The sequence below is a fragment of the Faecalibacterium duncaniae genome (assembly GCF_010509575.1).
Taxonomy (GTDB): domain Bacteria; phylum Bacillota; class Clostridia; order Oscillospirales; family Ruminococcaceae; genus Faecalibacterium; species Faecalibacterium duncaniae.
In genome coordinates this window covers 2,588,112-2,645,782 of sequence record NZ_CP048437.1, presented here as the reverse complement: position 1 = coordinate 2,645,782, position 57,671 = coordinate 2,588,112, and the positions used below count along the sequence as shown (strand labels likewise).

Annotated in this window: 50 protein-coding genes, 2 pseudogenes and 1 riboswitch (1 of these 53 only partly in view); of the genes and pseudogenes, 41 read left to right on the top strand and 11 right to left on the bottom strand. The window is 57.7% G+C overall.

Going from position 1 to position 57,671, the window contains the following annotated elements; all coding sequences use genetic code 11:
- The 3 genes from GXM22_RS12665 to GXM22_RS12655 all read left to right on the top strand — a co-directional run.
- On the top strand, window positions 1-1,215 hold the 3' portion of the coding sequence (locus GXM22_RS12665; RefSeq protein ID WP_005935323.1) for a hypothetical protein. 690 nt of this gene lie to the left of the window's left edge; 1,215 of the gene's 1,905 nt are visible here — the last part of the coding sequence; its start codon lies off the left edge, out of view; the stop codon is at window positions 1,213-1,215.
- A 134-nt stretch (window positions 1,216-1,349) separates the two neighbouring features.
- Window positions 1,350-2,144 (top strand): threonine/serine exporter family protein, encoded by a 795-nt coding sequence (locus GXM22_RS12660; protein WP_099357282.1) that lies wholly within the window; start codon window positions 1,350-1,352, stop codon window positions 2,142-2,144.
- Complete coding sequence (locus GXM22_RS12655) at window positions 2,141-2,599, top strand: threonine/serine exporter family protein (protein WP_005935329.1); 459 nt, start codon at window positions 2,141-2,143, stop codon at window positions 2,597-2,599. The genes GXM22_RS12660 and GXM22_RS12655 overlap by 4 nt, the downstream gene beginning before the upstream one ends.
- Window positions 2,600-2,649: 50 nt before the next feature.
- On the opposite strand, the gene GXM22_RS12650 is transcribed toward GXM22_RS12655, so the two are convergent.
- Window positions 2,650-3,267 (bottom strand): hypothetical protein, encoded by a 618-nt coding sequence (locus GXM22_RS12650; RefSeq protein WP_005935331.1) that lies wholly within the window; start codon window positions 3,265-3,267, stop codon window positions 2,650-2,652.
- A 373-nt stretch (window positions 3,268-3,640) separates the two neighbouring features.
- Here GXM22_RS12650 and GXM22_RS12645 point away from each other — a divergent pair, with 373 nt between their 5' ends.
- The 3 genes from GXM22_RS12645 (at window position 3,641) to GXM22_RS12635 (ending at window position 6,116) form a co-directional block, all read left to right on the top strand.
- Window positions 3,641-4,477 (top strand): ABC transporter substrate-binding protein, encoded by an 837-nt coding sequence (locus tag GXM22_RS12645; RefSeq protein ID WP_097773338.1) that lies wholly within the window; start codon window positions 3,641-3,643, stop codon window positions 4,475-4,477.
- Between the two features lie 108 nt (window positions 4,478-4,585).
- The gene (locus tag GXM22_RS12640) at window positions 4,586-5,350 is read left to right on the top strand and encodes an amino acid ABC transporter permease (RefSeq protein WP_005935340.1); all 765 of its coding nucleotides are present in this window, start codon (window positions 4,586-4,588) and stop codon (window positions 5,348-5,350) included.
- A 13-nt stretch (window positions 5,351-5,363) separates the two neighbouring features.
- Entirely contained in the window at window positions 5,364-6,116 is a 753-nt protein-coding gene (locus tag GXM22_RS12635; protein WP_370569101.1) for an amino acid ABC transporter ATP-binding protein, read from the top strand.
- Window positions 6,117-6,199: 83 nt separating this feature from the next.
- Here GXM22_RS12635 and GXM22_RS12630 read toward each other — a convergent pair whose 3' ends face one another.
- The gene (locus GXM22_RS12630; protein WP_035394849.1) at window positions 6,200-8,635 is read right to left on the bottom strand and encodes a glycoside hydrolase family 94 protein; all 2,436 of its coding nucleotides are present in this window, start codon (window positions 8,633-8,635) and stop codon (window positions 6,200-6,202) included.
- Window positions 8,636-9,058: 423 nt separating this feature from the next.
- On the opposite strand from GXM22_RS12630, the gene GXM22_RS12625 reads away from it, so the two are divergent.
- From GXM22_RS12625 to GXM22_RS12610, 4 genes are all read left to right on the top strand, one after another.
- Window positions 9,059-10,069, top strand: coding sequence for a LacI family DNA-binding transcriptional regulator (locus GXM22_RS12625; protein WP_005935348.1), 1,011 nt, complete (start codon window positions 9,059-9,061; stop codon window positions 10,067-10,069).
- Between the two features lie 84 nt (window positions 10,070-10,153).
- Window positions 10,154-11,593, top strand: coding sequence for a twin-arginine translocation signal domain-containing protein (locus GXM22_RS12620; protein WP_005935350.1), 1,440 nt, complete (start codon window positions 10,154-10,156; stop codon window positions 11,591-11,593).
- Between the two features lie 112 nt (window positions 11,594-11,705).
- On the top strand, window positions 11,706-12,683 hold the full coding sequence (locus GXM22_RS12615) for a carbohydrate ABC transporter permease (protein ID WP_005935352.1): 978 nt from the start codon (window positions 11,706-11,708) through the stop codon (window positions 12,681-12,683).
- Window positions 12,683-13,549, top strand: coding sequence for a carbohydrate ABC transporter permease (locus GXM22_RS12610; RefSeq protein ID WP_005935355.1), 867 nt, complete (start codon window positions 12,683-12,685; stop codon window positions 13,547-13,549). Before GXM22_RS12615 ends, GXM22_RS12610 begins: the two co-directional genes overlap by 1 nt.
- Before the next feature lie 72 nt (window positions 13,550-13,621).
- Here the strand turns inward: GXM22_RS12610 and GXM22_RS12605 are convergent, their stop codons facing one another.
- Together GXM22_RS12605 and GXM22_RS12600 are read right to left on the bottom strand one after the other, a co-directional pair.
- Window positions 13,622-13,918, bottom strand: coding sequence for a putative quinol monooxygenase (locus GXM22_RS12605; protein WP_035394851.1), 297 nt, complete (start codon window positions 13,916-13,918; stop codon window positions 13,622-13,624).
- Between the two features lie 115 nt (window positions 13,919-14,033).
- Complete coding sequence (locus GXM22_RS12600) at window positions 14,034-15,149, bottom strand: ABC transporter ATP-binding protein (protein WP_005935358.1); 1,116 nt, start codon at window positions 15,147-15,149, stop codon at window positions 14,034-14,036.
- Window positions 15,150-15,276: 127 nt separating this feature from the next.
- On the opposite strand from GXM22_RS12600, the gene GXM22_RS12595 reads away from it, so the two are divergent.
- Window positions 15,277-16,122: a helix-turn-helix domain-containing protein gene (locus GXM22_RS12595; protein ID WP_099357283.1), complete on the top strand. Its 846-nt coding sequence runs from the start codon at window positions 15,277-15,279 to the stop codon at window positions 16,120-16,122.
- Window positions 16,123-16,169: 47 nt separating this feature from the next.
- Here the strand turns inward: GXM22_RS12595 and GXM22_RS12590 are convergent, their stop codons facing one another.
- Window positions 16,170-17,471 carry an MATE family efflux transporter gene (locus tag GXM22_RS12590; RefSeq protein WP_005935362.1) on the bottom strand — a complete coding sequence of 434 codons (1,302 nt, stop codon included), beginning with the start codon at window positions 17,469-17,471 and terminating at the stop codon, window positions 16,170-16,172.
- A gap of 271 nt (window positions 17,472-17,742) precedes the next feature.
- Window positions 17,743-17,818: riboswitch (cyclic di-GMP riboswitch) on the top strand.
- A 159-nt stretch (window positions 17,819-17,977) separates the two neighbouring features.
- Between GXM22_RS12590 and GXM22_RS15475 the strand changes: the two are divergent.
- The 4 genes and pseudogenes from GXM22_RS15475 to lysS form a co-directional block, all read left to right on the top strand.
- A pseudogene (locus GXM22_RS15475) lies at window positions 17,978-18,724 on the top strand (leucine-rich repeat domain-containing protein); the annotation flags it as partial.
- 189 nt (window positions 18,725-18,913) lie between these two features.
- Window positions 18,914-19,939, top strand: a complete 1,026-nt coding sequence (locus GXM22_RS15310) for a hypothetical protein (protein WP_035394855.1) — start codon at window positions 18,914-18,916, stop codon at window positions 19,937-19,939.
- Window positions 19,940-20,302: 363 nt separating this feature from the next.
- Window positions 20,303-20,788 carry a transcription elongation factor GreA gene (gene greA, locus GXM22_RS12580; RefSeq protein WP_005935367.1) on the top strand — a complete coding sequence of 162 codons (486 nt, stop codon included), beginning with the start codon at window positions 20,303-20,305 and terminating at the stop codon, window positions 20,786-20,788.
- A 19-nt stretch (window positions 20,789-20,807) separates the two neighbouring features.
- The gene (gene lysS, locus GXM22_RS12575) at window positions 20,808-22,319 is read left to right on the top strand and encodes a lysine--tRNA ligase (RefSeq protein WP_005935370.1); all 1,512 of its coding nucleotides are present in this window, start codon (window positions 20,808-20,810) and stop codon (window positions 22,317-22,319) included.
- Window positions 22,320-22,663: 344 nt separating this feature from the next.
- On the opposite strand, the gene GXM22_RS12570 is transcribed toward lysS, so the two are convergent.
- Window positions 22,664-23,332, bottom strand: coding sequence for an alpha/beta hydrolase-fold protein (locus tag GXM22_RS12570; RefSeq protein WP_050762817.1), 669 nt, complete (start codon window positions 23,330-23,332; stop codon window positions 22,664-22,666).
- 119 nt (window positions 23,333-23,451) lie between these two features.
- Between GXM22_RS12570 and GXM22_RS12565 the strand changes: the two genes are divergently transcribed.
- Window positions 23,452-24,243: an AraC family transcriptional regulator gene (locus GXM22_RS12565; protein ID WP_005935380.1), complete on the top strand. Its 792-nt coding sequence runs from the start codon at window positions 23,452-23,454 to the stop codon at window positions 24,241-24,243.
- A gap of 25 nt (window positions 24,244-24,268) precedes the next feature.
- Here the strand turns inward: GXM22_RS12565 and GXM22_RS12560 are convergent, their stop codons facing one another.
- Genes GXM22_RS12560 through GXM22_RS12550 form a run of 3 tightly spaced genes read right to left on the bottom strand, consistent with a single transcriptional unit; the run spans window position 24,269 to window position 27,102 of the window.
- Window positions 24,269-25,318 (bottom strand): ABC transporter substrate-binding protein, encoded by a 1,050-nt coding sequence (locus tag GXM22_RS12560; RefSeq protein ID WP_005935382.1) that lies wholly within the window; start codon window positions 25,316-25,318, stop codon window positions 24,269-24,271.
- A gap of 38 nt (window positions 25,319-25,356) precedes the next feature.
- Entirely contained in the window at window positions 25,357-26,115 is a 759-nt protein-coding gene (locus tag GXM22_RS12555) for an ABC transporter ATP-binding protein (RefSeq protein ID WP_005935386.1), read from the bottom strand.
- On the bottom strand, window positions 26,116-27,102 hold the full coding sequence (locus GXM22_RS12550; RefSeq protein WP_050762819.1) for a FecCD family ABC transporter permease: 987 nt from the start codon (window positions 27,100-27,102) through the stop codon (window positions 26,116-26,118).
- Between the two features lie 698 nt (window positions 27,103-27,800).
- On the opposite strand from GXM22_RS12550, the gene GXM22_RS12545 reads away from it, so the two are divergent.
- The gene (locus tag GXM22_RS12545; RefSeq protein ID WP_035394857.1) at window positions 27,801-27,992 is read left to right on the top strand and encodes a hypothetical protein; all 192 of its coding nucleotides are present in this window, start codon (window positions 27,801-27,803) and stop codon (window positions 27,990-27,992) included.
- Window positions 27,993-28,118: 126 nt separating this feature from the next.
- On the opposite strand, the gene GXM22_RS12540 is transcribed toward GXM22_RS12545, so the two are convergent.
- Window positions 28,119-29,681 carry a helix-turn-helix transcriptional regulator gene (locus tag GXM22_RS12540; protein ID WP_005935398.1) on the bottom strand — a complete coding sequence of 521 codons (1,563 nt, stop codon included), beginning with the start codon at window positions 29,679-29,681 and terminating at the stop codon, window positions 28,119-28,121.
- Between the two features lie 32 nt (window positions 29,682-29,713).
- Entirely contained in the window at window positions 29,714-31,039 is a 1,326-nt protein-coding gene (locus tag GXM22_RS12535) for an ABC transporter substrate-binding protein (protein ID WP_035394859.1), read from the bottom strand.
- Window positions 31,040-31,445: 406 nt separating this feature from the next.
- On the opposite strand from GXM22_RS12535, the gene GXM22_RS12530 reads away from it, so the two are divergent.
- The 24 genes and pseudogenes from GXM22_RS12530 to GXM22_RS12410 form a co-directional block, all read left to right on the top strand.
- Entirely contained in the window at window positions 31,446-32,075 is a 630-nt protein-coding gene (locus tag GXM22_RS12530; RefSeq protein ID WP_005935404.1) for a twin-arginine translocation signal domain-containing protein, read from the top strand.
- A 77-nt stretch (window positions 32,076-32,152) separates the two neighbouring features.
- Entirely contained in the window at window positions 32,153-32,743 is a 591-nt protein-coding gene (locus GXM22_RS12525) for a twin-arginine translocation signal domain-containing protein (protein ID WP_005935407.1), read from the top strand.
- Between the two features lie 74 nt (window positions 32,744-32,817).
- Window positions 32,818-33,576, top strand: coding sequence for a twin-arginine translocation signal domain-containing protein (locus tag GXM22_RS12520; protein ID WP_005935410.1), 759 nt, complete (start codon window positions 32,818-32,820; stop codon window positions 33,574-33,576).
- A 16-nt stretch (window positions 33,577-33,592) separates the two neighbouring features.
- On the top strand, window positions 33,593-35,122 hold the full coding sequence (locus tag GXM22_RS12515) for a hypothetical protein (protein ID WP_035394861.1): 1,530 nt from the start codon (window positions 33,593-33,595) through the stop codon (window positions 35,120-35,122).
- A gap of 19 nt (window positions 35,123-35,141) precedes the next feature.
- Entirely contained in the window at window positions 35,142-36,698 is a 1,557-nt protein-coding gene (locus GXM22_RS12510) for a hypothetical protein (RefSeq protein WP_005935416.1), read from the top strand.
- Between the two features lie 37 nt (window positions 36,699-36,735).
- On the top strand, window positions 36,736-38,292 hold the full coding sequence (locus GXM22_RS12505) for a hypothetical protein (protein WP_005935419.1): 1,557 nt from the start codon (window positions 36,736-36,738) through the stop codon (window positions 38,290-38,292).
- A 72-nt stretch (window positions 38,293-38,364) separates the two neighbouring features.
- Complete coding sequence (locus GXM22_RS12500; RefSeq protein WP_097773359.1) at window positions 38,365-39,801, top strand: SPFH domain-containing protein; 1,437 nt, start codon at window positions 38,365-38,367, stop codon at window positions 39,799-39,801.
- A gap of 28 nt (window positions 39,802-39,829) precedes the next feature.
- A complete protein-coding gene (locus tag GXM22_RS12495) occupies window positions 39,830-40,696 on the top strand; it encodes a DUF4428 domain-containing protein (protein ID WP_005935430.1) in 867 nt (288 codons plus the stop codon).
- A gap of 20 nt (window positions 40,697-40,716) precedes the next feature.
- On the top strand, window positions 40,717-41,808 hold the full coding sequence (locus GXM22_RS12490) for a twin-arginine translocation signal domain-containing protein (protein ID WP_005935432.1): 1,092 nt from the start codon (window positions 40,717-40,719) through the stop codon (window positions 41,806-41,808).
- Between the two features lie 89 nt (window positions 41,809-41,897).
- The gene (locus GXM22_RS12485; RefSeq protein WP_005935435.1) at window positions 41,898-42,989 is read left to right on the top strand and encodes a TFIIB-type zinc ribbon-containing protein; all 1,092 of its coding nucleotides are present in this window, start codon (window positions 41,898-41,900) and stop codon (window positions 42,987-42,989) included.
- Between the two features lie 14 nt (window positions 42,990-43,003).
- Window positions 43,004-43,852 (top strand): TPM domain-containing protein, encoded by an 849-nt coding sequence (locus GXM22_RS12480; RefSeq protein WP_005935438.1) that lies wholly within the window; start codon window positions 43,004-43,006, stop codon window positions 43,850-43,852.
- 13 nt (window positions 43,853-43,865) lie between these two features.
- Entirely contained in the window at window positions 43,866-44,297 is a 432-nt protein-coding gene (locus GXM22_RS12475) for a hypothetical protein (RefSeq protein ID WP_005935441.1), read from the top strand.
- 33 nt (window positions 44,298-44,330) lie between these two features.
- Complete coding sequence (locus tag GXM22_RS12470) at window positions 44,331-44,876, top strand: DUF6935 domain-containing protein (RefSeq protein ID WP_005935445.1); 546 nt, start codon at window positions 44,331-44,333, stop codon at window positions 44,874-44,876.
- Window position 44,877: 1 nt separating this feature from the next.
- Window positions 44,878-45,498 carry a hypothetical protein gene (locus GXM22_RS12465; RefSeq protein ID WP_005935448.1) on the top strand — a complete coding sequence of 207 codons (621 nt, stop codon included), beginning with the start codon at window positions 44,878-44,880 and terminating at the stop codon, window positions 45,496-45,498.
- Between the two features lie 35 nt (window positions 45,499-45,533).
- Window positions 45,534-46,598, top strand: coding sequence for a hypothetical protein (locus GXM22_RS12460; RefSeq protein ID WP_005935452.1), 1,065 nt, complete (start codon window positions 45,534-45,536; stop codon window positions 46,596-46,598).
- A gap of 32 nt (window positions 46,599-46,630) precedes the next feature.
- Window positions 46,631-48,118 carry a bifunctional metallophosphatase/5'-nucleotidase gene (locus GXM22_RS12455; protein WP_005935454.1) on the top strand — a complete coding sequence of 496 codons (1,488 nt, stop codon included), beginning with the start codon at window positions 46,631-46,633 and terminating at the stop codon, window positions 48,116-48,118.
- 100 nt (window positions 48,119-48,218) lie between these two features.
- Complete coding sequence (locus GXM22_RS12450; protein ID WP_005935457.1) at window positions 48,219-51,023, top strand: leucine-rich repeat domain-containing protein; 2,805 nt, start codon at window positions 48,219-48,221, stop codon at window positions 51,021-51,023.
- 532 nt (window positions 51,024-51,555) lie between these two features.
- Window positions 51,556-52,470, top strand: a complete 915-nt coding sequence (locus tag GXM22_RS12440) for a DUF6017 domain-containing protein (protein ID WP_005935463.1) — start codon at window positions 51,556-51,558, stop codon at window positions 52,468-52,470.
- Window positions 52,471-52,570: 100 nt separating this feature from the next.
- The gene (locus tag GXM22_RS12435) at window positions 52,571-53,041 is read left to right on the top strand and encodes a PcfB family protein (RefSeq protein WP_005935467.1); all 471 of its coding nucleotides are present in this window, start codon (window positions 52,571-52,573) and stop codon (window positions 53,039-53,041) included.
- The gene (locus tag GXM22_RS12430) at window positions 53,038-54,843 is read left to right on the top strand and encodes a VirD4-like conjugal transfer protein, CD1115 family (RefSeq protein ID WP_099357284.1); all 1,806 of its coding nucleotides are present in this window, start codon (window positions 53,038-53,040) and stop codon (window positions 54,841-54,843) included. Before GXM22_RS12435 ends, GXM22_RS12430 begins: the two co-directional genes overlap by 4 nt.
- 47 nt (window positions 54,844-54,890) lie before the next feature.
- Window positions 54,891-55,106, top strand: coding sequence for a Maff2 family mobile element protein (locus GXM22_RS12425; RefSeq protein WP_005922889.1), 216 nt, complete (start codon window positions 54,891-54,893; stop codon window positions 55,104-55,106).
- 103 nt (window positions 55,107-55,209) lie between these two features.
- Window positions 55,210-56,073 carry a VirB6/TrbL-like conjugal transfer protein, CD1112 family gene (locus GXM22_RS12420; protein WP_005927770.1) on the top strand — a complete coding sequence of 288 codons (864 nt, stop codon included), beginning with the start codon at window positions 55,210-55,212 and terminating at the stop codon, window positions 56,071-56,073.
- A 15-nt stretch (window positions 56,074-56,088) separates the two neighbouring features.
- On the top strand, window positions 56,089-56,514 hold the full coding sequence (locus GXM22_RS12415) for a PrgI family protein (protein WP_005935473.1): 426 nt from the start codon (window positions 56,089-56,091) through the stop codon (window positions 56,512-56,514).
- A pseudogene (locus GXM22_RS12410) lies at window positions 56,441-57,409 on the top strand (VirB4-like conjugal transfer ATPase, CD1110 family); the annotation flags it as partial. The gene GXM22_RS12415 and the pseudogene GXM22_RS12410, both read left to right, overlap by 74 nt.
- Window positions 57,410-57,671: the final 262 nt, after the last annotated feature.

Here is a 57,671-nt window from a genome sequence, read left to right as displayed (position 1 = left end):
GATGTTGAGAACCTGACCGCACCGCAGGTCATGCTGGCCTGTGCCACCAACGCCGATGCGCTGGGCACCAATGCCTTTGACCTGAGCAGCCTCAACGAGCTGACCGATGGCATCGGCCAGCTGAACGATGCCATGAACCAGCTGATGGATGGTGCCGCCCAACTGGTGGACGGTGCTTCCCAGCTGGCCAACGGTACCCTGGCCCTGCTGGACGGCGCTTCTCAGCTGAACAGCGGCGCTTCCACCCTGAACGATGGTCTGGGCCAGCTGACCAACGGTCTGGATACCCTGAGCTCCAATAACGCCGCCCTGCAGGCAGGTGCCCAGCAGGTGGCCGATGGCGTTCTGGCCTCCGCCAACAGCACCCTGATGGAGGGCGGCCTGATCGACACCCCCATGACCTGGGACAACTACGCTTCCGTCATTGACGAAGTGCTGACCATGAACGAAAAGACACTGGCTGCTGCCCGCAAGAAGATGGTGCGCACCGTCTGGGAGCAGGAGCCCAGCTTCAAGGACAGCCAGCTGGACATTGCCCTGTATCTCTCCGCAACCAAGACCAACCACGACCTGGAAGCTGCTCTGCGGCTGATGCAGAGCTACGACCCCTCCATGTTCAGCGCCATGCTTGATCTGAGCACTGCCAGCGCCAAGCAGACCGTGCATGACGAGCTGAAGTATCAGGCTGAGAACAGCCAGGATATCGCAGATGTCCGTGCCCTGAAGAACAGTCTGGCGCAGATCCAGTATTTCGTGTCCAGTGTCAACCAGTACACCAACGGTGTTGCCACCGCTGCTGACGGTGCCCACTCCGCAAAGGACGGTGCCGCCCAGCTGGCCGATGGCACCAAGACCCTGTATGACGGCGTGACCACCCTGAACGATGGCGCAGGCCAGCTCAGCGATGGCACGGTCCGGCTGAACGATGGCCTGAACCAGTTCAATGAGGAGGGCATCTCCAAGCTGACCGGCGCTCTGGACGAGGAGCAGATCCATGGCCTGAAGACCGTGCTGGACGAGATGACCAGCCGTCTGGAGGACTACACCAGCTTTGCCGGTAAGTCCGAGGATGCTTCCGGCAGCGTGAAGTTCATCTATAAGACCGGTGAGACGGTCGCCGCTGCGGATGTTACCGCCCAGACCACCGCCGATGTGCAGGAAGGCAACTTCTTCACCCGCCTGTGGCAGCGGATCGTGAACCTGTTCAAGTTCTGAAAAAACGGCGTGCCTGCTTGACAAGCCGCCGGAGATTGACTATACTACAAATAGATTCGTCAAGAAAAATGACCGCTCAGGCACTGAAACGTTGAGGCGGTCATTTTTTATGCCAATTTTAAGGAGACCACAGCATGGCAGAGAGGGAATTGTATCCGGACGGGGAACAGCGCCGCCGCATCATGGATTTTATTATGGCGGCCGGTCAGACCCTTTTGGAGAACGGGGCAGAGGTGTTCCGGGTGGAGCAGACCATGGAGATCATGGCGGCCAGCTTCCACCTGCGGGAGTTCCATGTCTATGTGCTGACCAACGGCATTTTTGCCAGCGCAGGCACGGCGGAGATGAGCGAGGTGCGCAACGTGCCCACCCGTACCACCCACCTGGGGCGGGTGGCGGCGGTGAATCAGCTTTCCCGCCAGATCGCGTCCGGGGAAGTGGACACCATCGATGTGGCCGAGACCCGGCTGGCTCAGGCCAGGTGCATCCCTTTTCCGAAGGACTGGGTGCAGATTGCGGCGGGCATGGGCGGCGCGTTCTGCTTTGCGCTGATTTTTGGCGGCGACCTGAAAGCAGGGCTTGCCGCCGCTGCGGCCGGTGTTGCGGCCAACGCCTACCTGCTGTTCTGCGGGCGGCACGGCGTGGGGGGCGGGTTCCGAACCATCTCCACCGCCGCCCTCATCACCCTATGCTGTATTCTGGGCTGCAGTCTGCTGGGCACTGAAGCCAGTCACGCCATCATCGGTACCCTGATGATCCTGACCCCTGGCATCGCCTTTACCATGGGCATCCGGGACTTTGTGCAGGGCGATTACCTGTCCGGCACCATCCGGATGATCGACGCGCTGCTCATTGCGGCCAGCATCGCCATCGGCACCGGCCTTGTGCTGAGTCTCTATGCCTTTTTGAAGGGGGTGGCCGTGGTATGACAGAGCTTCTTTTCACCGGGGAGCAGCTAGGCCGTCTGGCCCTGCAGTTCCTGCTGGCCGGGGCGGGCACCCTGAGCTTTGCCATCCTCTTTGCCTGCCCCAAACGCACCCTGCCCTATTGCGGGCTGGTGGGCGCAGTGGGCTGGCTGGTATACGAGATCGCGGAGCTGTTCGGGATGGAAGCCTTTGCAGCCTCGCTGCTAGCGGTCATTCCGCTGACGCTGCTGGCCCGCATCCTTGCGATGACCCTCAGAGCACCGGTGACGGTATTCCTGCTCACCGGCATCTTTCCGCTGGTGCCCGGTGCGGGCATCTATTACAGCGCCTACTACTTCATTCAGGGCGACAACGCGCTGGCGCTGGCAAACGGCATCTCCACCTTCAAGATCGCCGTGGCGCTGGCCGTGGGCATTGCCCTGGTGCTGGGCATCCCCCTGCCACAGAAACGCCGATAAAACAAAAACGAGACCGCCCGGTGGGCGGTCTCGTTGGTTATGCGGGAGAATCAGGTGGTGGGAACCATCCGCAGCAGCTGGGCCCCGGTGGTGACATCCAGACGGAAATATGCTTTGTTCAGCTCGGTGTTGTAGGAAACACTGACCGGTGTTTCGGTACCGTCGGCATTGATCTGCATCAGGCTGTAGCCGGAAATGGTATTGGCGGGTACCTCGATGCTGGCAATGACTGGCTGGGCCATCACACGGGCGGGGGTGACCTCCTCGCTCTTTACGGTGCCGCACTTTTCGCAGATGACCCGTTCAATAACAGTGGGATAGTAGAATGCTGCTGTCATTACCTGCTCACCGTTTTTCAGAGTCCCGGTGTGAACAGTCAGGTTGGAAAAGTTGGAGAAGACACCGTTTACCTTGGTCAGCTGGGTGTTATTCTTTACCTTGCCGCATTCGGGGCAAAGTGTAAGGGTCTCGGTGGTGCCATCGGGGAGCTTATGCTGGAAGGTGGTCTCCACACACTCAGTCTTATACTCTGTCGTGGTCTTCCAGGTGTGTTCCTTGCACTCGGTTTTGCCCGGGGTCTCTTCGGCCATGCTGACCACAGAACTGCCTGCCAGCACACAGACGGACAGACCAAAGGAGGCCAGGGCTTTCAGTATACGATTTTTCATAGAAGGATCCTTTCTCCCCACATCCCGGCGGGGCAGCGCGGTTTGAGCTTGGCTGCTTTTACCATGCTTCCAGCCTGATTATACCAATTAGAAGGAAAAGGTGTCAATGTCCGGGATTAAGTCCCGTGGGAAGATTCACTAGCAGAATACAACGGAATGACAGAAACACAGGAGTAAAATGAATATATACACTGAGAATGGGATGTAACCTGTATAAATGTTTTCAAAAGGGTTTCATTTGTTCCGATTTTTTGCACAACACTTGACTTTTTTATTTGTACAACATATACTAATCCTGTTCCTTGATGACACGGTGAAGCGCATCGTGCCGGGAAAGTGAAAAATTATACAATCAACAGAGGAGTGTTTGAATATGAAAAAGATCAATCGCCGCAGCTTTCTGGCTGCCGCTGGTCTGACCGCTGCCGCTCTGGCTCTGACTGCCTGCGGCGGTTCCGCCTCCAGCACCGCTTCTTCCACTGCAAGCAGTGCAGCTTCTTCCGAGGCTGCTTCCACCAGCGCTGCCGCTGAGCTGACCACCGTTGAGGCTGGCAAGCTGACCATGGCCACCAACGCTGCCTTCCCTCCGTACGAGATGACCACCGATGCCGGTGAGTTCGAGGGCATCGACATCGACACCGCCAAGGCTATTGCTGAGAAGCTGGGCCTGGAGCTGCAGATCGATGATATGGACTTCGACGCAGCACTGCTGAGCGTGCAGCAGGGCAAGGCCGATATCGTCATGGCTGGCGTTACCGTGACCGACGAGCGCAAGGCTGTGATGGACTTCTCCGACAGCTACGCTACCGGCATCCAGTCCATCATCGTTCCCGAGGGCTCTGATATCACCTCTCCCGATGATCTGGCAGGCAAGAAGATCGGCACCCAGCGCGGCACCACCGGCTACATCTACTGCTCTGATGACTTCGGCGATGACGCTGTGGTCGCATACGACGACGGCCTGACCGCTGTGCAGGCTCTGAACAATGGCCAGGTCGATGCAGTTGTCATCGACAATGCTCCTGCAAAGGAGTTCGTTGCCGCCAACCCCGGTCTGGTCATTCTGGACACCAGCTACGCCGAGGAGGATTACGCCATCGGTCTGGCAAAGGGTTCCGCTCTGGAGGATGCTGTCAATGCCGCTCTGGAAGAGCTGAAGGCTGACGGCACCCTGCAGTCCATCGTGGACAAGTACATCACTGCTGAATAATTCAGCTGTACCTTGTATCACGGGGAGGCGGCCCCATCTGGGGCACCTCCCCTTTTTTGGAAAGAACAGGTTACAAAATTCTAACAATTTTAGAAAGCGAGGATGCGAATGGCCGCACAATACGAACTGCTGAAAGAGCTGCTCAACAGCGGCACGAAGCTGGACTTCGGGCAGGAAATGTTCTTCAAATTCTATCAGGCGTTCATCCTGAACGACCGCTGGGTGCAGTACATCCAGGGCGTGGGCACCACGCTGCTGGTCACCGCCATTGCGCTGGCACTGGGCGTGGTGCTGGGCAGTGTGGTGGCACTGGTGCGTGTTGCGCACGACCAGCAGCGTCCCGGCCGCAGGAACCCGGTGCTGGGCTTCTTCAATGCCGTCTGTCAGGTGTACACCACCATCATCCGCGGCACCCCCATGATGGTCCAGCTGCTCATTATGAGCATGGTCATCTTTTCCAACAGCCGCAACTTTACCATGGTCGGTGCGCTGGCACTGGGCATCAACTCGGGCGCTTACGTCTCGGAGATCATCCGCGGCGGCCTGATGGCGGTGGACCCCGGCCAGATGGAAGCCGGCCGCAGCCTGGGCCTGAACTACATGACCACCATGGTGGTCATTGTCATTCCGCAGGCCATCCGCGCGGTGCTGCCTGCACTGGGCAACGAGTTCATCGTCCTGCTCAAGGATACCTCGCTCATCACCGTTATCGGCGGCAAGGAGCTGCTGTATGCGGCGCAGGGCATTATGAACCGTACCTACGAGGCCATGTTCCCCCTGTTGGGCGTTGCAGTGGTCTATCTGATCTTAGTCATGCTCTTTACATGGCTGCTGTCGAAGTTTGAGAGGAGGATGGCGCAAGGTGACCGCTAATCATGCTGAAAAGATCCTGGAAGTCCGTGGTCTGACCAAGACCTACGGCGGTGAGGCCAAAAAGGGCGCAAAGCAGCCCACCCCCACCCTGGATGTCCTGAAGGGCATCGACATCGACATCTACCGCGGCGATGTGGTCTGCCTGATCGGCCCCTCCGGCTGCGGCAAGTCCACCTTCCTGCGCTGCCTGAACCGGCTGGAGATCCCCACCGGCGGCTCCATCAAGTTTGAGGGCATTGAGGTGGATGATGCCCACATCGATGCCGTGCGCCAGAAGATGGGCATGGTGTTCCAGCACTTCAACCTCTTCCCCCACCTGACCGTCAAGCAGAACCTCTGCCTGGCCCCGGAGCTGCTCAAGCTCAAGAGCAAGGAGGAGGCTTCCAAGCGTGCCGAGGAGCTGCTGGCCCGTGTCGGCCTGTCCGATAAAGCCAATGTGTTCCCCAAGAGCCTTTCCGGCGGCCAGCAGCAGCGCATTGCCATTGCCCGCGCTCTGGCCATGGACCCGGATGTCATCCTGTTCGACGAGCCCACCTCCGCCCTTGACCCTGAGATGGTCGGCGAGGTGCTGGAGCTGATGAAGGAGCTGGCCCACACCGGCATCACCATGCTGGTGGTCACCCACGAGATGGGCTTTGCCCGCGAGGTGTCCAACCGCGTCATCTTCATCGATGAGGGCAGGATCCAGGAAGATGAGCCCCCGCAGGAGCTCTTCTCGAACCCCAAGCATCCTCGTCTGAAGGCTTTCCTTTCCAGGATGCTGTAATTGGAACTGAAAAAACTGTATTGAAAAGACCGCCAGAGCAAGCGTTTCTACTTGCTTTGGCGGTCTTTTTGCTGTGAGGGAGGTTATCCAAGAATGACAGAGACCTCTACACTTTCACCGGCCTTTGCCAGCGGCAGGAGGGTGCCCGCAATAGGAGCGCCGTTCACGGTGACGCTCTGCACGCCCTTCTGCACGGCGTGGGGGTTCTCCACCCGGATGTGGTACACGGCACCCCGGTAACGGCGGGTGACGGTGTAGCCTGCCAGCGTGTGGGGGATGCAGGGGTCAACGCGCAGGCCGTCCAAAGTGGGCTGGATGCCCAGAATGTACTGGCTCACGTTCACGAAGGTCCATGCCGCCGTGCCGGTCAGCCAGCTGTTCTTGGCCTCGCCGAAGGTGGGGGCATCGCGGCCTGCCACCATCTGGCTGTAAACGTAGGGTTCGGTGCGGTGGATCTCGCTGATGTCCTCGATATAGGCCGGACAGGTCTTTTTGTAGACAGCAAAGGCCCGGTCACCGTGGCCCAGCACGGTCTCAGCACAGCTGATCCATGGGTTGTTGTGGCAGAAGATACCGGCGTTCTCCTTGTAGCCCGGGGGATAGCTGGAGATCTCGCCCAGATTGAGCCGGTAGGTGGTGTAGGCGGGCTGGAGCAGTACCACGCCGTACGGGGTGTCCAGCCGCTCCTCCACGCTCTTCAGTGCGGCTTCGGCCTGACCGGTCTCCCGGCCGATCCCGGCCATCACGCATATACCCTGGGGTTCGATGAAGATCTGCCCCTCGTCGCATTCCCTGCTGCCTACGGGGGCACCAAAGGCATCGTAGGCACGGCGGAACCATGCGCCATCCCAGCCGGCGGTCAGGGTGGCCTGTTCTACTGCGTCAATGGCGGTGCGGGCACTGGCGGCCTCCTCGGTGAGGTGCAGGTGGTCACAGAGTTCGGCGTACTCGCGGCCGTATTTCACGAACATGCCCGCAATGAACACGCTCTCAGCCACGGGGCCCTCGCTGGGGCCGGTGATCTGGAAGCTCTCGCCCGGGTGCTCCGAGAAGCAGTTCAGGTTCAGGCAGTCGTTCCAGTCGGCCCGGCCGATCAGGGGCAGGCCGTGGGGGCCCAGATGGGTATGGGTGTAGCGGAAGCTCCGGCGCAGATGCTCCATCAGGGGCTGTGCTCGGGTCACGTCGTTGTCAAAGGCAACCGGCTCGTCCAGGATCGACCAGTCACCGGTCTCCCGCAGATAGGCGGCGGTGCACGCAATGAGCCAGAGCGGGTCATCGTTGAAGCCGCTGCCCACGTCGCTGTTGCCCTTTTTGGTCAGGGGCTGGTACTGGTGGTAGGCACTGCCGTCCTCAAACTGGGTGGCAGCAATGTCCAGAATGCGCTCCCGTGCACGGGAAGGAATCATGTGGACGAAGCCCAGCAGATCCTGACAGGAATCCCGGAACCCCATGCCGCGGCCGATGCCGCTCTCGTAATAGCTGGCACTGCGGCTCATGTTGAAGGTGACCATGCACTGATACTGGTTCCACAGGCTCACCATCCGGTCCAGCTTTTCCTCGCCGGAGGTCAGCTGCCAGCCCGAGAGCAGTTCCTGCCAGTAGTCGGCCAGTGCCCTGCGGGCGGCATCCACCTGTGCATCGGTGGCATAGCGGGCCATCATGGCCTCGGCCCGGGCTTTGTTGATGATGCCGGGAGCGCTGAATTTTTCCCGGACCGGGTTTTCAATGTAGCCCAGCCCGAAGATGATGCTCTTTTTCTCACCCGGTGCCAGCGTGAGATGGAAATGGTGGGCACCCACCGGAGCCCAGCCGTGGGCAATGCTGTTCGAGCAGTGACCGGCTTTGACCGCTTCCGGTGCGACGGGGCCGCCGTACACGCCGCAGAAGGCATCCCGGCTGGTGTCGAAGCTGGTAACAGGGGCGTTGGCCCAGAACACGGCGTAGTGATCCCGGCGCTCCCGGTACTCTGTCTTATGATAGATGGCACTTTCCACCACTTCCACCTCGCCGGTGGAAAAGTTGCGCTGGAAATTGGAGCTGTCGTCCATGGCATCCCACAGGCAGAACTCCACATAGCTGAACACGTCCAGCGTGCGGGGGGCAGCGGTCTTGTTTTCCAGCGTCAGCCGGTCGATCTCACAGGCATCGCCCCGGGGCACGAACAACTCCTGAGCGGCCGCAATGCCGTTTTTCTCGCCCTGCAGGATCGTGTAGCCCAGACCGTGGCGGCAGGTGTAACGGTCCAGTTCCGTCTTGGCGGGCTGCCAGCCCGGGTTCCAGATGGTGCCGCCATCGTTGATGTAGATGCGGTGGCCGTCCATGTCCAGCGGGGAATTATTGTAGCGGTAGCGGGTCAGCCGCCGCAGCCGGGCATCCCGGTAAAAGCTGTAACCGCCGCCGGTGTTGGACACCAGACTGAAAAAGTCCTCGCTGCCCAGATAGTTGATCCAGGGCAGGGGAGTGCGGGGCGTGTCGATCACATATTCCCGGCGCGCATCATCAAAATGTCCGAATCTCATAGCCTTGTTCCTCCTTATAGGGTAAACCGGAAATGCTGAAATCATTTGATGGCGAAAACGATTTAGGATTTGCGGCCCAAGGGTGGGAAAGGCACTTGTCACCCTAAGAATAGTCTATCCTGCGGGAAAAATCAAGAGCGGACCTGAAATATACAACAAGGGTGCAGCGGGCTGGTTCAGGGGTGGAAACCGGTATGGGAACGAAAAAATTATCGAACGGTAACGAAATGTAACGAAAACGATACAGACTGCATAATTCTGAGGAAATGAAATCTCGCAATCTGCTGAAATGCAGACTTTTGAGATAAAACTTTTCTTCTTCTGCTTGATTTTTAGTGCAAAGTGCGCTATATTGAAATTGCGAAAACGATTTAGGATTCGTTCGGGAGCCCTGAGCGGGTCCCTGTGAGGGAGGGCGGCGAAATGTCATCCTTAAAAGATCTGGCGCGTGAATGCGGTGTCTCGGTGGCAACGGTGAGCAAAGCGCTCAATGGCCAGTCGGACATCTCTGCTGCGACCCGCGACCGTGTCCGCGAGGCGGCCCGTCGGATGGGCTATGTGCCCAATATGGCGGCCCGCGCAATGAAGACCAACCGTACCTACAACCTTGGCGTTCTGTTTGTGGACGAGCGGCAGAGCGGCCTGGCCCACGAGTACTTTTCGGCGGTGCTGGACAGCTTCAAGGTGCAGGTGGAAAAGCTGGGCTACGATATCACCTTTGTCAACCGGAACCTCGGCGGCAGAACAATGACCTATCTGGAGCACTGCCACTACCGGGGCGTGGACGGAGCGGTGATCGCCTGCGTGGATTTCAACGATCCGCAGGTGGTGGAGCTGGTCAACAGTGATGTGCCGGTGGTGACCATCGACCATGTGTTCAACAACCGGATGGCGGTCCTTTCCGATAATGTCAACGGGCTTTCGGCGCTGGTGCGGTACGCCTACGCCAACGGCCACCGCCGCATCGCCTTTATCCATGGCGAGCGCACGGCGGTGACGGAGAACCGGCTGGCAGGCTTCTACAAGAGCTGCGCGGAGCTGGGGCTGCAGGTCCCCGAAGAATATGTGCGCAGCGGTGTGTATCACGATCCCGACCGCTGTGCCGAGGAGACCCGGGCCCTGCTGGCAATGCCCCAGCGGCCCACCTGCATCCTTTTTCCCGATGATTTCTCGGCCATGGGCGGCTGCATCGCTCTGCAGGAAGCGGGCCTGAGCATCCCGGAGGATATTTCCGTGATGGGATATGACGGCATTTACCTCTCCCGCGTGATGAAACCCCAGCTGGTGACCTGGCAGCAGAACACCAGAATGCTGGGCCGGATGGCAGCAGATAAACTGGTGCAGATGATCGAGCACCCCCGTGTGACGTTGGCCGAGCAGATCCCGGTGACAGGAAAACTGCTGGAGGGCGGCTCGGTGCGCAGCATCGAATGAATGGGTTGGATTTGGTTCCGGGCGAACCGGAGCCTTGAATTTGAAACGCTTTTTCACGAAAACCATTGAAGGAGGTTTTTCATTATGAGAAAGATTTCGCGTCGTAATTTCCTGCTGGCTTCCGGTGCAGTTACCATCAGTGCAGCGCTGAGCGCATGCGGCGGCTCCTCTTCTTCTACCGGCGCGGCATCCTCTGCCGCAGCTTCTTCCGCCGCTTCCGCTGCTCCGGCAGCTCAGGGCAAGGTGCTGAATATCTGGTGCTGGAACGACGAGTTCCAGGGCCGCTTCAATAACTATTACCCCGAGGTCGCCTCCATCGCGGAGGACAAATCCACCACCACCCTGAAAGATGGCACCGTTGTCAAGTGGACCATCAACGCCAACGAGAACAACAACTACCAGAATAAGCTGGATGAGGCCCTGCTGAATCAGGACTCCGCCGCCGATGATGACAAGGTAGATATCTTCCTGATCGAGGCTGACTACGCATTGAAGTATGTGGATTCCGATTACGCGCTGGATGTCAAGGCAGACATCGGCCTGACCGATGCCGATCTGGCTGGTCAGTACCAGTACACCAAGGATATTGTCAGCGTGGACGGCAGCCAGCGCGGCACCACCTGGCAGGCGACCCCCGGTCTGTTCGCATACCGCCGCAGCATCGCCAAGGAAGTGCTGGGCACCGATGATCCCACCGAGGTGCAGAGCCATCTGTCCGATTGGGATAAGTTCAACGAGGTGGCTGCACAGGCCTCTGCAAAGGGCTACAAGATGCTGTCCGGCTTCGATGATGCTTACCGTACCTTCTCCAACAACGTGGACGCTCCCTGGGTGGACGGCACGACCGTCAAGGTAGACCCCAACATTATGAAGTGGGTCGATCAGACCAAGGAGTACACCGATAAGGGCTACAACAACAAGTCCAGCCTGTGGGACAGCCAGTGGGCAGCCGATCAGGGCCCGAGCGGCAAGGTGTTTGGCTTCTTCTATTCCACCTGGGGCATCAATTTCACCCTGCTGGGCAACTCTCTGGAGACCCCTGTGGCCGAGGGCGGCAAGGAAGAAGTGGGCAACGGCATCTACGGCGATTACGCAGTCTGCGAAGGTCCTCAGCCCTATTACTGGGGCGGCACCTGGATCTGCGCGGCAGCCGGTACCGATAATACCGATATCATCCGCGACGTGATGCAGAAGCTGACCTGCGACGAAGCCATTATGAAGCAGATCACCCTGGATACGCAGGATTACACCAACAACGAGAAGGCCATGGAAGAGATCGCAAACAGCGATTATGCCTCCGACTTCCTGGGCGGCCAGAACCATATCGCCCTGTTTGCAGAAGCTGCAAAGAAGATCGATATGTCCAATGCAGGCCCGTACGATCAGGGCCTGAACGAGAGCTTCCAGAATGCCTTCAAGGATTACTTTACCGGCACGGTGGACGAGGATACCGCAAAGGCAAACTTCGAGACCGCCATCAAGGAAAAGTACCCCGAGCTGACCGATGTGGTCTGGCCCGCATAAGCGCAGCCGGAACCTGAAAACCTTTTGAACCGAATCTGAATGGGGCGGGCCGGACGCTGATCCCGCCCGCCCCGTTTTGCTTTGGGCAGTGTACGTCAGGAGGGCAGTTACTATGGGAGCAAAACCAAAGAAGAACGGCTCGATCAGCTATGCAAAGTGGGGCTATATCTTCATTGCACCGTTCTTCCTCATCTTTGCGCTGTTCCAGCTCATCCCACTGGGGTCTACGATCTATTACAGCTTTTTTGAATATTACCGCAGCGGCCTGAAGATCATCGGCCCCACCTTTGTGGGCCTGAAGAACTACATCACCCTGTTTGCAACCGACCTGCCCAAATACTTTGGCAACACGCTGCTGCTCTGGATCATCGGCTTCATCCCGCAGATCGCCATCTCGCTGCTGCTGGCGGCCTGGTTCACCGACCTGCGCCTGAAGCTGAAGGGCCAGACCTTCTTCAAGACAGTCATCTACATGCCCAACCTCATTATGGCTTCGGCGTTCGCCATGCTGTTCTTTGCCCTGTTCTCGGATAACGGCCCTGTGAACGCTGCACTGGTGGGCATGGGCATCCTCAAGGAGCCCTTCAGCTTCCTGAACAGTGTCTGGGGCAACCGCGGCCTCATCGGCCTGATGAACTTCCTGATGTGGTTTGGCAATACGACCATCATGCTGATGGCGGCCATCATGGGCGTGGACCCCACCCTGTATGAGGCAGCGGAGCTGGACGGCTGCACCCCGAACCAGATGTTCTGGAAGATCACCATCCCACTCATCCGGCCGATCCTGGTCTATGTGATGATCACTTCGATGATCGGCGGCCTGCAGATGTTCGATGTGCCGCAGATCCTGACCAACGGCAAGGGCGGCCCCGACCGCACCTCCACCACCATGATCATGTACCTGAACAACCACCTGTTCAGCAAGAACTACGGCATGGCCGGCGCGGTCTCGGTGGTGCTGTTCCTGGTGTGCGCAGTGCTCTGCGTGATCGTTTACATGGCCCTGACCAAGGAGGACGACGGCCTGAGCAAGGCCGAGCGCAAGGCCCACAGGCAGGCGGCCAAACAGGTGAAGGGAGGAAAAGCATAATGTCACACGCAGTCAAGACAAGATCCGAAAAAGCGACCCTTGCGGCCCGCCGCACGGTGTGCTATGCGGCGCTGGTGCTGCTGAGCTTTTTATGCCTGTTCTTCTTCTATGTGCTGGTCATCAATTCCACTCGCACCCATTTTGAGATCCAGAAGGGCTTTTCCTTTCTGCCGGGCAGATCCTTGATGACCAACCTGAAAAACGTGCTGTCGGATGCCAACATCCCGGTGCTGACTGGTGTGCGGAACAGCCTGATCGTGTCCGGCTGCTCGGCTGCCCTCAGCGTCTATTTTTCGGCTCTGACAGCCTACGGCATCTACGCCTATAACTTCCGGTTCAAAAAGGCGGCGTTTGCCATCATCCTGCTCATTATGACCATGCCGACCCAGGTCTCGGCGCTGGGCTTCCTGCAGCTCATCACGAAGATGGGCCTGAAGAACAGCTTCATTCCCCTCATCATCCCCAGCATTGCGGCCCCGGCGGTGTTCTTCTTTATGAAGCAGTATCTGGATGCCAGCCTGCCCATGGAGATCGTGGAAGCCGCCCGCATTGATGGCGCAGGGGAGTTCTACACCTTCAACCATATCGTGCTTCCCATTATGAAGCCCGCTCTGGCGGTGCAGGCCATCTTCTCCTTTGTGTCCAGCTGGAACAACTACTTCATCCCCGCACTGGTGCTGGATACGGCAGACAAAAAGACCCTGCCCATCCTCATTGCACAGCTCCGCAGTGCCGACTTCCTCAAGTTCGATATGGGCAAGGTCTATATGCTGGTGGCCATTGCCATCCTGCCTGTGATCATTGTTTATCTGTTGCTGTCCAAGTTCATCGTCCGTGGTGTTGCACTGGGCGGTGTCAAGGGCTGAGCATTCCCTTCTCTCCTTTGAAAAAAGCACCCGCAGCCAGCAGGCTGCGGGTGCTTTTCTATCCTCTCGTGCTCAGTCGGCTTTGGCAATGCGCTGCATCGCAGTGGAAGCAACATGCTTCTCCTTGATGGCGCGGAGCTGGGCCATGTGGTCGGTGTTTACGTGGGCCTGCTGCTGGGCTTCGGAGTCCCACTCCTCAACGATGAGCAGCTCGTCCGGGTCGGCGGCGCTCAGGTAGTAATCGTAGCGCTCAAAACCGTCCTCCTGCTGGACCTTTGCCAGAATGCCGGCAGCGGCAACCTCCTGCAGAAAAGCGTCCCGCTGGCCGGGGAGCATACGGTAGGTGACCAGAAGCATCATGTGTTCCATGGTGAAATCTCCCTTATAATGTTCCAATGTGTGTTCTTTTAGACAAAAGCCGCCGGAAATCGCTTCCCGGCGGCTTTTGCTTATTAGGAGGATCAAAAGATGATCCCTGGAGAACTTAGTTCAGGATGGTCTGCTCGGTCTCGACATCAAAGAGGTGGACCTTGTGCGGATCGAATGCAACGCGGACGGTGTCTCCGTTGCGTGCCTTGGAGGTGGGAGCGACACGGGCGGTCATCTTGTTGCCCTTGTACTCCAGGTACAGGTAGATCTCAGCGCCCATCATTTCGGACACATCGACCTGAGCCTCCAGGTGGCAGTCGGGGTGCTTTGCCATAAACTCGGGCTCGTCGTCGATATCCTCAGGACGGATGCCCATCTTGACCTTCTTGCCAACATAGGAATCCAGCTTGCCGTCAGCGGTCTTTTCCTTGGGCAGGGGGATGGTGTCGCCGCCCAGGTCAATGGCGTACTGATCGCCGTTCTTGGTCACGGTGCCGTCCAGGAAGTTCATCTGGGGGCTGCCGATGAAGCCGGCAACGAACATGTTGCAAGGCATATCGTACAGGTTCTGCGGGGTATCGACCTGCTGGATGATGCCGTCCTTCATAACAACGATGCGGTCGCCCATGGTCATAGCCTCGGTCTGGTCATGGGTAACGTAGATGAAGGTGGTAGCCAGCTTCTTGTGCAGCTTGATGATCTCGGTGCGCATGCTGGTACGCAGCTTTGCATCCAGGTTGGACAGGGGCTCGTCCAGCAGGAAGACTGCCGGGTTACGAACCATTGCACGGCCCAGAGCAACACGCTGACGCTGGCCGCCGGACAGAGCCTTGGGCTTGCGGTCCAGCAGGTGCTCGATCTCCAGGATCTTGGCAGCCTCGTGAACGCGGCGGTCGATCTCGTCCTTCGGGGTCTTGCGCAGCTCCAGACCGAACGCGATGTTCTTGTAAACGGTCATGTGGGGGTACAGAGCGTAGCTCTGGAACACCATGGCGATATCACGATCCTTGGGGGGAACGTCGTTGATCAGGCGGCCGCCGATGTACATTTCGCCCTTGGAGATCTCCTCCAGACCGGCGATCATGCGCAGGGTGGTGGACTTGCCGCAGCCAGAGGGGCCGACGAAGATGATGAACTCCTTATCCTGGATCTCCAGGTTGAAGTCGGTAACAGCAGGAGCAGTAGCGCCCGGATAGATCTTGTAGATGTGCTGGCAGCTAATCGAAGCCATAGGTCATTGCCTCCATTAAAATTTTTCTATGTTACGGCACCTTGACGGTGCACGCTCTCGTTGGTATTATAATAACAGATAACTTTGTGATATAAAATAGCATTTTATTGATTCGAGGTGTCAGATATTGCTTTATGATTGGACAAGCACCGCAGCCCTTGGCGTGGTGCGGGATATCCAGCCCAAAGAACCCCTGACCCTGACCGGCGAGGGGCTGTGGGTCTGCCTGATCTCCAGCGGCAGATGCACTGCCAGCCTGACCGATGCCTCGCCCTCCCCGGCGGGCAGCGCACTGATCCTGCCGCCCCAGAGCGCGGCGGCGGGCCATCTGGTACTGAGCCGTGCCCCGTTGACCCTGACCCCGGAAGGGGAGAGCCACCTGCTCTGCATCCAGCTGACCGGACAGGCGGCGGTGCAGTTCCTTGCCGGGCTGACGGAGCTGCCGTTCCTGGCCCGGGGCGAGACCTGCCCCGCCGCCGCAGAGCTGCTGGGCCGCCTTGCCGCCGAGGCCGACACGCCCCGCAGCCGGGCTGCCAGCCAGCTGGCCTTTGCCCTGCTCTGTGAGCTTGCGGGGGCCGACAGCGCCGCCCCGCCCCTGCCGCCGCTGGTGGAGGCCGCCATTGAGGATATCCGCCAGAACTACGCTGGCCTGTACGGTGTGGAGGAGCTCAGTGAACGGCTGGGAGTCTCCAAGAGCCACCTTGTCCGCACCTTTACTGCCGCCGTAGGGGTGCCCCCGGGGCGCTACCTGACCACTGTGCGGGTGGAAGCAGCCATGCGGCTGCTCCTGCACCGGGAATACACGCTGGATGTCATAGCCAGCCTGTGCGGCTTCTCGGGGGCCAACTACCTGTGCCGGGTGTTCAAAAAAGAGACCGGCCAATCCCCCGCACAGTGGCGGGCCTTGGCCGGTCAGACAGCGCGGCCCCTCAGCCCGGCGGAAAGCCAGCGGGAGCAGGCACTGTATATTTAAAATGTTCAGGAGCCGGGGCAGCACCCGGCTCTTTTCCGTGGTGGCGTTCAGCTGCACACAGACTGCGGGCGCTTGAGCAGGAACACCGTCAGGGCCAGCGTGATGGCCTCGGCGGCGGGGAAGGCCGACCACACGCCGTTCATGCCGAACAGGGCGCTCAGGATCAGCGAGCAGGTGACGATGGCGGCCACGCCCCGGCTGACCGAGGTGATGGTGGCTTCGGTGGGGCGGTTGACCGCACCCAGATAGCCCGCCGCAACAATATTGCAGCCTGCAAAGAAGTAGCCCAGGAAGTAGATGCGCATACCGCTGTGGGCATATTCGGCCATCAAAGCAGAGCTCTCGCTGTTGAAGAGGGCAACAAAGGTATCGGTAAAGCCAAACACGGCACCGTACAACACCGCCGCCAGCGCCAGCGCAGTGCCGCAGCCCAGCAGAAGCAGCTTTTTTGCTCCGGCCATCTCATTTTTGCCGTAGCACTGGCTGATCAGCGGCTGGGCACCCTGGGCCACGCCGTTGAAGATGGCTGTTGCCACCAGCGCAAAGTTTGCCACCACGCCGTAAGCGGCCACGCCCACGTTGCCCGCCAGCCGGAGCAGCAGGAAGTTGAACACGGTGGTGGTCACGGCAGAGGAGAGCTCCCCGACGAAACCGGAGATGCCAAGCTGGCAGCTCTGCACCAGCAGCCGGGCCGAGGGAGCCTGCCGGACAAAGGTGAGCGTGTTGCTCTTTTGAAAGAAGTGGCGGCTGCAGATGGCGATGCTGAGCACCGGCGAGATGGCCGTTGCCAGCGCCGCGCCGGGCAGGCCCAGCCCCATGGGGAAGATGAAGATGTAATCGAACACCACATTGAACAGGCTGCCGCTCAGGGTGGCCACCATGGCAAGGGACGGGTCGCCGTCGTTGCGGACGAAGGCCGAGAAGATGTAGTTGCACATGAAGAAGGGGGTGAACAGCAGGAAGATGCGGGTGTAGTTCAGGCCCAGCGCCACGATGTCCGCATCGCCGCCCATGAGCTGCAGGAGCGTGCCCGGGCAGAACGCGCCCGCCAGCATGAACGGGATGGCGATCAGGCAGGCGCAGAGGATGGCGTTGGAAAAAAACCGCTGCGCCCGCGCCTCGCCCTGCGCCTGCAGGATGGCGTACCGGGTGGCCGCACCCAGGCCGATCATCGAGCCGAAGGCAAAGATCAGGTTGTACATGGGCAGGCAGAGGTTCAGCAGGGTCACGCCGTCGGTGCCCGCCGCCTGGGCGATGAAATAGGTGTCGGCCAGAATATAGCACGATGTGCCGATCAGACCGAAAATATTCTGCGACACATACTTGAAGAACTGCTTTGTCAGGTTCATGGAAGCTTCCTTTCCGCGGGGAGAATAGGGGAGTGAAACGTAAAAACGACTACTACTATATCATAAAACTTGGCATATTTCAACGAAAAAGCGAGGAAACACGCCATCATTTCCCAAACGGAACACTTCTCCCCGGGGCGATGCTGCTATCCGAAAATGCCATACAAACACTATCGCTTTTGTGCAACTTGCCAAAGATGCTTTTGGGTTATTGACAAAAAAAAAAAAAAAAAAAAGTTTTATGATTTTTGTGTAAGATGCCACGTTGAAACAGAAAAAACGGCAAACCAGTCGAAAGGCTGCGACGCAAAGCTACAGGGCCTGTAATATGGCAGCCAGCCGCACTTTCTCAACCATACCGCACATGGGCATCACCTCAAGGGGCGGTAGATTCCCAAAGTACAAAACGCAGAGCGTTGTACCAGCCATTTGGCCGGTGCGGCGCTCTTTTTGCTTTGTGCGGGCATGGTTATATTTTGGGAGTAATTCATAAAAGGAGGATTTTTATGAAAAAGCGTTTCGTCAGCTTGTTGGTTGTAGTATGTATGCTACTTACACTATTTCCGGTGTCAGCGTTTGCAGATAATGCAAAAAGCGGTGAGTTTCATACGGATGGAATAAAAACACAAGATGGAAATTTTGTGTATAGTGTAAATGATGATGACACTGCAACGTTGGTACAATACATTGGCTCGGAAGATGTGCTTGCGGCAAATAATTATGAAGTTGATATTCCTGCCGAGTTTGACGGACATTCTTTGAGTAAAATCGGACAGGCCGCGTTTGCAGCAGAATATCATTCTAATTTTAAGTATTGGAATGCAACCTGTGGCAAGATTCAAAAAGTTAAAATTCCAGAATCGGTGACATATATTTGCTCGGGTGCTTTTTATCATTGTGAGTCTTTGAAAAGTGTTAATATTCCAGAGAATGTTGAAAAGATTGAATGGTGGGGATTTGCAAATTGTACAGGGCTAAATGATATTACTTTTGAAGGTAATAGCAAAATCACAACAATTGAGATGGAGTGCTTCTCGAATTGTTCGAGCCTAGAAAGGATTGATCTGCCAGAAGGGATTACAGATATTCGTTGGGGTGCTTTTGAGAACTGTACTTCACTTATGAATGTTGTCATTCCTTCTAACACTGAAAGAATTTACAGGAAAGCATTTTACAATTGTGCGCTCGGAACGGTTACTTTCCCTGCATCTTTGAAAGGAATTGAAGTTGCGGCATTTGGTAGGCCGATTTCGCTGACAAAAGTTTATTATGCCGGAACAGCCGATCAGTGGAATGCTCTTGTAAGCGCTCCCTTTGTTCCTCTTGATGGCAAGACGGATGGCACTAGCAAAAACTTCACTGGAATTAATTATAAAGAGGATTCGCATGGCGGCAATAATGAGCAGCTTCGTCAAGATGGGCTGGTTATAATCCCTTGCAAGATGGATGTGACCACCTCCAAGAGCGACTACTTGGTCAATACTCCCGTTGATGTGAACATTGCCATTGCCCCCGGTACTGATATGAACAAGATTCTCAATGGCAGTGTTGCTTTCACCTACGGTGATGAAGTTGAAAAGGTAGAACTGAACGGCAAGGAACTGACCGAGAAAGAATACACTGTTCAGAAGTTGGCTCAGATGATGAAACTGACTTCCCGAAGCAGTGATATCAAAGCAACCCTGAATGTGACCTACAAAAAGACCGGCAGCTACACCTTTGGTATTGCAGTGAACGACAGCAATGACGAGACCATCTGCAATGCGGATGCAAAGGTCGTTGTTGGCGAAGAGGCCGCCGAACTGACCCCTGCAACCAAGCTCTACACCCTGACCGTCAAGAATGCTGATGTTACCATTAAGAATGGTGACGAAGAGATCAAGGCTGAGAAGAACGACAAGGGCGAGCTGATCGCCAAAGTGCCCGAAAAGGCTGACGTGACCGTGACCTACACCAGCCAGAGCGATGCCGTTGCATTTGACCAGTGGACGATTACCACCGATGAAACGCTGGATGTGGATGTCAAGAACAACCCCCTGAAGTTCCAGATGCCTGCCGGTGGTGTGACCATCGAAGCCATGACAAAGGATGCCTCCATTGAGGAGGACGAGCCCAACATTCTGGGCACCACCGCAGTGGTTGGCACTGCCGCTGTTGGCACCGCCATTCTGGCATGGCAGGGCTACCAGCTGAGCACGGAGCTGTACCTGAAAACCGCTCTGCCCGCCGGTACTGCCATCCCCACAAACCGTGCCGAGCTGGCCCTGCTGGTGTGGAACCATGCCGGTAAGCCCGCACCCGCCGCAGTTCTGCCCGCCGATGCAACCGATACCCAGAAGGCCATTGCCTGGGCTGTGGAAAACGATCTGCTCAAGGCCGCAAAGGACAACGGCGAGACCTATGTGGATACCGATTCCGTGAGCCGTGTTGAAGTGATCCGCGTGTGGAATAAGGCACAGGAAAAGTAAACCCCACCGTCATCCCTTCGGGATGCCACCGCCCCTAATAGGGGCGGCCTTGGCAAAAAGGTGAAACTATCCGCTATGCCAAGGGCCCCCCTATTAGCGGGGGCTGTCGCTGAAAGCGACTGGGGGGTTGCCCCCATAACCTAACCATTCTCTATTCCCAAATAACCTGTGGAAGCGCCCTGCCGGGGAACCGGTGGGGCGCTTCTGCATAGGGGCGGGAGCCGAAACCGCCGCTTTTTCCGCTCTAGCGCCGTGGTTTTTATTGACAAGCTCCCGGCTTGCTATTATAATAGAACAGTCATAATAGCATTCGTGCGCGGCTTTGCGGCTGCGTCAATCCAATAGACAAGGAGAAGATCCAAAATGGCACAAGAAATCAAGATGTCCGCTTCCGGCCTGAAGGCGATGCAGGACGAACTGGAATACCTCAAGACGGTCCGCCGCAAGGAGCTGGCCGAGGAGATCAAGGAAGCCCGCAGCCACGGCGACCTTTCTGAGAACAGCGAGTACGATGAAGCCAAGAACACCCAGGGTCTGGTGGAGAACCGCATCACCGAGCTGGAGCAGATGGTCAAGAACGCTGTGATCATCGACGAGAGCGAGCTGAGCGTGGACAGCGTTGCTGTTGGCACCCACGTTTCCATCAAGATGATCGGTGACGATGAGGCCGAGGAGTACGATATCGTTGGCCGCACCGAGGCTGACCCCATCAACGGCAAGATCAGCGACGAGAGCCCTGTGGGCCACGCTCTGCTGGGCAAGGCCGTGGGCGAGAAGGCTGAAGTCCTGCTGCCCTCCGGCCAGATCGTCGAGTACGAAGTGCTGGCCATCACCCACGCCGCAAACTGAGCCTGAACGGGAGGAAACCATGGAAGAGCAAAAGAGAAACCCCGCTCAGGGCCTGTCTGAGAGCGAGCAGGTGCAGGTGCGCCGCCAGAAGCTGGCCGACCTGCAGGCTGCCGGAAACGATCCCTTCACCCTGACCAAGTTCCCCCAGGACGCATACTCTGCCGACCTGAAGGAAGAGTTCAAGGATCTGCCCAACGAGACCGACAGCGGCAAGCAGGTCGCGCTGGCCGGCCGTATGATGTCCAAGCGCGTGATGGGCAAGGCAAGCTTTGCCCACCTGCGCGATGACAAGGGCGATATCCAGCTGTATGTCCGCCGCGACGAGCTGGGCGAGGAGGCCTATGCCGCCTTCAAGAAGCTGGACGTTGGCGATATCATCGGTGTCAAGGGCGAGGTGTTCCGCACCAAGACCGGCGAGCTGAGCGTTCGTGCCACCGAGCTGACCCTGCTGGCCAAGAGCCTGCGCCCCCTGCCCGAGAAGTTCCACGGCCTGACCGATACCGAGATGCGTTACCGTCAGCGCTATGTGGACCTGATCGCCAACCCGGAGGTGAAGGATACCTTCGTCAAGCGCAGCCAGATCCTGAAGGAGATCCGCGCCTATCTGGACGAGAAGGGCTTTTTGGAGGTGGATACCCCCATCCTGACCCCCTTTGAGATCGGTGCCTCCGCCCGTCCCTTCTACACCCACCACAACAGCCTGAACATGGACATGGTGCTGCGCATTGAGACTGAGCTGTACCTCAAGCGCCTGATCGTGGGCGGCATGGACCGCGTGTACGAGGTTGGCCGCATCTTCCGCAACGAGGGCATGGACCCCAAGCACAACCCCGAGTTCACCAGCATCGAGCTGTATCAGGCCTTTACCGATTTCCACGGCATGATGGACCTGGTGGAGGAGCTGTACAAGCGCCTGGCCCTCAAGATCTGCGGCAGCATGGTCATTCCCTATCAGGGCAAGCAGATCGATATGAGCCACTGGGAGCGCCTGACCATGGTGGAGGCCGTGAAGAAGTATTCCGGCGTGGACTTCAACGATTGGAAGTCCGACGAGGATGCCATTGCCTCTGCCAAGGAGCATCATGTGGAGCTGCCCGAGGTCCCCACCAAGGGTGCCATTCTGGCCGAGTTCTTCGATGCCTTTGTTGAGGACAAGCTGATCCAGCCCACCTTTATCTATGATTATCCTGTCGAGATCAGCCCGCTGGCCAAGCGCAAGCCGGACGATCCCGCCTTTACCGAGCGCTTTGAGTACTTCATCGACTGCACCGAGTACGGCAACGCCTTCAGCGAGCTGAACGACCCCATCGACCAGAAGGGCCGCTTTGAGCGTCAGGTCGCCGAGCGCAAGGCCATTGAGCCCGACTGCAAGGCTCAGGTGGATTACGACTACGTCAACGCTCTGGAGTACGGTCTGCCCCCCACGGGCGGCCTGGGCTTCGGCGTGGACCGCCTGGTCATGCTGCTCACCGACAGCGCCTCCATCCGCGATGTTCTGCTGTTCCCCACGATGAAGCCGATTGAGCAGTAAAATGCAAAATTAAAACGCAGATACGATGAAATTATGAACAGATTTCAAGCGACATCTGCGGTACTACACCACAACTACACCAATTTTGGGACGTTTTCCCGAAAAAGAGCCTTACAAAGCGGTGTGGTGTAAGAAGTGAATAGACGGATTGGTGTAGTAGGTACACCGAACTCCCAAAACGAAGATACGGCAGCTATGTTGCGAAAAACAACGTAGCTGCCGCTTTTTGTTTCATATAAGGATTTTATGCTACCAATCGGCGTTCCCTGCGGTTAAATCAGCTCGTCGCTGGTGATTATAAAATGCACCTTGATTCAGCATACGCCAAAATTTACGCCAATGATTCATAGCACACGTTCCACCCAACGCAGTGCAGCGTTAAGACGCTCACTTTGCCGGTCATGATGGCCGTAGTCATCCAGCACAGTTTTAGCTCCACATGTCGCTTGCAGGGCAGTGTGGACTCGTTGGGCGTAGCTATAGGCATCACACAGACGGTTGTTGTGGCCTTCGCCCTCCCGGATACCATTTTGCAGATAAACCTGTGCGGAGTAGTTTTTGGGGACATGTTCCTCTATGAAATCGGCAACACCCGGATACCAGAACGACCCACAGAGGGAAAATACTGCAGCAAAGGCATCTGTTTCCCAGAGACTCATGGTTGCAGCCAGACCGCCCAGCGAATAGCCGCCATACGCCAGTTTTTCCGTGTCAAGGGCGTATTCGTCTATAAGCGCCGGGAGAATTTCGTTGTTCAGTTCTCGATGATATTGTCCTAGCTGCCCGCCAAAATCCGGTGTGCCCGGTCGAAAAGCCGGTTCTGGCCACGGGGTATACTCTGAAAGTCTGTTATTGGGGTATACCCCCACCAACACTGCTCGTTCCGTGCGCAGATTCAACTGCTCAATCAGTTCCCCATCGTTGAGTAGGATTGCAGGATTTTTGCCTTTGCGCAGTCCCTTTTCCGGGAACCGGGCTCCAATTCGATGTGAACCGAGGTTTAGAATATCCATCCATAACCACCCTTTTTTGTCAATTATTACGCAGTGTGGGGTGCTCCCCACATAGACAAACGGTAGCATTTTGTGCTATATTAGCATTAACTAACCGCTTTTGCACAAAGGAGCTCCCAATGAATCAAATATCCGCGCTTCCTAATCCGCTGGAAATTTTATTTCAGGAATACAATCAGGGCCGAATCGAGTCTGTCGGCTTCCGCAGCTTTACCCTGCACGCTGGTGAGAGTAATAGCTACCGCACCCTGAAAAGTGCACTGATTGTTCCGGTGTCGGGTCGGGCCATCTTCTCATTTGAGCACGAACCCTTCATTGCCAAGCGAGGACTATTCCTGCACGGATGTCCCGACAAGACCCTGACCATTTCGGCCTTGGGCGAGCAGGATTTCCACTACATCAATATGTACTACGAAAACGACCGGCCTTTGCTGTTCTCCCACAAGCTCAAAAATCCGGAACAGACCTTTTCCATTCTGGAGCAGATCCTAAAGCTCCACCCGGACGCTGACATCCGCAGTCAGTACCAGCAGGAAAAGCTGACAGAAGAGTTCTTCGCCCAGATTTTTGCAGATTTTCAGCCCGAGGAAACTTATAACGAGAGCCAGATTATGAACATCCTGCTGGATTTCATCGCAGAGCACTATGCAGAGCCGCTGACGCTGGACGCACTGGCCGAGCAGGTCAATGAGAAAGCTGGACATGTCAGCTATCTCTTTTATAAGTACAAAAACATCCGTCCCATCGATTACCTCATCAATTATCGTGTCCGAATAGCCACTGAGCTTTTGCGTTCCGGCGACTACACTGTGACACAGGCCGCTCATGAGGTCGGCTACCGAGATGCCTGTTATTTCAGCCGCATTTACAAAAAACGGATGGGCTTTCCGCCCACCCGTATTCTGCCATAACCGAAATTTTTGATTTCAGGTTCCGTTAAGATGCACTGTACATGAAGTTGTACAGGGTCTCAGCAGAATCGATGACCCGTGCACCGTAGTCCATTACGTCATCATAATCCATCTCGATGACCTTCTGGTTGGCGATGGCGGGAACTTCCTGCACGACGGCGTTGGAGGTCAGCTGCTCCACCGCGTCGGCATCGGTGGCACCAAAGCGATCTGCGCGGACGTAGACGATGATATCCGGGTTCATGGAGACCAGATTCTCCAGAGTCAGGCCGTTGCCGCCCTTGTCCAGAACATTCTCAGCGTTCAGGGCATTCAGCATACAACTGCTCATCTTGGAATTGAAGGCCACGAAGGTGCCATCGGTGTAGCCAGCCATGAGCAGAACCTTCAGGGGCTCTCCACTCTGGCCGCTGACCTTGTCCATCAGCGCGTCGATTCTATCCTGCAGCTCGTCAGCGTAAGCGTTTGCAGTCTCCTGCACGTTGAAGATCTCGCCGATGTTCCGCACATCCTCTACAATGTTATCCAGCGACTGATCAATGGAAGCGCTAGCCAGCTCAGTGTAGACGGGAATGCCCAGCTCCTGATAGGACTGGACAGTGCCGATGCTGCTTTCAGTGAACATCAGGGGACCCTTGCCAAGGATCAGATCCGGCTCCGTGGCAAGGATGGTCTCCTTGGAAACAGACTTCTTATCGCCAAGGCTGTTTAGAGATGCAACCTCATCGGCGATGTCGCCTTTCAGGGCATTGTCATTATCGAACACGCCGACGATTTTATCCTTGAGCCCCAGCTTGATGAGCAGCTCAGTCATGGACAGCTGTGTGGACAGCACCTTCTCCGGTGCATGGTCGTAGGTCATATCCACAGCATTGCCATCAGCGTCATAAATCTGCAGGGTCAGAGGGTAGGCAGTCTCCTCAGCGGAAGAAACGATGCTCTCGGCCACCGATGAAGCCACCTCAGAGGAGGCGGCAGCAGACGATGCCACAGAAGATGCGGTCTGACCACAGCCAGTGGTCAGCATGACGGCTGCCAGTGCCGCGGCAGCAACACTCAGGGTTTTCTTTTTCATAAAGGTTCCTCTTTCTGCGGGGTACTCCCGCGTTTTTGTTATAGATATTGAATCATCAGTCTTCCGTTGATTGGGCTGGGGTACACACAGGCTTCTACATCAAAGATTCGGCGCAGATTTTCGGGGGTCATCACCGCTTGAGGCTGGCCCTGCGTTACAATTTCGCCTTGTTTCATCAGATAGAGGTGGTCGCAGAATTGTGCTGCAAGGCTCAGATCGTGCAGCGCTGCCAGGACCGTGATCTGCAAATCTTTGATGATTGAAAGGATTTCTAACCGATAACGGATATCCAGATGATTTGTCGGCTCGTCGAGGATCAGGATCTTGGGTGACTGGGTCAGCGCGCGGGCCAGAACCACCCGCTGTTTTTCACCGCCCGAAAGGGACTGGAAGTTCCGGTCGCGGTAGCTTTTCATGCCTACCTTGTCCAGTGCCTCCAAAGCCATCTCATAATCCCGCTCTTTTTCCTGCTCCAGCAGGGAGTGAAACGGATACCGTCCCATCAGGGCGATGTCCAGCACGGTATAGTCAAAATTGATCTGGTTGAATTGTCCCATCACCGCCATGTTCCGCGCCAGCTTTTTGCCGGAAAAGTGTGTGATGTCCTCGTCATCCAGACGAACGATGCCGCTGTCCATCTTTTGTGTGCGGTAGATGGAGCGGAGTAGAGTGGTCTTGCCGCTGCCGTTGGCACCCAGCAAGGCTGAGAATTTCCGGTCCGGCACCTCAATGGAGAGATGCTGTACAATTGGTTTGCCGGAAATCGAAATGTTTACATCTTTCGCTTCCAGTCTCATTCAATTGCCTCCAAATCCATATTTTTTACGCACCATCACATAGACGAAGAACGGCGCACCTACCAAGGCAGTGAAAATGCCCACAGGCAGCTCGGTGTTGGGAATCAGACTGCGGGCGATGGCATCCACCCAGAGCATGAACAGTCCGCCGGATAATGCCGCAATCGGCAGTAGTTTTCGGTGGGCTGTGCCGGCAATGGCGCGGGAAACATGCGGGATGATGAGCCCAACAAATCCGATAGTGCCGCAGACCGATACAAGTGCACCGGTCAGCACCGAGAGCACCAGCAGGTAAACCAACCGACACCGAAAGGTGTTGATGCCGATGGTGGAAGCTGCTTCCTCGCCCAACATCAGGCCGTCCAGCGTCTGCGCCTGCGTCCGGAAAAAGACTGCTGCCGCCAGCACAATCAGTGTGATAAGGCCGATGTTTTTCCATCCGGCGCGGGTCAGGGAGCCCATTGTCCAGAACTTGATGGACATCATACCGTCCGAATCGCCTGCTACCGCAATGATAAAGTTGGAAAATGCTGTCAGCAGTGCATTGACGATCATGCCGGAGAGGATCAGCTTGACTGAGGTGGTTTTGCCATCCGCCGATGAGAGAGCCAATACGAGGAAGCAGGCACCGCCTGCTCCTACAAAGGCCCAGAAGCCGGAAATCACGCCCAGCCCCAGAAAGAGCGAACCAGTGGCTCCCAGCGTTGCACCTGCCGACACGCCAAGAATATATGGGTCTGCCATTGGGTTTTGGACAACTGCCTGCATCACGCAGCCACAGAGCGCCAGCCCGCTTCCGGCCAGAAAGCCCAGAATAATTCGGGGCATTCGGATCTGCCAGACGATCTGTTCAAATGCCAAAGATACCGAGGTGCCTGTGTCTGTCCCGAACAGGTGCCGAAGCAGGATCGATAGTGTATCTTGTACCGGAATGCGGACTGCTCCCATGCAAAGCGTAATAATTGCAGAAACAAGCGTTAGAATCATCAATAGAATGATCGTCAGTCGTGTCTTTTTCATATAGAAATTACCTTCTCAAGTGGTTCGAGGTTAGCTTTGACTACCTGCAAAGTATTTTACAGGCTGCTTGCAGATTTGTCTATGGACAATTCTTTAAAGAATGGACGATTCTTAAAAACCGGATAGCCAGATTACTTTTTGTCAAGAGGGTAGGCGTCGTCCAGCCCTCTCTCTTTTTGCCAAAGTTTTCCTCGCCTTTTCTTGCAAGCTGCCGAAAGTGACGCGTTCTCAAAAGTTCGCGTTTGCGTAGCGCAGCAGAGCAATGAAAGCCCCAGTGGGGCTTTTAAGCGGCAGAACGGTCTTGCGCAGCAAGATGGAGGGGCCTTGCCCCGACAAGTTCACGTTGACACGGCTCGATTTTTGTGGTAATCTATCCCAACAATTTAATATAACATATTTATCTTAGAGTTCCAGCTCGGCTCCCGAAGGAGTCGGCGCAAGTTTTTGACTTTCTTATCGCTACATAACGAACCCGAACCAAGGCCATCCCGGAAGGGATGGTTAGGTTCAGGTTGTTGTGTGGCGATTTTTTATTGCCAGATCCAGCACCGCACCTTGAAAACCGCATGACCGTCTGCATGGGATACCCGGCGATGACCCCGCAAGGGAGAGCCTGGAAACGCCGCCGAGAGGGGGCAGGAAATCCATGCAGGGAGAACGGCAGAATGGTGGACACCATGCCCCTGCGGTGTGAGATCTTCGAGATGATGCGTGAATATGTCGGAGCGAACCTTGCCAAGAAGGTCACCAATGTGGTAGATGTGCTGAAACTGGCGGCACAGGTGGAGGACGGCCATGAGGGCCTCCACCTGTTGATGGTGGATCCCCACATCCCTGCCGGCGCAAAGCTGTACTAAGCTGCCGGAAGCGTCCCCGGAGCGTCCGGAACCTAGAATCAATATAAAAGAGCCGCTGCACCTGTGTGAGGTGCGGCGGCTCTTTTTGCATCTTTTCAGCGAAAGCTGCGGCGCGGGAGCGGCGGTTCAGCGGGCCTTTTTGGGGCCGCTTTCATCCGGGGCGGAGTCGGGGGCGCTGTTGCCGCCGGAATTCAGGATCGCGGCAAACTGCTGCAGCTGCTTGAGGGAGCTGACCCCCAGCTTTTCGTAGATGTTCTTGTTGTGGAAGCGCAGGGTGCTGTCCTTGATGTCCAGCTGCTCCACGATCTCCCGGGAGCGCAGCCCGGCCACATAGCCGTCAAAGATGCGGCGCTCGGTCTTTGTCAGGTTGGGGATGCCCTCCAGAAAGGTCTGGAAGGCATCGGGGACGGATTCGTTGCGGCACACGTCTGCCAGCCGGGAAAGCTCTGTCTGCATCTGCTGGCGCTCCATCTGCAGCTCGTCCATCCGCCGCCGGGACTCCCGCCGGTCCTCCTCAAACTGCCGGAACGCAGGCGAGAGGATGTGCTGGTGGAAGTACATGCAGCAGAACACCACAAAAAAGAGGATGAACAGGCCGATCAGCAGCATTTGCAGGTTGCCGGAAAAGATCAGCCTGCGGTAGTCCGTCATGGGGATGCAGACGGCCAGCCGGTAGGACTGGTTCTCGCTCAGGCGGCAAAGCTCCGAGATGCCTGCATAGGCGCTGTCGGAGCCGATCAATTGGGTCAGGCTGCCGCCCATGCTGCGCAGCACCAGCGTGTCCCGGGGGGCGTGGAAGTAGCCGTCGGTGGTGCCGCTGCTGAGGGCGGCGCTGGCGTTCAGCCCGCTGTCTGCCGGGGCAAGCAGGCAGATCAGGTGGTCAAAGCCGGTGGGCTGGGCAAAGTTCTGCTTGAAAAAGCTCTGGCTGATCTCAAAGCCGCACAGCCCGTACATGGTGCCATCGCGGCCCCGCAGGGGCAGCAAAAACAGCTGTACCTCCTCCGAGGTGCCGGGGAGGCTGAACCGCTCCGTCAGCGTATAAGCCTGGTACAGCGGGGTGCTGCTGGGGGTCATCCAGCGGTCGTAGTCCGGGAACTGGTCGGTTTGGAATTCCATGCGCCATTTGCGGTGGGGCATTACGCTGTGGGTCTTGCCCACATCGGCGCTGCCGCGGTAGAGCAGCAGGGGCACGGTGGGGGTGTCGGCACCGCCTTTCTGCACATAGAGCCCGGCGCGGGAGTACCCGGCCCCCTCCATGCGGGTATTGACGGTGGCATCCAGCAGCACAAAGGCACCGGAGCAGCTGGTCCGGCGCAGGCTGCGGCAGAGCGGCTCGATCATCTCCTCCTCCAGCGCGTTCAGCACCTCGGGGGAGTCGTTCAGCTGGTCAAAGGTCATCTCCCGGCTGGCAAGCTGCCGGTCCACCAGAGCGCCCATATCCTCAGAGAGGTTCACGCCCATGACCGCCAGCTGGTCAAAATAGCGCTCCATATCGTTCTGGAACACCGAATACTGGATCTCCAGGCTGCGGGTGGTGTCCTTTTTGGTGTTGTGCAGGCTGGCAAACAGGAACAGCGCCGCGCCAAAGGTCAGCAGCAGCAGCGCAGCCAGCAGCAGGCAGGGCCACAGCAGCCGGGAACTCATGGAGCTCTGGCGGATATTCTCACGGTGCCGGGCAAAAAAGTGCATCAAAGTTCCCCCTTTTTGGCTGTGCTGCGGGTTCAGGCATTGTCACACAGCAGCTGCCAGGTCTCCTCGGTCAGGGCTTCCAGCGTTTCGCCGTTGGCAAGCCGCTGGGGGTAGTCCTTCTGGCGCAGGCTGTCGTACAAGGCTTTTGCCTTGGCGTGGTACCCCACGATGCCCGGCTCGGACAGGGGGGTGTTCTGGAGACGCATCTCGTTGTAAACATCGTACAGCCGCTGGTAGCTCTGCTGCTCGAACGGATAGTCCGCAATGGCATCAAAGGCGGCGCTGGATACCGGCATATATCCGGTGTCGGCGGCAAATTCCAGATTGCGCTGCTGCTCGGTGAACCAGCGCAGGAACACAGCGGCGGCTTCGGCCTTCTGGTCGGTGGTCTTAAAGGCGCACAGGCCCACACCGGCCTGCGGCATCAGGGGCGTGGTGGTCCCGGCGGCGTGGGGCAGGGGAGCCAGCAGCAGGTCGGTGGGCTCGGTGGTGTTGTCCGGGTAGGTGACGAAATCATTATAATAGAGGATGGCCGCGGAGCTGCCAAGGCCCGCCAGCGTTTCGCCGGTCATCACCTGCGTGTTGGAGTACAGGTCCGAGATTAGAATATCGCCCTGCACCAGCCCCCGGGCAAACTCCATCCACGAGGTACGGAAAGCTTCATTGGTCAGGTCGTACCAGCAGTCCTTGTATAGTTCGCCGCTGCCCTGTTCCAGCGCGTTCAGCTCCACCAGACGCAAGGGGTAGTCCAGCGCGCAGAAGGGCTTGCCCTGCGACCACTGCCGGTAAGCGGCGGCCATCTCAAAAAAGCCGTCCCATGTGGCAAGGGTGGAAAGCTGTGCCCCGGTATCCGCCGCAAATCGGGCGTACTGGGAGCCGTTGAGGAAGATGAGCTGGGTGGATTTGGACACCGGGAACACCACCTGCCGCCCCTCAATGATGCCGTCCTGCACAAAGCCGGGCACATAGGCCGCCATGTCCTCGGCGGTGAACCAGTCGTTCCAGTCCACAAGGGTCTCAATGCCCAGTGCGCTGGCATCCGAGGGGTGGGCCGAGAACAGGTCCGGCAGATCCAGCGCGCCGGGTTTCCCGGCCTTGGCATCCTGCAGCTGGCCACCGATGGCGGCGCTGTTGGTCATGTTGGTCACATTGAGCAGAATGCCCTTCTCCCTGCCCACGGTGTCGTTGAACTCGGTGAGCAGGCGGTTCATGGGCGAGTCTGCCTGTTCGCCGTACACATGCCAGATGCTGAGCATGGTGGGGTCCTTGGCAGAGAGCAGGGTCTTGCTGCCGCCGCAGCCCGTAAGAGCCAGACCGGGGAGAACTGCCGCAAGCTTCAAAAATGTCCTTCGTTCCATGTTCGTGATTCCTTTCCGCATTTTGCAGCCAAGGGGAAAACCGGCAAAAGAAGGGCCGCAGCGGCCTGCCTTGGCGGGCAGCCGCCCCAAATCCCCCCAATTTTGGGCTTTTTGGGGGGATTCTTTGCGGGGAAGGCCCAAAATCCCCAAAATTTATTTTCAAATTGCCCCCCAAAAACGGCTTTTCTGGGGGGGCAATTTTTTTCCGGGTATGGTACAGTACAAACAGAAGAGGTCTCGCACCGGTGCAGAAAGCCTGTCGCTGTGCACAAAACGTGTCGACGGGCAACTGCGGATTCTATTCATAAGGATAGCATAAGATGGAGCGGACTGCAAGTACCGAGAACCCCACGCCCCACAAAGCCCCCCGGAAAAACAGGGGGGGACCAACAGAAAGGAGCACCCCATGAAAGAGATGAACAGACGCGCATTCCTCACCCTTACCGGCGCAGCCGTTGTGGCGCTCTCGCTGGCAGGCTGCGACGGCGAGCCCTCCGTACCTCCCGCACCTCCCGCACCTCCGGCCTCTGAGAGCAAAGAGCTGGCCCTGTTCAAAGCCATCAACGAGGTCTGGTATGAAGTCAACAAACAAGTAGCCCCCAATCCCAAACTTGATATCTGCAAGTCTGTGGTCTACTGTCAGGAGGCTGCCGACCTCGCAAAGTTTACAGCCAGCCCCTTTGAAACCTATGACCCTGAAATGGACGAGGAGGATTTCCGCAAATGGAACCTGCCTGATGATGTATTCTACGACTACAAAGACCGTGAGGCTGAAATGATAGCGGAAATCGATAAAAAATATGGAAGCGGAAGCTATCGGGGGACTGGGGGAGTTTCTAACAGCACCCATGACGGTATGCAATTAACGAAACTGTATCCTCATAGTCAGAGCGAGGTCAGGGAGTTTGTGCGGTATCTGGCCGGGCCTGGACTGGTGAGTCCGCATCCCGAGCAGTGGATGATCGGGCTCTACTGCCCCACCATTAAGGGCAAGACCTATGCGGTGGCGGTAATGGTAAACTATTCACAGCACTGAACCGGGGCAGGGATGCACGGACTTCCCGCAAATCCCGAACCGTAATCTATAATATACTGTATTGAAAGGAGCACCCCATGAAAGAACTGAACAGACGCGCATTCCTCACCCTTACCGGCGCAGCCGTTGCAATGATGGCACTGGCCGCCTGCGGCGACGAGCCCTACGCACCTCCCGCACCTCCCGCACCTCCCGCACCCACTACGTCCAAAGAAGCCGAGCTGGTGGCAGCCATCAACAAGGTCTGGAAGGAAAAGTACGATGCAAAGGCGGTTGTCCATGAGCAGCTGACCCTCAATCAGGATGCGGTGGGTGCCATAAGGTGCTACGGACGTGTTTTTGAAGAGGCCAACGAGACACCGCATACGTTGAAAGACCCTGACCACAAGATCATTTTTGGGGAACTCAATGGACTTGAGGACAAGATACTGAACAAGTATGGCAAGGACAGTTTGGCAGGTATGGCCGGAATCTCCGAACCGTCTCCCGATATGGTGGTGGCTCTGGAGGATGCGTATTCTTGCGAGGATACTGCCGTTCGGACTTTTGTAGCAAAACTGCTGAACAATTCTAATAGCGCCAAGGCAGAGTTCATCAGCATCTACTGCCCGGTGGTTCAGGGCAAGACCTACATGACCGCTGTTGTGTTCCGAAATAACAAGGCATAAGATAACCAGACTTCCCCCTTTTGCCCCGGGCACACTCCCCCTGTGTCCGGGGCTTTATAGAAAGGAGCACCCCCATGAAACGATACGACCGACGGACGTTCCTCAAGCTCTCCGGCGCATCGGCGGTGATGCTGGCCCTGAGCGCCTGTGAGGACGAGGGCTTTGGCGGTTCCGGTGCGTCGGACATCCCGGACTCCGGCAGCTCCCTCCCCCCCTCTGCCTACGACCCCTTTTACAGTGGGGAGATCACCACCCTTGGCCCTCCGCTTCCGGAGGCTCCCGATTCGCCCCCTATTCCGGTGATCCGGGACGGCAGAAAGATCTTTGAGATCATCAATGCCGAGCTGACCCGGCGGAAGGTGCAGTACTTCAAACTGCAGTACAATGCGGGTCTGGAACACTCCATTCAGTCCGAAATGCAGATGTTTGTGGACTACGACACTCCTTCCTTCTCCGCAGAGGAAGGGCTGGAAGCCCGGATGAACGGCGATTATGTGGATGGAATGTGGGCTGGCTTTGATGAGGGCGGTTATGGATGGGGCAGAGGCTCCACCGGCTTCATCCGGAGCATCCACCACAACTGCTATGGCATCCAGCTGGACCATTACAGAGAGAAACGCTACTATCTGGACCGGCCCTACCCGGCCAATCAGGCCCAGTTCAAGGCCCTGATGGATGAGCTGGAAGGAAAATTCAATTATGCCCCGGGCCCCATGGACTCTCAGGAAGTGGACGTGTTCGACATCGGCATCACCGTGGCGGATGTTCAGGGCAAGACCTACTGGGCGGCCTATATCATGCGTACGCCAGAAAACCCCACCAACGATGAATGACGAAAAGGAGACAGCCATGAAACACAAACGTTTTGCTGCTGTGGTTCTGGCGGCGGCTCTCTGGCTGACCGGCTGCGGCGGCGCAGCGGCCCCCGCTGCCCCCGCAAACTCCGGTGCAGCTGCCAAAAGCACCGCAAGCACGGCAGTGCAGACAGCCCAGAAGGAGCGCATCACCGATCAGTTCGCGCTGGAAAAGAACGTTTCGGGCGTGTGGGGAGAGGAAGAGGTGCAGTACATTTCCGTCCATGTGCCGCAGCTGGAATGCGACAGCCCGGATGCCGTAAGCCTGAACAAGGATCTTGCCGCCATCTATGCGGCGGATTTCCGGGAATATGAGGCCTACGAGGAGGCCGGGCAGCCGGGCGGCGAGTACCCGCAGATCGGTGTGGGCTGGGATGCCTACTGGTACGGCGACTGCGTCAGCCTGGTGGTGCGCAGCCGCTACGGCGGCACCGCCCCGTGGCGTTACAGCGGCTGGTGCTTCGATTTTGCCACCGGCCAGCAGATCACCGTGGCCGAGATGCTGCAGCGCATGGGTCTGGACCCGGACACCGTGCAGGAGCAGGTGCAGCGGCAGGCCATGCAGGCCTTTGACCGGGAGATGGCGCAGGGCGCGTATTACGAGGGCCTGCGTCTCGGCGGAGAGCTTTCGCAAATGCGAATGGACACGCTGGAATACAATGAACTGGAAAACCTGTGCCTGCTTTTGCCACAGCAGGATCAGCTGGTGCTCCGTGGAAAGTACAGCTGTGAAGAAGGCTGGCAGCAGCTGGATATGGAGATCCCGCTGACCTCCGCCGCCCCCGCCGATCCCCCGGTGCTGACCGATACCTACGATGGTGTGCAGGTGCAGCTGGAGGGAACGCAGGCCGCCATCACCCTGAGCCCCGCGCCAAAGACCGACCAATGGGGCGACATTGGCATCCGGGTGGAACAGACGCGCACCTACCCCATCCTTGGCGCTTACAATGAATATGTGGACGTGTGCATCGGGGAGCAGGAGGACGGCTTCTTCCGCCCGGTGGTCTATCTGCTGACCAAAGACGGCGTGGTGGAGTATGTGGACGTGCTGCGCTGCCTCCTGTTCGGGGATGCCATGATCTGCCAGGACCCCATCTACTTTGCCAACAACGGTGTGGCGCTGGAACTCTGCGGCAGCGAGGTGAACCTGCGCCGGGCGGATGGCTCTGTGCTGGAGCTGGCTCCCCTGTCGGCAGAGTGGAGCGCGCAGGAGATCCCCTATTCCGTCATCGGCTCCTACAACTATACCGACGAAACCGGCTGGAGCTGGATGGACCTGACCAGTGACGGCAGCGTCCAGATGGGCATGCAGGACAACAGCCGCATGGATCAGGGCGATGCCGCATATCTGGGCGTTGTGCCCGAGGGCGTGGTGCTGGGCATCTCTACGGATGCGGGGCTCAACTTTGTGGCGGCGTTCAAGATGGACCTGTACAACGAGAACCTGACCATGACCATGATCGCCGGGCAAAACCCCTTTGCCGAGGGCGAGACCCAGCTGCAGATGAACCGCAGCTACGGTTGAGAAAACAAGGAGAACCACCATGAAACACAAACGCCTTGCCGCTGCGGTGCTGGCGGCGGCGGTGGTGCTGGCGGGGTGCGGCAGCGCAGCGGCTCCCGCTGCCCCCACAGGCTCCGGCACTGTCCCCCAGAGCACCGCAGACACGGCGGTGCAGACAGCACAAAAAGACCGCATCACCGAGCAGTTCACGCTGGAAAAGACCATCCAGCTGTACGAGTGGGGCAGCGCACAGAAGTTGAACATCCATGTGCCGCAGCTTGTGTGCTACAGCCCGGACGCCGCTTATATCAACTATGAGCTTGCCGCCATGTATGCGGCAGAATTCCGAGAGTACGAGGACAGCCCGGAGATCGAGCCCCAGCAGGACGAGGGGAGCCCGGATACTTATGATACTTATATCAACTGGGATGCCTACTGGTACGGCGACTGCGTCAGCCTTGTGATGTTCCGCTACGACGGCGGTACCGATCCGGGGTATTCCCGGGGCTGGTGCTTCGATTTTGCCACCGGAAAGCAGGTCTCCGTGGCTGAAATGCTTCAGCGCATGGGGCTGGACCCGGATGCCGTGCAGCAGCAGATGCTGCGCGAGGCCATGCAGACCTTTGACCGGAATATGGCGCAGGGCGGCTACTACGAGGGCCTGCGCAGCGGCGGCAATCTGGCAAGCATGCGGATGAACACGCTGGAAAACAACCAGCTGGATGACCTGTGCCTGCTGCTGCCGGAGCAGGACCGGCTGGTGCTCCGGGGCGGGTGCAGCTCCCCCGCCGGGTGGGGCTGGCGGCAGCTGGATGTGGAGATCCCGCTGACCCCCGCCGACACCCCGGTGCTGACCGATACTTACGGCAGCGCTTCGGTGCAGCTGGAAGGAACCCAGGGCACCGTCACCCTCCGCCGCACGCCGGAGACCGCCGCATGGGACGCGGATTACGGCATCCGGCTGGAACAGGACCGCACCTACCCCATCCTTGGCATCTATAATGAGTATGTGGATGTGTGCATCGGAGAACTGGGCGCGTCCTTCCACCCGGTGGTCTATCTGCTGACCAGGGACGGCGTGGTGGAGTATGTGGATGTGCTGCACTGCCTTATGTTCGGCAGCGCTCTGGTCTGCCAGGACCCCATCTACATTGCAAACAACGGCGTGGCGCTGGAACGCAGCGGCAAAGAGGTAATTCTGCATCAGGAGGATGGCTCTGTGCTGGAGCTGGCTCCCCTGACAGCAGAGTGGAACATGCAGGAGATCCCCTCGGAGGCCGTCGGTGCCTTCAACGACATGTCTGACAACCAGTTTGACTGGATGGACGTGGAAAGCAACGGTTCCGTCCAGATGGGCGTGCAGGACAACAACGTTTTCTATCAGGGCTACGCCGACTATCTGGGCGTGGTGCCGGAGGGCATGGTGCTGGGCGTCTCTACCAGCGAGACGGCAGACGGGATGCCGGGCATCACCTTTGTGGCGGCGGTGAAGTACGACCTGTACAACGAGACCCTGAACCTTACCATGATCGCCGGGCAAAACCCCTTTGCCGAGGGCGAGACCCAGCTGCAGCTGATCCGCTGCCCGGATCCCTGACCCCGGCGGGAGCCGCTGAGAACACAGGAGAACCACCATGAAACACAAAGCATTCCGCTGGATACCGGCAGTTTTGCTGGCAGCGCTGCTGGCGGGCTGCGGGGCAAAGACCGCAGCCTCTGCCCGCCCGGCTGGCAGCCGGGAGCTGAAATCGACCCCGCCGGATTCCATGCACGCCACCGGGATGATCACCGAGCAGTACACCCTTGAAAAGGTGGTGCAGGCGGAAAACGGCGGCAAGGTCCGGTTGAACATCCATCTGCCCCGGCTGGAAAGCGACAGCGCCGATGCTGCCCGCATCAACGCTGAGATCGCCCAGCTCTACGAATACGATGTGCAGGAGTACGCAGACTGCCCGGCGGCAGCCGACCCAGATTCGTGGGACATCTGCATTGAGATGAACTGGAACGCCAGCTGGTACGGCGACTGCGTCAGCCTTGTGGTCAGCAGCTGCTATGGCGGTACGGATGCACCCTTCCATTGGGGCTGGTGCTTTGACTTTGACAGCGGAAAACAGCTGACCGTCACCCAGATGCTGCAGCGCATGGGGGCAGACCCCGCTGCGCTGGAAGAGGCGCTTTACCGCGACGTGAAGCGCCGGGATGAGCTGGACCGTCAAGCCGCCATCGAGAGAGGAATGCTGCCCCCCGGCAGCCTGAAAGAGGGAAACACCGCATGGTGGACTTCGCTGGACGAGCTGCCGGTTTCGTTTGACGAAGCGGGGAACGTTACCTTTCTCATCCGCCGGTTCAGCGCCTCCGGGGAGGAGTACGTGACCGATGCCCCGACCATCCCGCTGGACGCACAGCCGCTGCCACCGGACTGGGAGTGGCAGGTGCTGGCCGAGTGGATGGCAGTCACGGCGGTGACGCAGGGTGAAAGCTGTGTCCCCGCCGACCGCAACGAAAGCTTTACCTTGCGGCTGGAAAAGGCCGAGATCACCGGCACGGTGACCGTCTCCTTCATCCGGGAAACATACGTCAGCCCGCAGATCCAGTCCGCTGCCGAGACCCGCACCGGAGAGCTGAATGCCGGCGCTGTGACCGGCTGGGACGGGGAAAAAAGTCAGGGCTGGAACCTGACATGCCTCAGCGAGGACGGCAGAAGCCGCTGGACCATCTCCATGATGGAGGACCGCTCGCTGCGGATGCAGTCCACCGGCCCCAAAAAGGGCAGTGAGGTCTGGTACGTTTTTCAGCGCACCGAGGCGTGGGACGACATCGGCTACACCGCCATCCCCCGCAGGCTGTGGGGCACTTACCGCGCCGGAGACGAGGCCGCAAAGGGCATCCGCTGGATGACCTTCCTGCCGGACGGCAGCTGCTGCATGAGCGTGGAATGGGACGGGTGGAACGGCACCCTGACCGGCACCGCCGAGGGAACACAGGGCCGCACCGAGGACGGTACCGAGCTGTACTTCACGCTGACCGACCAGAACGGCAGGCCCTGCGAGTTCTGGGCCATTTTGCTGAACGATGACGGCAGCCCCAGCGGTTGCAGCCTGAAATACCGCGCCGGAGAAGTGCTGTTTGACCGGGACACGCGTCCCATTTACTGGAAAAACGACTCCCCGGATCTAACCCTTGTACCGTGACCGAAACCGGAAACCGTGCGATAACAAAAAAGTTATCGTTTACACAAATAAAACATACAGGAGGAAATTACTATGGGTCTTATCAAAGCAGGTATGGGTGCACTGGGCGGAACTCTTGCAGACCAGTGGAAGGAATTTTTCTACTGCGACGCTCTGGATAAGGATGTGCTGATGGTCAAGGGCCAGAAGCGCACTTCCCGCCGCAGCTCCAACAATGGCGAGGACAACATCATCACCAGTGGCAGCGGCATCGCCGTGGCAGACGGCCAGTGTATGCTCATCGTGGAGCAGGGCCGCGTGGTGGAGGTGTGCGCGGAGCCGGGCGAGTTCACTTTCGATTCGTCCACCGAGCCCAGCGTCTTCACCGGAAACTTCGGCGACAGTCTGGCGCAGACATTCCAGACCGTGGCCAAGCGCTTTACCTACGGCGGCGACACGGGCAAGGACCAGCGGGTGTACTACATCAACACCAAGGAACTGGGCGAGATCCTGTACGGCACCGCCACCCCCATTCCCTTCCGGGTGGTGGTCAGCGAGGAGCGGGGCTACAAGCTCTCGGTGAACCTGCGGTGCAACGGCAGCTTCACCTGCCGCATCTGCGACCCGCTGCTGTTCTACACCAACGTGTGCAGCAACGTCTCCACCCAGTATGACGCATCGGAGATCGCACCCCGGCTGAAGAGCGAGCTGATGAACGCCCTGCAGCCTGCCCTTGCCACCCTTTCGGCCAACAAGGTGCAGTATTACGAGATCCCTGCCCACACGCTGGAGATCTCCGAGGCGCTCAACGAGCAACTGTCGAATGTCTGGCGCAAAAAGCGGGGCATTGAGGTGTTCTCCTTCAACATCAACTCCCTGTCCATCCCGGAGGAGCAGCAGAAGAAGATCACAGAGTGGGAAGAAAACGCCATGACCACCGACCCCACCACCGCTGCCGCCCGTCTGGTGGGCGGCCAGATCGATGCCATGAAGACCGCCGCCGGCAACACCGCCGGTGCCATGACCGGCTTTATGGGCATGGGCATGGCGGCCGGTGCAGGCGGCATGGGCGGCATGAGCGCCCAGAACCTGTTCGCCATGGGCCAGCAGGCCCATCCGGACAGCGTGGACGCGCCCCAGCAGGTCAGCCGTCCCGCACCCGCCCCGGCGGACAGCTGGCAGTGCAGCTGCGGCGCTACCGTTACCGGCAAATTCTGCCCGGAATGCGGCAGCAAAAAGCCGGAGCCGAAGCCCGCTGCGGACAGCTGGACCTGCAGCTGCGGTGCTACCGTTACGGGTAAGTTCTGCCCGGAGTGTGGCAAGCCCCGCCCGGCGGCAGCAGAAGGCTGGACTTGCAGCTGCGGCGCAGTGAACAAGGGCCGCTTCTGCTCCGAGTGCGGCAAACCAAAGCCCGCCGGTACGCCCAAGTATAAGTGCGACAAATGCGGCTGGGAGCCGGCAGACCCCGCTCACCCGCCCAAGTTCTGCCCGGAGTGCGGCGACCCCTTTGACGACAGCGACCGGACCTGACAATACAGAGCAATGAAAGGAGCATACCATGATGGGATTCTTTTCCAACCTGTTCGCAAAACAGAACTGTGCCGTCTGCGGCAAGGAGTGCGGCACCCTGCACCGCTCCAAGCTCCGGGACGGACAGTTCCTCTGCGATGACTGTGGCAACAAGTGCTCCAAATATATCCGGCTCAGTGAGCTGACGCTGGACGAAGCAAAGGAGCACATGGAGTACATGGCCCGGATGAAGCGGGTGTTCGACGAGGTGTTCGACAAGACCGAGTTCCGGGTCAACGCATACCCCTCCACCCCGACGCAAATGGGGCTGGTGTTCTGCGATGAGCTTGGAATGCTGTACATCGACGACCGCACCGGCGGCCGGGGCAAGATGCCGGAGCTGATCCGCTACGACCAGATCGCCAGCTATGAGGAGTATCTGGACGAGACCCCCGCCAAGGAGCCGGGCCAGGAACCCACCCTCAACGGCGGCGGCCTGAAGATCCGTCTGGTGCAGCCCCGCGGCATCACCGAGGCCCAGACCCAGCGGGGTATGCGTCCCCACCCCTACATCAAGCAGGAGCTGGTCATCTGCTTCAGCAAGCGGGACCGGCGGGAGATCGGCTATGCCCACATCGCACGGCAGCATCTGGACCACATCTTCGGGGTCCACGATAATGAGACCAGCATGTTCGGCCGCCGGATGTCCAAGGCCGAGGAACGGGAGCTGAAGGGCCAGATGGGTATGATCGGTGCCATGGGTGCCGTGGCATCTGCCGCCATGAAGGGCGGGCAGCTCTCTGAGCAGGAAAAGGCCCAGTTCGTGGAGAACATCAATCTGGCCAACGATGCCCAGACCGGCGGCATGGCATTGTACAGCCGCCGTGCTGACGAAGCCTTTGCAAAAGTGCAGTGACCCCAAAAGGAGGAACGGATATGAGAAAGATTCAGCGCAGAGATTTCCTCAAGGCCATGGGCCTTGCCACCGCCGCCCTCGGGCTGACCGCCTGCGGCGGCTCCGGTGCCGCCAGCGCTTCCAGCGTTTCCAGTGCACCGGCTTCCAGCAGCAGTGCCCCGTCCGCTTCGGCACAGCCGGAAGCAGCAGGGGAGAAGGCTGCCCCCACGGGGGCCCTTGTGGCCCAGTTCAAAACCGGGGAACTGACCATCGGCGAATACACCTTCAAGGCGCAGTACATCCCCTTTGATGTCCGCCGCGAGGTAGGCGGTGCCTATCATTTGATCCACGCGGACAGCTACCGGGGCAATTACTTCTTCAGCTTCTACAACGAGGACGATGAAAAGCAGTCTGCCAAGATCTTCGAGTATGCCATCAAGGATGACCGGCTGACCCCGGTGGCAGAGTACAACATTGACGGCAGCAACGCCCTCAGCATCGACCGCAATGGCATCCTGTATGCCATGGACACCTTTGACGTCTACTGCTACGATCTGAACAGCAGCGACCCGGAGGAGCCCGGCGACGCACTGGACTACTCGGGCAGCTGCTATTCCTCCAAGGACCGGGATCTGACCGTGATCTACTGGACCAACTCCGCGCCGGTGCTGGTGCAGGACGGCGAGTACACCGAGCTGACGCTGGAAGGGGATAACGAGATCGGACCCTTCTGCAGCATGTCCTCCCTGAACCTCAGCGGGGACGAGCTGCTGACGGTGGGCGAGCTGGAATCCAGCGGCGATGATTACTTTGCTGCCTTTGATCTGGACGGCAATGAGCTGGCCCGCAGCTCGCAGCCGGTGGGCAGCTTTGACGCCGTGATGATGAAGCGCCCCAACGGCTATCTGCTGGACACGGGCTATGTGTGGGAGCTGTACGGGCCGGACGGCACTTTTTTGGAAAAGTCCCTTCCCGTGGGCGAGCGCGAGACCCTGTGCCAGCTGTGCGGCGACTTCTGCACCTTTGACGTCTTTTTGCCGCTGGAGGAAAACGCTTTCCTGGCAGTGGGCCACCACGGCAAAGCCACCGAGCCGGACGAGCCGGTGGTGTTCCGCATCACTACGGATTTCTGAGCCGACCGCTTCGGCGGGAAGACCAACACAAAAACAGCGGGGCCGGGGAAGAGCCCCCGGCCCCCTTTGGAACAACAGGAGGAAACGCTATGGCAGGAATGCTGGAATACAAGTGCCCCTGCTGCGATGGCGCCATCCAATTTGACAGCGCCACCCAGAAGATGAAATGCCCTTACTGTGACACCGAGTTCGACGTGGATACCCTCAAGGGCTACGACGAGGAACTGAAGGACGAAAAGCCCAGCGAGATGGAGTGGACCACCCCCGGCGGCAGCTGGGCAGAAGGGGAGACCGCCGGTCTGCACACTTACAGCTGCAAGAGCTGCGGCGGCGAGATCGTGGGCGACGACACCATGGCGGCTTCGGCCTGCCCCTTCTGCGGCAACCCCATCGTCCTCACCGGACAGTTTGCCGGGGCGCTGCGGCCCGACCTCATCATCCCCTTCAAGCTGGACAAAAAGGCCGCCAAGGCCAAATTGCAGGAGCACCTCAAGGGCAAGACCCTGCTGCCCCGGGTGTTCCGCAGCCAGAACCACATCGACGAGGTCAAGGGCGTGTATGTGCCCTTCTGGCTCTTTGACAGCGATGCCGACGCTCAGCTGCGGTTCACCGCCACCCGGACCCGCAGCTGGTCGGACAGCAAGTACGACTACACCGAGACCAACTACTACTCTGTCCGGCGGGACGGCACCCTGGGCTTTGACGCGGTGCCCGTGGACGGCTCCTCCAAGATCGAGGATGACCTGATGGAATCCATCGAGCCCTTTGCCATGCAGGATGCCATCCCCTTCCAGACCGCCTATCTGGCAGGCTATGTGGCGGACAAATATGATGTGACCGCCGAGGACAGCATCGAGCGGGCCAACAGGCGCATCCGCCGCTCCACCGAGGAAACGTTCCAGCAGACCGTTACCGGTTACGATTCGGTCAAGGTGGAAAACAGCAGCATCCAGCTCCATGGCGGCAAGGCAAAGTACGCGCTGTTCCCGGTCTGGCTGCTGAGCACCAGCTGGCGGGGCGAGAACTACCTGTTTGCCATGAACGGACAGACCGGCAAATTCGTGGGCGACCTGCCCGTGGACAAGGGCGCTGCCCGCAAGTGGATGCTGGGCCTTACGGCTGCCCTTTCCGCCGCGTCCTACGGCGTGATGTGGCTGCTGTGGCTGGCACGGATCCTGTAAAGGAGGGACGAACGATGAAAAAGACTTCCAAACGCCTGCGCTCCCTCTTTGCGGCGCTGGCAGCACTGGTGCTTGCGGTGCTCCTGACCGTTCCGGCATTTGCGGTGGAGGGCGGCTTTGCCGACCTGTACTACCGCATGAACGACAGCGCGGATGTCCTGACTGCAGAAGAGGACAGCGAGCTGGAGGATGCACTGGAGGAGCTGAGCCTCCGCCAGAGCTTCGATGTGACCATTGCCACCGTTGAGTCGCTGGAAAGCGTGGGGTACGACAGCATGGAGGCCTATGCCGATGACCTCTATGATTACTGTCAGTTCGGCTACGGCCCCGATATGGACGGCGTGCTGCTGCTGGTGAGCGTGGGCGACCGCAAATGGCACATCTCCACCTGCGGCTACGGCATCACCGCCTTTACGGATGCCGGCATCCAGTACCTTGGCGAACAGATGAAGCCCTTTATGGCGGAGGGGGACTACGCCGCCGCCTTCCGCACCTTTGTCCAGTGGTCGGATACTTACATCGACGCTGCCCGGGCGGGCCGCCCCTATGATGTAAAGACCCTGCCCCGGGACCCGCTTTCCCCCATGTACCTGGTCCTTGCGGTGGGCATCGGCCTTGTGCTGGCATGGGTCGTCGTCAGCGTAATGAAAAGCCAGCTGCGCAGCGTGGCGTTCCAGGAGAACGCCGCCAGCTATGTGCGGGAGGGCAGCATGAACCTGACCAACAGCCGGGAGCTGTTCCTGTACCGTGATGTGCACCGCACCGAGCGGCCGAAGGAGTCCAGCTCCAGCGATTCCGGCGGCAGCTCCACCCACACCTCTTCCAGCGGCACCACCCACGGCGGCGGAGGCGGCTCGTTCTGAAAGGAGGAACCTTATGAACCCTTATCTTTCGGAAAAAGCCCGCGGCGAGATTCCCCGTGTCCTCAAATGGCTGCGGAACGCGGGGCTTGCCTTCTGCGTGTTCTGCTCCTTTGGCGGGCTGTATACCCTCTGCCTGAGTTTGCAGGATAAGGACTATTCCTACATCGGAGGCTATGTATTCTGGATCGTGGTGGGGGCTGTGCCCCTGGCACTGTTTGCCCGCGGAGAGGCCCGCCGCTACCATGCAAGAACCATCGCCCGGCGGGTGGAGAGCTACTCCGGGCCGGAGGGGCCCCTGCGGTGGCTGTGCAACAGCGTTGGCATGGATGCAAAGGACCTTGCATGGTATTTTGAAAACGGCTATTTCGCAAACCTCAGTCTGGACTTGGACCAAAAGGTGGTCCGCAAACGGACCGTGCCCCGCTACGACCCGAAACGGGGCTGAACCCTTACAGCTGAAACAGAAAGGAGTATTTTCATGGGACTTTTTGATAAGATGAAACAGGCCGCTGCCACCGCCGGTGGAAACCAGACCGTCACCTTTACCTTTCAGGCTCTGCCGGAAAGCCTTGCCCAGATGCAGGAGCTGCCGGAGGCCAGCCTGGACACCCCCTTCAAGGCCGCAGCCCTCACCGTCTGCGCGCTGTGCGCCTACGGTGCCGACAAGGCCATCGGGCAGGAGATGCTCAACTGGCTGCGCGGCCCCCGCCCGCTGAACGGGCAGGACATCTCCTTTTTGAACGACCGCTTCCGGGACGGCAAGAGCTACATCCCCTTCTCCTACTTTGTGGGCGCGTCGCCGGAAAACGGCTATACCCCCCGCCAGCCCTTCACCCTTCTGGTGGGCAGCAACCACACCTCTTATGTGGAGGATGGCTATTGCAAGCTCTTCATCCCCTGCGGCGGTGCCGATGACCCCCGGCCCATCAAGCTGCGCCGCAAGGGCAACGGGCAGTGGTTTTTGTGGGAGCAGTACCTGATGACCGGCATCCGCATCCCCACGTCTGCCGACCCGTGGGCCTGAGATGAAGGGCCTGACCATGCGGCTCTTTGCCGCCGCGCTGGCGCTGACCCTGAGCCTTGCGGGCTGCGGGCCGGTGGACGGCGACCCCATCCGCTCCGGCGCGGCAGCTTCGGACAGCGCTTCCCGGCCGGACGCTGTGACCGTGGCGCAGCTGCGGCAGCAGGCCGAACAGAACGGCAGCCTTGCCGCAGTGCTCTATCTGGGCAGCGTCCCGGAGCGCACCGCCGATGTGGACGCTGCGCTGGACAGCCTGCAGGAACAGCCGTGGCAGTTTGTTGCGGACATCCCGGCAGACCACCGGGTCGCAGCGCCGGGCGGCGGGCGGGAGTTGTACTGCCTCTTCGCTGTCAGCAGCCGGGACACCCTGTTCCTCTACGAAAAGCAGGACCACCAGTACCCGCACCAGACGGGCCGGGAGCTGTATTGCGGGCGGGATGGTCAACCCGTGCTGCTGCTGTGCAACGGCACCCCGGACACCCCCGACATCATGGCGGTGGTCTACTGCACCACCGGCCGCGCGCTGGACTGGTCGCCCCAGCTTTCCGCCTCCACCGGCAGCCCTGTGCCAGTGGAGGGCGTAGACGATTTTTCCAACCACCCAACGCCCGGCGCTGCCTCCTGAGGCGCGCCCCGGCAGGGCATGAGAAAGGAGAACCCATGAAAAACCTGAAACTTCTGGCCGCCCTGCTGGCGCTGGCCATCGGTCTGGCGGGCTGCGGCAACGGCAGCAGCACCCCCAGCTCCAAGCCCGAAAACAGGCTGGACGGAGACAACATGATCGCCTCCAACACCCAAAAGCAGGAATATGAGGAGCCGGAGGACGTGACCTACATGCGCCTTCTGGCAGGGGAGGACGAATACCGCGCCTGTGTGCTGTATCTGGGCGGCTCCTACGAGATCACCACCGATGTGCAGCAGGTGCTGGATAGCCAGACCGACCTGCGGGAGCTGTGGGGCTTTGTCTACGACATCCCGCAGGATCACTGGGTCGTGGCACCGGATGGCGGGTGCGACCTGTACTGCATCTTCCCGCAGGAGGCGCAGGCCACCCTGTTCGTCTACGAGACGAGCCTGACAGACGATGCCGAAAAACCGCTCCAGCGCGGGAAACAGCTCTATTACAGTGAGGACGGTCAGCCCATCCTGCTGCTGTGCAACATCAGCGATATCGTTCCCAACACCGAGGTGGAACTGTACCCCAGCACCGGCGAAGAGCTGGTATTCAGCCCCTTCCTTTCCGGCGAGAACGGCCATGTGGTGGAAGCCGAGGGCGTGTGCGATTTTACCATCTACCCGGAAGGGGACGACTGGATCTCCGTTGCCGACCCGTGGTCGCTGGAGGGTAACTGGCTGGAGTTCGCCCGCGACACCGACGAGGGCTATTTTGAGACCGACCCGGCAGATGCCGATGCCATGTGCTTCCTGCCCACGGATACCGAGACCGAGGGCGACCAGCTGCCCCTGACCGCCAGCTACATCACCCCCTACCCGGAGCTGAACGTGGAAGAGGCAGAGCTGTTCTACCACGATGGCACCCCGGAGGTGCCCTTCCAGTCCAATCAGGAGTGGTACGCCACCTTTACCGGGGAGGACGGCTCCCGCTACGCCGTTACGCTGGAGGACGAGGACACCCTTGCCCTGAAGTTCTATCTGGAGAACGAGGAAAGCTACATGAGCCTGGTCAGCACCGTTTACTTTGCGCGGCAGGAGGCCATGGGCTGACCGCCGCCGACCCACACCGGGAGGAATGCACCATGAAACACACCAAAAAAATCACCATCCTCCACTCCAATGATCTGCACGGAGATTTTCTGGCAGAGCAGGTGGACGAAAAACTGGTGGGCGGCGTTTCCATGCTGTCCGGCTACATCGAAAAGGTGAGGGCAGAGGAGCCCAACACCATCTACGCCATTGCAGGTGATATGTTCCGGGGCTCGGTCATCGATTCGGAGTACAAGGGCCTTTCCACCATCGAAATCATGAACGCCCTTGCCCCGGACATCGTCACCATCGGCAACCACGAGGTGGATTACGGCATCGCCCACCTGCTGTTCATCGAAAAATGTGCCCGGTTCCCCATCATCAACGCCAACCTCTACATCAAAAACACCCCCACCCGGCTGTTCACCCCCTACAAGATCCTGCGGGTGGACGGCATGAACATCCTCTTCATCGGCATCATCACGCAGGATGTCATCAACCAGACCAAATCCGAATCGCTGGTGGGCTCCTTTGTGGACACCGCCGCCGCTGCCGCCGAGGTGGGCAAGATCTGCAACGCCCACAACAGCATCGACATTGACTTCACCGTGCTGCTGACCCACATCGGCTTTGAGGAGGACCGCCACCTGGCCCGCCAGCTGGACCCGGCCTGGGGGGTGGACCTGATCATCGGCGGGCACAGCCACACCTACCTGGAACACGAGGTGGAGGAAAACGGCGTGATCATTGCACAGGCGGGCACCGGCACCGACCAGATCGGGCGCTTTGATATCATTGTGGACACCGACAACAACTGCATCGATTCCTACACATGGCGCACCGTGCCCATCTGCGCCGAGACCTGCCCCCGCAACCCTGCCATGGAGCAGGTGCTGCACCGCTTCACCAGCCAGGTGGACGAAAAGTACAGCCACATCGTAGGGCGCTTCCGCCGGGAGCTGACCCACCCCCAGCGCACCCGGGAGACCGAGCTGGGCAACCTGTTTGCGGATATCTTCACCCGCAGCCTTGGCATTGATGTCATGCTCATCGGCTCCGGCAGCATCCGGGCCGAAAAGCTGGGCCCCATTGTCACCTACGGCGACCTCATCGAGGGCTTCCCCTACGACGACGGCGTGTTCATGTTCAAGGTGACAGGCCAGCAGCTGCGCCAGATGCTCCACTACATGCTGCGGGAGGAGGCCTACACCGGCCACACCGAGTTCTACCAGCTGCCCTCCACCCTGCGGCTGCGCTACGACCGCGCCAAGGGCGACTTTGATTACTTTACCTACTGCGGCAAGGAGGTGGGTAAGGAGATCGGCGACGATGCCCTGTTCACCGTGGGCCTGCAGAACTACCACTTCAAAAACATCGAGAGCTTTTTCAACATCTCCTACGATACCATCTGCAAGATCCAGAAGCCCCGCAGCGTGGCTACCTCCTGCCAGGATATCCTGATGGAATATTTCCGGGAGCACGAGATGCTGGATGCGGCGGTGGACGGCAGAATGACCATTCTGCCCCCTGCCGGGCAATGACCGCTTTTTGAAAAAAGGGTACCCTTTTTTCGGCAGAAGCTGACGCTTCTCCCGAATGGGGCCCTGAAAAAATAAATTTTACCATAGAAAGGAGCACCCCATGAAACAACGATTCACAAAACGAACGCGCCTGGTCAGTGCTCTGCTGACACTGGCTATGGTGTTCACCTTCCAGCCCTTCAGCGCCTTTGCGGCGAGCACAGGAATTGCTTTTGATTCGCCGGATTTTGTACTGAAATTCAAGGATGCAGAATTTCAGCGCTTTCTCAAAGAAAGATGTGACACAAACCACAATGGCAAGCTCGATGCGCAGGAACTCAGCATCACAGAGATGACGATCCCTGACGATTACAAGATCAAAAATCTTGAGGGAATCCGTTTCTTTGAAGATCTCGAAACGCTGGATTGCCACGGTATCGGCTTGACAACACTTAATGTTGGCAAAAATTTCAAACTGAGGGAGCTGGATTGTTCCTATAATCAACTGAAAGAGTATTATCCTATTCTTTCAAGCGGACTGAAAATATTGAATTGCTCCCATAATAACCTGACCTACATGGATCTGGGCATTCTCCATGGGCTGAAACTTGAGGAGGTAGATTGCTCCTATAACAAAATATGGCGAATCGTAATGCGGAGCGAAGAGGAACTGGTCAAATTTGATTGTTCCAACAACGAACTGATGGCGCTGGATGTTAGCCGTTGCTACCAGCTAAAACAGTTGAATTGCTCTGTAAATCAACTGGTAGAGCTGGATGTCAAAAACCAGACTAACCTGACACTGCTGGATTGTCACCATAATGAATTGACAGAACTGGACGTAAGCCGGAATCAGAATCTGGCATCGCTGACGTGTGATGGAAATCAGCTGACAACGCTGGACTTGAGGAAGAATACCAGCTTGAGCCATCTGAGCTGTTCGGAAAACCGGCTGGCTTGTGTGGACTTTTCCAATATGGTCGGAAGCACTATAAATGCTGATGGAAACAGGCACCCTATCGCAGTCCTTACAAACGGAACGTTTGACCTGAACACTCTGCACGGCTTTAACGTGGGAAAGGCAAGCAACTGGCACGGCGGCTCTGTTTCTGGCACGATTCTGACAGTGGAAGATGGCAAGGATGAGGTGAGCTACCAATACGATTGCGGCAAGGGAGTAAAACCTACATTCATCTTTGAAACCAGTCTGCCCATCAATGAGAAAAATTTCCCTGACCCTAACTTTAGAAAGTACATCAAAAACTACAAAGCAAGTGGCAGAGATGTCCTCACGGTGGAAGAACAAAGAAAAGTCGAAAGTATCGAAGTCAAAGGATGGAACATCAGCAACTTAAAAGGCATTGAGGCGTTCCCCAACCTGAAAGAGTTGAATTGCGAAAACAATTCTATCCAGAAATTAGACCTGAGACAGAATCCAGAGTTGGAAAAATTGATATGCAATACGAATCAACTGACCCAGCTGGACCTGAGCAAGAATCCCAAAATTTACCATCTGATTTGCTCTGGGAACCAATTGAAACAGCTGGATGTATCGCATCTGAAAGATTTGGTGACGCTCGATTGCTCGCACAACGATCTGGCGCAACTGGATGTCAAAAATAGTATATTCCTGGTAACACTCAACTGTTCCGCAAATCAGTTGACAGAGCTGGACGCAGATGTGAAACATAAGACCCGTTTGGTAAGTGTGGAATGCCAAAACAACCAGCTGACAACGCTGATTCTGGGCCAAAATAAACTGCTGAAGAAACTGAATTGTGCCCATAATCAGTTGACCCAGCTGAATTTGGACAATATGAGTGCCTTGGAGGAGCTGAACTGCTTCGACAACCAGCTAACCGTGTTGGACGTAAGCAGCAGTCAAAACTTGACTAAATTGTGGCTTGGGGATAACCATCTCACCAGCCTGAATTTGGACAACAACCCGAATCTCAATTTCAGTTCTACTGATATTTACAGCGGTGAAAACGTTTACACCGTTACCCTGAACCCTGACCGTACGTTTGACCTGCGAAATCTGCCCGGGAACTTTGATGTAACCCGGGTTACAGGATGGGAGCATGGCAAAGCCAACGGGAACATTCTGACAGTCGATGAAGGCACAAACGTAGTGTACTACGCTTATAAGTGCAGAAGCGATATAATGGAAGTAAGTTTCAAACTGAATGTGACTGGCACCGGCGGCTCCACTGGTGGTGGTTCCACTGGCGGCGGCTCTACCGGCGGCTCCACTGGCGGCGACTCCACGATTCCCCCGGAGGCGGGCAAGTACCAGCTGACAGTGACCGACGGTGTTGCCACGGTGAACGGCAGCACCGGTGCTGTGCTGAACGTGAAGCCCGGCGATACGGTGACCCTGACGGCAGACACCACCAAGTTCCCGGAGAACGAGGAGTTTGGCTGGTGGGAGATCACCCCCTATGGGTCTGTTTCCAACACCCTGACGGGCCAGTACCAGCGGACCGCAACCTTTACGATGCCCAATGAAAATGTCTCTGCCCGCGCCATGTCCAAGAGCGCCGGTGTCTCCACCGGTGGCGACGACGGCGGTGGTGGCGGCGGCGCGGCCATCCTGCTGGTGGGCGGCGCAGCCGTGGCCGGTCTGGTGGGTTACGGCGTGTACAGCTATGTTTCCGAGCAGCAGCTGAAAGCCCTGCTGCCGGAGGGCGTGGCCATGCCGGAGAACCGTGCCCAGACTGCCCTGCTGCTGTGGAACACCGCAGGCCGTCCTGAGCCTGCCGAAGCCCCGGCCTTCAAGGACGTTGCAGACCCGGACACCGCCAAGGCGGCGCAGTGGTGCGTGGAGCACGGCCTGATGGACCAGAAGCTGGGCGGCCGCTTTGCCCCCGACAACTCCGACCCGGCCTACAAGACCCTGAATGCCTATCAGCAGCTGGTGGGGTAATTTCTCAGGATAACCCTCGCAGTCATTGCTCCGCAATGCCAGCTCCCCCGAAGGGGGAGCTCATAGCGGCCTTTTGATAAGGTTTTGCGAAAACCAAAACCTAGGCGCAGTGTGACCTCTCCCTTTGGGAGAGGGGGCGCGGCCTAAAAAATAAGCATCCGCAGCGCACTGCGCCTGAGCTGAAACAGCCCGGCCATGCGCTGCGGATGCTTTTGTTGTGCGGCGGGCACGCCGCCTAAAACAAAAGATCCGAACCCTTCTCTTTCGAGAAAAGGTTCGGATCTTTCTTGCTTGGTGCGAGTAGTGATACAGAACTTTTCAGAAACCATCGTAGTACAATTTGTTTTTGAGGTCATCGGATAGCAACTTGCTTGTATCGCACCCCGATGGGCAGCCGTGTTTGAAATACAGTTGCCTTTTATATACCACACAACCTAAAAATTATCAAGTACGCGCAGCGTTCACTTCTCCCATCACCGGGAGCAAATGGACGCTGCTTTTTTTGTTTGCAACGAAAGGAGGCATCCGTGAAATGGCAGTATTTCGGGTAGAAAAGAACAGCGGCTACACGGTCATGTCGAACCACCACCTGCGGAACCGGGCCTTGTCCCTGAAAGCCAAGGGCTTACTCTCCCAAATGCTCTCCCTGCCGGAAGATTGGGACTACACCCTGCAAGGGCTGGCCCGTATCAACCGGGAAAGCATTGACGCGATACGGCAGGCTATCCGGGAACTGGAACAGGCAGGCTACATCCAGCGTTCCAGAGAACGTGACGAGAAAGGACGGCTGCGCGGTGCAGACTATGTGATCTTCGAGCTGCCGCAGCCTGTTCCTGCATCGGTTTCACCTACATTGGAAAATCCAACGTTGGAGAATCCCACGCAGGAAAACCCTACGTTGGAAAATCCAATGCAATTAAATAAAGATAAACTAATTACAGAAAAACAAAAGAAAGAGGGATTAAATACCGATTCCATTCCTATCCATTCCCCAAACCCCTTGCCTTTGGACGAGGACGAGACAGCGGCATCGCTGCCGGAACGGACCGGAAGCCGAAAGGAAGCGGCCTATCAAATCTACCGGGACTTGATTTTGGAGAACATCGAGTATGATACCCTCACCCAGAATCCCCGGATAGACCGGGAGCAGCTGGACGAGATCGTGGACATCCTGCTGGAAACGGTCTGCACCAACCGCAAGTCCATCCGGGTGGCCGGGGACGATTACCCGGCAGAGCTGGTCAAGGCCAAGTTCCTGAAACTGGACAGCCATCACATCGAGTTCGTCATGGACTGCCTGCGGGATAACACCACCAAAGTCCGCAACATCAAGCAATACCTGCGGGCCATGCTTTTTAACGCGCCCAGCACCATCAACAGCTACTATGCGTTCCTTGTGGCGCACGATATGGCGCAGCCCGATTGGGGCCGCCCGCCCAACACCTGACCGAAAGGAGCGTCACCCTATGCGCACTACCTACCTGCGGCGGCTGGTGGTTCCACCCTAGCTGCCGCTCTGAATTTTCTGCAACAAGGAGGGATTCATATTGCAGGAAGAAGTCACCCAGAAAACCATTGCCCTGTCCATGAAAACGGGCAAACTCACCGCCCAAGCGTTGCAAGCTGCGCTGAAAAAATATTTGCAGCACCGGGCCAAGGGGCCAAAGCTGCACCACGGCAAGCAAAGCCTGAAACAGCTGAAAGCCCATGGTGCGGCCCTGACCAACATTGAAGTCACGGAGGCGAACATCGGGGCGTTCAAGCCCTGCGCCAAAAAGTACGGCGTGGACTTCACCTTGCGCAAGGACAAGACCACCCAGCCGCCCCACTATATCGTGATCTTCAAGGCCAAGGATGCAGACAATCTGGAACAGGCGTTCCGGGAGTTCACGGCCAAAACACTTTCCAAGGAGCAGCGGCCCTCTATCCGCAAGGTGCTGGCAGCAGCCAAGCAGAAAGCCGCCCAGCAGCCGAAACGTGCGAAGGAAAGAATCAAGCAAAGGGGGCTGGAACGATGAAGCCTGAACTGAAAAAGCTGCTGGTGCTGAATCTGCCGTATCTGCTGTTCGTGTACCTGTTCGCCAAATGCGGGCAGGCGTACCGTCTTGCGGCGGGCGTGGATGCTTCGGCAAAGCTGCTCCACCTGACAGACGGCATCTCCGCCGCCTTTGCAAACCCGCTGCCCAGCCTGCATCCGCTTGACCTCTGCGTAGGCCTTGCCGGGGCGGTGGCTGTCCGGCTCATCGTGTACAGCAAAGGCAAGAACGCCAAGAAATACCGCAAGGGTGAAGAATACGGCTCTGCCCGATGGGGCACCGCCAAAGACATTGCCCCGTACATCGACCCCAAGTTTGAAAACAATATCCTGCTGACCCAGACCGAACGCCTGACCATGACCGGGCGGCCCAAAGACCCCAAGACGGCCCGGAACAAGAATGTGCTGGTGATCGGAGGCTCCGGCAGCGGCAAGACCCGCTTCTATGTGAAGCCCAACCTCATGCAATGCTTTCCCACGTCTGATTATCCCACCTCATTCGTGGTCACAGACCCGAAAGGTACACTGGTTCTGGAAACAGGCCAAATGTTCCAGCGGGCAGGCTACCGGGTGAAAATCCTGAACACGATAAACTTTTCCAAGTCCATGAAGTACAATCCCTTTGTTTACATCCACTCGGAAAAGGACGTGCTGAAGCTGGTGAATACACTTATCGCCAACACCAAGGGCGAGGGTGAGAAATCAGCGGAAGATTTTTGGGTGAAGTCGGAACGGCTGTTCTACACGGCTCTGATTGGCTACATCTGGTATGAGGCCCCGGCAGAGGAAATGAACTTCACCACCCTGCTGGAAATGATAAATGCCAGTGAAGCCCGCGAGGACGACCCGGAGTTTCAAAGCCCGGTGGACCTCATGTTTGAACGGCTGGAACAGAAAGACCCGGACCACTTTGCTGTCCGACAGTACAAAAAGTTTTTGCTGTCGGCGGGCAAGACCCGTTCCTCCATCCTGATAAGCTGCGGTGCCCGTTTAGCCCCATTTGACATCCGGGAAGTGCGGGAACTGATGGAGGATGATGAAATGGAGCTGGATACCATCGGGGATGAAAAGACGATTCTGTTTTTGATTATGAGCGACACGGATACCACGTTCAACTTCATTCTCGCTATGCTCCAAAGCCAGCTTATCAACCTGCTGTGTGACCGTGCGGATGATAAATACGGCGGCCGGCTGCCTGTCCATGTGCGGCTGATTCTGGACGAGTTCGCCAACATTGGGCAGATTCCCAACTTCGACAAGCTGATCGCCACCATCCGCAGCCGGGAAATCTCGGCATCCATCATTTTGCAGAGCCAGTCGCAGCTGAAAGCTATCTACAAGGATGCGGCCGAAATCATTTCGGACAACTGCGATTCTGTTCTCTTTTTGAGTGGGCGGGGCAAGAATGCCAAAGAGATCTCCGATGCGCTGGGGAAAGAAACCATCGACAGTTTCAACACCAGCGAAAACCGGGGTTCTCAAACCTCCCACGGACTGAACTATCAAAAATTAGGAAAGGCGTTGATGTCAGAGGACGAAATTGCAATCATGGACGGCGGCAAATGTATTTTGCAGCTGCGGGGTGTGAGGCCGTTCTTTTCGGAGAAGTTCGACATCACCAAGCACCCGCACTACAAATACCTTGCGGACGCGGACAAGAAAAACACCTTTGATGTGGACAGGTTCTTATCTACCCTGCGCCGGAAGCGGCAGCAGGTAGTCGCACAGGACGAAAGTTTTGACCTGTACGAAATCGACCTGTCGGATGAAGATGCAGCCGAATAATTTTATTTTTGAGTGTCGCAGAATAAGCGGCAGAAAGTGAGGACCTTATGGAATTTTTCAACAGCGCAGTCGATACTTTGCAGACTATCGTGGTCGGTCTGGGCGGTGCCCTGTGTGTCTGGGGCGGCATCAACCTGTTGGAGGGTTATGGACAGGATAACCCCGGCAGCAAGAGCCAGGGCGTGAAGCAGCTGGTCGCGGGTGGCGGCGTTGCCCTGATCGGCGTGACCCTTGTCCCGCTGCTGTCCGGGCTGCTGGGCTAAGTCCTGCATCGCTGCCCACAATTTTCCGAACAACTAACACTTAAAATCCTACTCCGCGCTCTCCCTCTCACATGGGAGGGCGCGGGAAAGGAGGTATCTTTGCTTGATTAGTGAGATCATCGAGAAATGGATAAAAGGCATTTTGATCGATGGCATCACGGGCAACCTCTCCGGCCTGTTCGATAACGTGAACGCCAAGGTGGGCGAAATCGCTTCGGATGTCGGCTCTACCCCGCAGGCGTGGAACAGCGGCATTTTCAATATGCTGCGCAGTCTTTCCGAAACGGTAGTGCTACCCATTGCAGCGGCCATCCTTGCCCTTGTGATGTGCCATGAGCTTATCCAGATGATTACCGAAAAGAATAATATGCACGACTTTGACACTTCTATGTTTTTCCGCTGGATTTTCAAGTCTGCCTTTGCCATCCTCATTGTCAGCAACACATGGAACATCGTCATGGGCGTGTTCGATGCCACCCAGAGCGTTGTCAACCAAAGCTCCGGCGTTATCATCGGCGAAACATCCATCCACTTTGACCGCCTGATACCCGGACTGGAATTTCAGCTGGAAAGCATGACCATCGGCAGCCTACTCAGCCTGTGGTTCCAGACCCTTGTAGTGGGCCTGACCATGAACATCCTGTCCATCTGCATTTTTCTTGTAACATACGGCCGCATGATTGAGATTTACGTTGTGACCGCGCTGGGGCCCATCCCGCTTGCCACCATGGGCAGCAGCGAGTGGCGCAGCACCGGGCAGAACTACTTGAAATCGCTTCTGGCGTTAGGTTTCCAAGCGTTCCTGATTATGATTGTCGTGGGCATCTACGCGGTGCTGATACGCAATATTTCGGGTGCGGCGGACATTGCCGGGGCCATCTGGGGCTGCATGGGCTATACTGTGCTGCTCTGCTTTTGTCTGTTCAAGACCGGCAGCATCAGCAAGTCCGTATTCGGTGCCCATTGAGAAAGGAGCGTTTGAATGGCGTATGTGACCGTTCCCAAAGATTTGACCCATGTAAAATCCAAAGTCTTATTCGGGCTGACCAAGCGGCAGCTGGTCTGCTTCGGCGGTGCGCTCCTCACGGGCGGACCGCTTTATTTTTTGGCCCGGAACTATCTTTCCAACAGTGCAGCGGCCCTGCTGATGATTTTTGCCATGCTACCGGGGCTGCTGTTCGCTCTGTTCGAGCGGCACGGCCAGCCCCTTGAAGTAGTGATTCAGCAAATGATTCAGTGCTGCTTTATCCGTCCCAAGGAAAGGCCCTATCAGACCAACAATGCTTACGCCGCCCTTGTGCGGCAATACAAAATGGAACAGGAGGTAAAGGCCATTGTCCAGAAAAACGATACCCCGCGAAACCGAAAAGCCCAAAAAGCTCACCCGCGCCCAGAAAAAAGAAATTGATGCCGTTCTCCGCAAGTACAAGGGTGACGGCAAGCCCCGCACGGCACAGGCCACCATCCCGTATGAAGCCATCTACCCGGACGGTGTGTGCCGCATTGACCGACGCACATTCTCCAAGTGCATTGCCTTTGAGGACATCAGTTATCAGCTGGCCCAGCCGGAAACAAGAACCGCCATCTTTGAACACCTGTGCGACCTCTACAACTATGTGGATGCTTCCATCCATGTGCAGCTGTCTTTTCTCAATCGCAAGGTTGACCCGGTGCAGTACGCAAAAAGTTTTGAGATCGCACCGCAGGGGGATGATTTTGACGACATCCGCGCCGAGTACACCGCCATCCTGCAAAAGCAGCTTGCCAGCGGCAACAACGGCATTGTCAAAACCAAGTACCTGACCTTCACCATCGAGGCTGACAGCCTGAAAACCGCACGGGCACGGCTGGCCCGCATTGGCCTTGACCTGCTGGGCTACTTCAAGACCATGGGCTGTGTGGCGCACGTCATGGACGGGCAGGAGCGTTTGGAGGTGCTGCACGGCATCTTCCACCCGGACGGCGAACCGTTCCGTTTTGACTGGGACTGGCTGGCACCCTCCGGCCTGTCTACCAAGGATTTTGTGGCCCCGTCCTCCCTCTGTTTCGGTACGGCCAAAACCTTTGGTTTGGGCGGCAAGTATGGAGCGGTGAGTTTTTTACAAATCCTTGCGCCGGAACTTTCGGACGAAATGCTGGCCGACTTCCTCAAAACGGAAAGCGGGATTCTCGTCAATCTCCATGTGCAGGCCATTGACCAGACCGAGGCCATCAAGACGATTAAACGAAAAATCACTGACCTTGATGCCATGAAGATTCAGGAGCAGAAAAAAGCTGTTCGTTCCGGGTACGACATGGACATCCGTGCGACTCGTTCCTGAACAAAACCTTCGTGGTTGAAGGATAAAATCAGGCACTAACAAAAGAACGAGGTTCTAAAGTTAGGAGAACTAACAATCCAAGCGGTGGAATGATGGAGTAACGCCCTGAAACGCCCCCTTAATACTCCGACTGGCACCAAAGATGGAAACATCCGGCGTCAGAAGCTCGGTGAAGGCGGCCGAGAGCAGCCGTAAGAAATGCTGGAAAGTCACCAGCCCCACGAAAGCCGTCCAGAGGTGGACG

Excerpts from the sequence above, each read along its gene's own strand:
- GXM22_RS12660 (WP_099357282.1), top strand. The coding sequence starts at position 1,350 with ATGGCAGAGAGGGAATTGTATCCGGACGGGGAACAGCGCCGCCGCATC.
- GXM22_RS12545 (WP_035394857.1), top strand. The coding sequence starts at position 27,801 with ATGGTGGACACCATGCCCCTGCGGTGTGAGATCTTCGAGATGATGCGT.
- GXM22_RS12615 (WP_005935352.1), top strand. The coding sequence starts at position 11,706 with ATGGGAGCAAAACCAAAGAAGAACGGCTCGATCAGCTATGCAAAGTGG.
- GXM22_RS12495 (WP_005935430.1), top strand. The coding sequence starts at position 39,830 with ATGATGGGATTCTTTTCCAACCTGTTCGCAAAACAGAACTGTGCCGTC.
- GXM22_RS12520 (WP_005935410.1), top strand. The coding sequence starts at position 32,818 with ATGAAACGATACGACCGACGGACGTTCCTCAAGCTCTCCGGCGCATCG.
- GXM22_RS12430 (WP_099357284.1), top strand. The coding sequence starts at position 53,038 with ATGAAGCCTGAACTGAAAAAGCTGCTGGTGCTGAATCTGCCGTATCTG.
- GXM22_RS12625 (WP_005935348.1), top strand. The coding sequence starts at position 9,059 with ATGTCATCCTTAAAAGATCTGGCGCGTGAATGCGGTGTCTCGGTGGCA.
- GXM22_RS12570 (WP_050762817.1), bottom strand. The coding sequence starts at position 23,332 with ATGGATATTCTAAACCTCGGTTCACATCGAATTGGAGCCCGGTTCCCG.
- GXM22_RS15310 (WP_035394855.1), top strand. The coding sequence starts at position 18,914 with ATGGATGTGACCACCTCCAAGAGCGACTACTTGGTCAATACTCCCGTT.
- GXM22_RS12525 (WP_005935407.1), top strand. The coding sequence starts at position 32,153 with ATGAAAGAACTGAACAGACGCGCATTCCTCACCCTTACCGGCGCAGCC.
- GXM22_RS12510 (WP_005935416.1), top strand. The coding sequence starts at position 35,142 with ATGAAACACAAACGCCTTGCCGCTGCGGTGCTGGCGGCGGCGGTGGTG.
- GXM22_RS12590 (WP_005935362.1), bottom strand. The coding sequence starts at position 17,471 with ATGAACCTGACAAAGCAGTTCTTCAAGTATGTGTCGCAGAATATTTTC.
- GXM22_RS12600 (WP_005935358.1), bottom strand. The coding sequence starts at position 15,149 with ATGGCTTCGATTAGCTGCCAGCACATCTACAAGATCTATCCGGGCGCT.
- GXM22_RS12425 (WP_005922889.1), top strand. The coding sequence starts at position 54,891 with ATGGAATTTTTCAACAGCGCAGTCGATACTTTGCAGACTATCGTGGTC.
- GXM22_RS12560 (WP_005935382.1), bottom strand. The coding sequence starts at position 25,318 with ATGAAAAAGAAAACCCTGAGTGTTGCTGCCGCGGCACTGGCAGCCGTC.
- GXM22_RS12450 (WP_005935457.1), top strand. The coding sequence starts at position 48,219 with ATGAAACAACGATTCACAAAACGAACGCGCCTGGTCAGTGCTCTGCTG.
- lysS (WP_005935370.1), top strand. The coding sequence starts at position 20,808 with ATGGAAGAGCAAAAGAGAAACCCCGCTCAGGGCCTGTCTGAGAGCGAG.
- GXM22_RS12645 (WP_097773338.1), top strand. The coding sequence starts at position 3,641 with ATGAAAAAGATCAATCGCCGCAGCTTTCTGGCTGCCGCTGGTCTGACC.
- GXM22_RS12485 (WP_005935435.1), top strand. The coding sequence starts at position 41,898 with ATGGCAGGAATGCTGGAATACAAGTGCCCCTGCTGCGATGGCGCCATC.
- GXM22_RS12475 (WP_005935441.1), top strand. The coding sequence starts at position 43,866 with ATGAACCCTTATCTTTCGGAAAAAGCCCGCGGCGAGATTCCCCGTGTC.
- GXM22_RS12565 (WP_005935380.1), top strand. The coding sequence starts at position 23,452 with ATGAATCAAATATCCGCGCTTCCTAATCCGCTGGAAATTTTATTTCAG.
- GXM22_RS12550 (WP_050762819.1), bottom strand. The coding sequence starts at position 27,102 with ATGATTCTAACGCTTGTTTCTGCAATTATTACGCTTTGCATGGGAGCA.
- GXM22_RS12490 (WP_005935432.1), top strand. The coding sequence starts at position 40,717 with ATGAGAAAGATTCAGCGCAGAGATTTCCTCAAGGCCATGGGCCTTGCC.
- GXM22_RS12530 (WP_005935404.1), top strand. The coding sequence starts at position 31,446 with ATGAAAGAGATGAACAGACGCGCATTCCTCACCCTTACCGGCGCAGCC.
- GXM22_RS12620 (WP_005935350.1), top strand. The coding sequence starts at position 10,154 with ATGAGAAAGATTTCGCGTCGTAATTTCCTGCTGGCTTCCGGTGCAGTT.
- GXM22_RS12440 (WP_005935463.1), top strand. The coding sequence starts at position 51,556 with ATGGCAGTATTTCGGGTAGAAAAGAACAGCGGCTACACGGTCATGTCG.
- GXM22_RS12655 (WP_005935329.1), top strand. The coding sequence starts at position 2,141 with ATGACAGAGCTTCTTTTCACCGGGGAGCAGCTAGGCCGTCTGGCCCTG.
- GXM22_RS12460 (WP_005935452.1), top strand. The coding sequence starts at position 45,534 with ATGAAAAACCTGAAACTTCTGGCCGCCCTGCTGGCGCTGGCCATCGGT.
- GXM22_RS12455 (WP_005935454.1), top strand. The coding sequence starts at position 46,631 with ATGAAACACACCAAAAAAATCACCATCCTCCACTCCAATGATCTGCAC.
- greA (WP_005935367.1), top strand. The coding sequence starts at position 20,303 with ATGGCACAAGAAATCAAGATGTCCGCTTCCGGCCTGAAGGCGATGCAG.
- GXM22_RS12605 (WP_035394851.1), bottom strand. The coding sequence starts at position 13,918 with ATGGAACACATGATGCTTCTGGTCACCTACCGTATGCTCCCCGGCCAG.
- GXM22_RS12480 (WP_005935438.1), top strand. The coding sequence starts at position 43,004 with ATGAAAAAGACTTCCAAACGCCTGCGCTCCCTCTTTGCGGCGCTGGCA.
- GXM22_RS12415 (WP_005935473.1), top strand. The coding sequence starts at position 56,089 with ATGGCGTATGTGACCGTTCCCAAAGATTTGACCCATGTAAAATCCAAA.
- GXM22_RS12515 (WP_035394861.1), top strand. The coding sequence starts at position 33,593 with ATGAAACACAAACGTTTTGCTGCTGTGGTTCTGGCGGCGGCTCTCTGG.
- GXM22_RS12470 (WP_005935445.1), top strand. The coding sequence starts at position 44,331 with ATGGGACTTTTTGATAAGATGAAACAGGCCGCTGCCACCGCCGGTGGA.
- GXM22_RS12505 (WP_005935419.1), top strand. The coding sequence starts at position 36,736 with ATGAAACACAAAGCATTCCGCTGGATACCGGCAGTTTTGCTGGCAGCG.
- GXM22_RS12540 (WP_005935398.1), bottom strand. The coding sequence starts at position 29,681 with ATGCACTTTTTTGCCCGGCACCGTGAGAATATCCGCCAGAGCTCCATG.
- GXM22_RS12610 (WP_005935355.1), top strand. The coding sequence starts at position 12,683 with ATGTCACACGCAGTCAAGACAAGATCCGAAAAAGCGACCCTTGCGGCC.
- GXM22_RS12500 (WP_097773359.1), top strand. The coding sequence starts at position 38,365 with ATGGGTCTTATCAAAGCAGGTATGGGTGCACTGGGCGGAACTCTTGCA.
- GXM22_RS12555 (WP_005935386.1), bottom strand. The coding sequence starts at position 26,115 with ATGAGACTGGAAGCGAAAGATGTAAACATTTCGATTTCCGGCAAACCA.
- GXM22_RS12535 (WP_035394859.1), bottom strand. The coding sequence starts at position 31,039 with ATGGAACGAAGGACATTTTTGAAGCTTGCGGCAGTTCTCCCCGGTCTG.
- GXM22_RS12650 (WP_005935331.1), bottom strand. The coding sequence starts at position 3,267 with ATGAAAAATCGTATACTGAAAGCCCTGGCCTCCTTTGGTCTGTCCGTC.
- GXM22_RS12630 (WP_035394849.1), bottom strand. The coding sequence starts at position 8,635 with ATGAGATTCGGACATTTTGATGATGCGCGCCGGGAATATGTGATCGAC.
- GXM22_RS12640 (WP_005935340.1), top strand. The coding sequence starts at position 4,586 with ATGGCCGCACAATACGAACTGCTGAAAGAGCTGCTCAACAGCGGCACG.
- GXM22_RS12465 (WP_005935448.1), top strand. The coding sequence starts at position 44,878 with ATGAAGGGCCTGACCATGCGGCTCTTTGCCGCCGCGCTGGCGCTGACC.